Source organism: Vibrio gelatinilyticus (assembly GCF_022836845.1).
Taxonomy (GTDB): domain Bacteria; phylum Pseudomonadota; class Gammaproteobacteria; order Enterobacterales; family Vibrionaceae; genus Vibrio; species Vibrio gelatinilyticus.
The window spans coordinates 1-57,671 of sequence record NZ_JAJNNZ010000003.1; the positions used below are offsets into that span (position 1 = coordinate 1).

A 57,671-nucleotide genomic window follows, 5' to 3' on the forward strand; every position below is an offset into this window, starting at 1 on the left:
ACAGCGAAGTTAGTGTTTGATTTGATAGCAAACATTACGTTTACAGGTTTCGGCCAGTAGTTACCGAATGCGTTTTTAACACGACGTAGGTTGTTACGCAGTGTGTCTTCGCTTAGCACGAATAGCGGGCTACCGTATTGCTCGATAAGATCTGTTGCTTTACAGCCGCCGATCAAAAGATCGTCGCCTTGAGTGGTTAGCTCGTCAGTTGGAGTAAGAATGTTTTCGAGGCGCTCAGCGTAGTTCATCGTTGCTTTTTGTTCAGCAAGTAGTTGTTTTTGCTCATTAACAATAGCAGTTAAGTTATTTACTGTTTCTTCTAGGCGATGCTGATATTTCATTCCTGACCTCATATCGTTTAATAGTCATCACTCTTCAACTTACCAATAAAGTGAAAGCAATTCGGTAACTGGCAATAGTATAATGATCGAATAAGGAATAAACACCTCACTGGGCGTCAAGAAAACTTACACCAAAACCAGTTGCACATTTGATTAACATTTACTTAATCTATGATAATGGTGCGATACACTATATTGGGATCATGAGTGATCGATTTTGTGAAGTGGATATTGTGTGCGCGTACCGTAACTCTGAGGGCGGGTTTTACTTATAACTGTGACCTGCTGCAAGGTATTACGTCTGTTCTTCTAAAATCCCATCCCGCATTCATCTGCGTAGTGAATGTGTCAATAGCTAAAAAGTCAAAATGTGAACAGAATGTTACCAAGGTGGTCAATTTAATTGACTCTCAGTGACGTTATTTGATGCCACCCCTAGGCTAATGTTTGGCCACTTGTTTGATGGCTAGTGGGGTTTCTTTGTTCAAACACTACAGCTACAAACCTTATGTGCGAACTGACATTTAGTGATAGAGAAACGTCCTAATCACTGGGTACTGGCTCGCGACCAAATCTTTATAGAGGGAAAACTATGTCTTTTGATATCAACAATGCTAAAGGTGTATTCACAACTGTCGAAGCTGCTATTGAAGCAACACACAAGGCCCAAGTCGAATTCTATACGAGCTCTACTAAAGAGAGCCGAGAAGCCATCATTTCAGCAATCCGTAATGCTGTTCTAGAGCGCGCCGAAGATTTTGCAAAAATGGTTCGTGAAGAGACAAAGATTGGTCGCGTTGAAGAAAAAATCGCAAAACACCAGCTGGCTGCATTAAAAACACCAGGAACTGAAATTCTTGAAACAAAAGTTTGGTCTGGTGACAATGGTATTTCTCTAGAAGAACGCGCACCGTACGGCGTCATTGGTGCGGTTACTCCGGTAACAAACCCTACAGAAACACTAGTCAACAACGCCATTTCAATGCTAGCGTCTGGCAATGCGGTAACGTTTAACGTTCACCCATCTTCAAAAGTAGTATCAGCAGTCATGATTGATATGCTTAACGAGACCATTGTTGCAGCTGGTGGTCCAGAAAACCTAGTAACTATGGTTAAAGAGCCAACACTCGAAACTCTAGGTGAAATTGCTAAATCTCCAGTGATCAGCATGTTGGTTGGTACGGGTGGCCCGGGTCTAGTGAAAGCTATCCTACAATCTGGTAAGAAAGGTGTTGGCGCTGGTGCTGGTAACCCACCAGTTATCGTTGACGCAACAGCAAACCTTGATCTAGCCGCTGCAGGCGTATTTGGCGGTGCATGCTTTGATAACAACTTACTGTGTATCGGTGAGAAAGAAGTCTTCGTTGAAGATTCGGTTGCAGATGAATTCGTTGCAAAACTTGAAGCAACAGGTGCTTACGTTCTTTCTGCTGAAGAAGCTGAAAAGCTAACGGCTCAAATCCTGACTATGGACGAAACAGACGGTGCAAAACCATGCACAGCGCAAGAAATTGCTCGCGTATGGCACCCAGTGAAAGAGCACGTTGGCCAGGATGCAAGCGAAATCCTTAAGACCATCGGTGTTGAATCTGAAACGCGCCTTGCGGTAATGGTTGTTGAGAACGATCACCCACTAGTACACGTAGAGCAAATGATGCCAGTACTTCCAGTGGTTCGTTGTGCGAACATCGACGAAGCTATCGAACGTGCTGTCGCTGCTGAGCGTGGCAACAAGCACTCTGCATGTATCTACTCTGGCAACATCGAGAACGTGACTAAGTTCGGCCGTGCAATCAATACAACTATCTTTGCTCACAATGGCCCAACGCTATCTGGTGTAGGCTACAACGCAGAAGGTACGTGTACGTTTACTATCGCAGGCCCAACTGGCGAAGGTATCACCAACGCAATGTCGTTTACTCGTGCACGTCGCTTTGCTATCGCGCAAGGTGGCCTACGCATTGTATAATGCCTAAAAAGTACTGCCCTTAATCATGAAAGCCTCATCTACATAGATGGGGCTTTTTGCATTTGAGCTAGGTTAGGATATCTAACAATGCTACTTGTTTTTGATTCTACCCATTTGAAAGATGTGTTGAAGAGATTGGCTTACCCATTCGGTAAGGGCGCTATGACGGTGTCTTGGGTGATAGTAGCAACTCACGTTGGTTTTGATGTTCTTATTTAAATGTTCAATGGGTAGCACTCGCAGCGAGGGGTATTTTGCTACGGGGAAGCAATCACTGGTGACATAGAACATGTCGGATTGCTCAAGCACCTCCAATAGCACCAACGGGTATTCGGAACTAAAACCAAACGAGACATCGTAGCCATGCTGTTTAAAGAACGAGATTGTGGGCGGTTTAGGAATATTGTTATATCCAGGCACAATCAATCGCGCCAAAGGGTATTTCGCTAAATTTTCTATCGTGACTGGTTCTTTGGTGAGAGGGTGGTCTTTAGAGACAAGAATCGCGGGATAGGTTTGTGTGAGCACTGTTGATGCCAGAGAGGGAAACGCCATGATGTCTTGAGCTATCTCTTGAGTCTCATCATGTATCACGCCCATGTACACGTCACCAACTTCAATATCTCTGGGCGAATGATCGCTCCATGCTAAAAGTTTAATCCTTAGGTTAGGGGCGTGCGTTTTAAAATACAAAAAAATAGCGCTGCCTAAACTAAAGACATGTACCGGTGATAACGCAATGGAAAGTTCTTGGTTCAACTGCTTTGGGTCAAACTCGTCAACTTCGCTCAATACGGCTGAAAGTCCTTCTAAATAAGGCTCGATTTTCCCGGCCAATTCTTCTGAAAACACGGTTGGCGCAAGGCCGTTAGGCACTTTAACAAACAGTTCATCATCAAAGTGGTGTCTGAGCTTTCTTAAAGCCTGGCTTATCGCAGGTTGAGACACAAACAAGCGTTCCGCGGCTTTGCGTGCATTCTTTTCCTGATGAAGCACAACAAACGTTCGTAACAAGTTGAGATCAAGATTGATAAAGCGGTTCTTAGCCAAAACAATACCCTGAGGGAAAACCATATTTCGATGTTAGCATAACATTGAGGGTAGCCCGTAATTAAAAAAGCCAGCGTGTTCGACGCTGGCCTGGTACCACTAAATGCGATACGTTATTGATGATCTAGAAACGGTAACCAACCGTGAAAGAGAGGTAGTCGGTGTCAATATCGTCGTAAGTGCCTAAGTCATAGCGAAAGTCAGCGTACATTCCCATGTCCAGTTGTGCTCTCACACCCATCCCTACATGAAGGTTAGAATAGCCACCATAGACGTTGCCCCAACTGCTGTTGGTATCAAGGTCTTCACTGGTTGACGTCAAACCGATTGCACCGTATGGCTTGATCGCAAAACCGTCTAATTGAAACGCATAACCAATATCTGCATCCACTTTTAGGGACGAACTCTTGTAATTGACACTGTGCTCGATGTCTGGCACGGATACGTCATCACTGTGGTTGGTGTAAGACACATTAATACCGACGATTTCGTTGAAGTCGTAGCCATACTCTAATTTAATACCATTGCCCAACTTCCAGTCAGGCACGTTAAAAGAGGAATTATCGCTCAATGTCAGGTTCGAGATGCCCGCTCCAATACGGTGACCGTTATATTCAGACGCTGCTGCGCCAAAAGACAATGCAAGCAGGGTTGAGGCTAAGATAGTTTTTTTCATAATAAACTCGTGGGGTGATTAGTATCAATGACATCCAAATCATGCAAGGGTCTAACCGTGACCTTCTCAGAAACGAGTACGAGTGTATTAACTGTGGGTTATCTAATCTAATGACTAGGTGTTAACTACGTCATAAGTATTGGTTATCACGGCTCCCACCCAGCCACTATGGGGTATGTTTGCTCAGTTAGATCCTAGCGAAATATCCAATTGAAGGTTTTTCTTATGATCCAGAGTGACGCTTTCAGCGTTTGCTTTATAAGATAAAAGGTAACACGAGAAAGGCTCGATACTAGCTCGATAGTGCCTTGCAGTACTTTGTAGCCATCAGAATGTTGGAATTGGTTGAATATCATTACGTTCTCTATTTGCAGTTGATGAACAAGATGGTACGTCTTTTGGTTGTTAGGGGCTTACCATATTGCGCCACAGATTTAATATTAGGATTCATTATCGCCAAGGATGCAGCGGCGATACAGTTTGGGGGTTAAGCCGCTAATGCGCTTAAAAGCTCGCGAGAAATGAGCGATATCGGAATAGCCTAATTGACTGGCTATATGGGTGAAAGACATCCCTTGCTCGATGAGCTCAACAGACGCAGAAAACATAAGGTTGTCTTTGAGTCTTCTAAAATTGGTGTTTTCTTCTTTGAGTCGCCGTTGAAACGTTCTCGGTGAAAGCTTGAGCAACTTCGCGGCTTGAGCGACCGAAAGGTTGTGTTCTTTGACGTAAGGCAGCAGAGCAGTATACACCTGGTCGGTGAAATTGGCGTGCCAAATGATCGCTGGCTCGTTTGAGATCGATTGATTGGTTGCTCGTACAATTGAATGATCCAGGATCTCATCTTCAATGAGCAGTGCTAATTTCTCTTGACCAACAAAGTACTGTACTGAGTCGCCAATGATCGCTTTGTAAATATCGACATGATCAGATTGGGTTTTTATTTGTTTGGGTATCCAGTCAGAGCGGGTGAACACACGAATAAGCTCGATAGTAAACAATGCCGCGTAAACCTCAGTCCATAAGAATAGCTCGTCGTCTTCGAAATCCTTATATCGGAAGTACCAGTTACGTCCATAGGTTTCTTCTAGCCCAACGAAAGTACCAATAGAATCACATCTATAAATGGCATTGCTAGCCTCAAGAGCCTCTCGCACAGAGTGAAATGAGGTAAAATAGGGAAGCACTTTTGGGACGAAGCTATGAACGATAGCGGTTCGCAGAATGTCACCAAATTGAACGATTCCAGACTGGTTGGCGATGAGGAAAAGGAGTCGTCTAATGGGTTCGACAGGCAGGAATTGATCTTCGATATTATCCAGATCAGCAGGTAAGCCTGACTCCCGAATCAATTCGTGAGGATCAAGATTATATTGAGCAAGCAACTCGACAAAAATCTTGGCGTAATGAGATTTAAGAAGTTCGGTTTGACTGATAAAAGCCTCCCTTAGAATCCGTTGCATTATTTTGTGCTGAGGTCGTGTACAAAACAAAGCGTAGCATGGAATCTCCTATCTATGGTTTTTGCTTGAAGTCTTACACACTAATTGGTGTTGGGTCATTTCTCTCTTGAATGGGTTATAAACTGAGTATTTTAGTCTATAGGTTCATGTAGTTAGGCTATTGATTTATAGAAAGGATTATTTGATGAGCAGCGAGCCAGAACCCAAAGAAAACCATTCATCCAAAGAACACTCTCCTTCAGCTGAAACATCCAAGTCAAATCGAAAAACGATTTTACAAGCTTGAGTGATCCGGCGGTAGTGTGTGAAGTTGTAGTGATTGAATCGCAAAAGGTCGTCAAAGCGCAAAACTGAAAAAGAGTCTAGAGAAACTAGTCCGCTTCGCGGCTAGTAGAAGCTCACAGGTAAATAGAATTCTAGTTCAAACTGCTCATCGCTTTCTAAAAAATGATTTTTATTGTAGTGAACATAGGCTGGGGTAGACTGCATTTTTAACCCGGAGTTAGGCAGCCAGCTTTCCTGTATTTGTGAAATCTGTGGAAGCAATTCCCCGTATCGGCCAATTAAAGAAAATCGAGCGTATAAACCTTTAGGGATAGTGAGCTGATTGACGAGCCCACGTCTAAGTAATGGTCGATCAATTTCTACGCAAGCAACATAATGGCAGTGCTCAAGTTCTACCCAGGCAGGATTGGAATGATGAATACCATATTGGGCTTTAAACGATCTTTGTTCAGAGCTGGCCCAAGCTTTAAGTAGTTGCCATGTTCGTTTAATAGTTCGGTTATAGCCAACGTGGCGGATATAGGCCACGCGACGTTCTGGCACTTCGACAATCGTAGGTTCACTGATGGGTTGGGAGGCGATTTTCTCGTAGCAGCGTGCAATTTCTTTATCGCGCAGATAAGGCTTGTCTGAGCGAGCAATGACCGTGTTTCGCCATGCGCCGGGTGAGCACGAAAACAGTTCACCAAAGGCTCTAGAAAATGAAGATACAGAGTTAAAACCTGACTTGTTAGCGATATCAACAACTGTTGAAGTCGTGTCGAACATCAATTGATTTGCCGCGTATTCCAGTCGAGTTCGTCGAATGTATTGATGCATTGATTCACCCACCACTTCTTTAAATACCCGATGAAAATGTTGTTCTGAGTACGCCGCTACCGAGGCTAGGTGTCTCCCCAGTAATTCACGAGTGATGTCTTGGTGGATGTAGTTAAGTACATCGTTGATTCGAGAAATCTTTTGACTGTCATCTTTTGCCATGTCGCTTCCAATTCGCATAAATGGACATGTTGTAAAGCATAAATAGACATGCTGTCTTTGGCAACATTTTGTAGTCTATAGATAAATCAATAATGAGAAGTCACCATGCAAATTGCCAAATCACTGCAACAAATCCAATCGTCTTATATTCGTGAAATATTAGAGGCGGCAAGTAACCCAAATGTGATTTCCCTTGCAGGTGGATTGCCTAACGATGCGACCTTTCCGATGGATATCATCAAGCCCGCAATGGCAAAATTAGGCGAAGAACTGGCCATTTTCCAATATGGGGACACCGCAGGTTATGGACCACTGCTTGATCACCTTTATACGCGTTATCAGCTGCCTGCTAATCAAAAAGCGATGATCACTACGGGCTCGCAACAAGGATTGGATCTGATTGCAAGAGCGTATATCGATCCACAAGACTGTGTTGTGATGGAAGCACCAAGTTATCTAGGGGCGATGCAGGTATTTGGTTTGTGTCAGGCAAATATTGTCACCGTCGAGCAAAATAAGCAGGGGCCAGATATCGAGGCTCTGGAGCAGTGTTTTATCAGCAATGCGCCAAAGCTCTTTTACTCGGTTCCTGATTTTCATAATCCAACGGGTGTGTGTTGGTCGCTGGCGACAAGGAAGGCGGTTGCCGCACTTTGTGAAAAGTACTCGGTAACACTAGTGGAAGACGCGCCGTATCGCGAGCTCAGATTTAGTGGTGAAACGCTGCCAATGGCGTCTTCATTTTGCCCAGACCACTCGATAGTGCTGCGTTCATTTTCAAAAATTGCTGCGCCGGGGCTGAGAATTGGAATGGTTTCAGGAAAAGAGTCTCTGATACAGCCATTAATCAAAGTAAAGCAAGGTGCTGATTTACACTCAAGCGTGCCAATGCAGGCTCTACTTCTCGAGCTCCTTAACAATGACAGTTTTGCTCAGTGCTTAGAAAACAACACCGCGCTGTATCGAGATCGTTATAACAAAATGGCGGAAGAATTAGAAAAACATCTCCCCAACGGGTGTGAGTTGACGCAAGTTGAAGGCGGAATGTTTGTGTGGGTGAAGGTGCCACAATGCGATACGTTTGCCTTAGCTAAGTCATTACTCGCCGAAGGTGTGGCTGTCGTACCGAGCGATGTGTTCTATCCACCAAGCGCTGCAAAGTCGAGTGCACTGAGGCTGAACTTCACCAACTGCTCGCCGTTCGATCTCGACATCGCAATCCAAAAAATTGGTCAGGTGCTACGCACCCAGTGCTAGTCTAGACTAGAAACCAATGCTTTTGATTTGATTAAGCCAGAGTGAATGTACTCTGGCTTTTATGAGTCTATGTTTTAACCTTGGTTTAACTCAAGCTGACTGGTCTGTGTTTCACTCGGCGATTCATAATGATGTAGGCAAATTGTGGCATCAGAGACATGGTGATCATCCCCAACATCATGGAATATTGTAGTGGTGTGAATGACTCACCGAGTAGTAACATCCCAGATAGAATCCCAGCCACAGGATTGGTAATGCTACCAAAGGTAAACTCGACGACCGTCATACGTTGTAGTAGCCATACGTACATCGCATAAGCAAAAGCAGTGTTCAACAAAATAACCCAGCCTAGTCCCAATATGTTGTGCACATCAATGTTGCTTAAAATGGCTTGGTACAGTTCGGGTTGGATAAGTGCTTGCCCTGCAGCAGCAACAGACAAAATCGAACCGCCAATCACCAATTGCCAGGTTAACACCGTCCACCAAGGGATCCTCAACCCAAGGGTTTTAGTAATCGTGCTACCTATAATAATGCAAATAATCGCCGCGATCATGGCAAACAGACCAATTGGATTGAGCGATAAATTAGTTGGATCGAATAACACCCACGCCATAGCGATCAAAGAGATGCCCGAGACAAGTTGAGTACGCGTTGGGCGGGTTCCCTTGGTTGTCCAGTGAAAGAACATTGCGAACACAGGAACCGAAACCATACCTACGCCAGAAATGGCGGAAGGGAGTGTAAGAGCCATGACAAAAATGAGTCCAAAAAACGTTGCGATGTTAATTAAGCCAAGGCTAATTAAGATGGGCCAATCCTTGTTTTTCGGCAGCGTGGGCTTGATAGCGAATAAGATCAAGCCAGCAGGTAACGCTCGCAGGGCACCAAGCAACAATGGTGGCCAGTCGGGTAAAGAAAACTTGGTTACTGCGTAGGTGGTACCCCAAAAAAACGCGGGTAGCATGGCTAAAAGTATATTCATATTAACTATCTTTATGTGAAGATAATGGTATTGTAGTGAAAAATAGCCACTTGTAAAGTATCTTTATGTTAAGATTGTTTTACGCGCGTTTTGACAAATAGGAATTAGAAATGGATGCGATGGACAAAGTGGCTACGCAATGGGCAAGCGAGCGACCAGATTTAGACACAAAGCCAATGATACTGATTGGACGCATACTTAGAATTGCCAAGCATTTAGAAACCAGCATTTCGGCCCTGCATAAGGAATATGATCTGAAATTGGGTGAGTTTGACGTTTTGGCGACTCTATTACGCTCTTCGTCGCCTTATGAGTTGACGCCTTCGGAACTTATTAACTCACTGTTTCTTACATCGGGGGCAATGACCAACCGATTGGATAAGCTCGAAAATAAGGGCCTGATTGTTCGCGAGCACAGTAAAGAGGACCGCCGCAGTGTCATGGTTAAGCTGACCGCCGAAGGCATCAAACTTATCAGTGAGCTGATCAAGCGTCATGTTGAAATACAACATCAATTGGTGTCTTCGCTGGGTCTTGAGCAGCGCGAACAGGTTAATGATCTGGTTAAGTCGTGGTTAGGGCAATTTGAAAGCGCGTAACAGACTTAAAAGTAAGTGCTGTAAAAAAAGTAGCCAGTAATGGCGAGACTGGTGAAAGTCACAAAGCGTTTAACCCAGATTTGCGGCACTTGTCGAGACAGGTGAGCTGCGACATAACCACCAGTGAGTGTCCCGAGTAGTACTGCCAAGCCAGATGTCCAATCGATCAAGCCGTTGACTAAAAATAGCGCTATGGCTATCAACGAAACACAGGTTGATATTAATAACTTAAGACCGTTCATTAGGTTTATGTCGCTATAGCCAGCGACGGCCAAATAACTCAGGCCAATCACGCCCAGCCCAGCATTGAAAAATCCGCCAAAGACCCCGACACCAAACAAAAAAAGTGCCAGAAAAACTGTCACCACAGTGCTCATACCGTTGGTTTTATTAGATTGCTTTTTTAAGTGATTATTGGCTTTGTCGCCAAAAATAAACAGCAGTGTGGCCACAAGAAGCAGCCAGGGGATAGCGTACAAAAATTGCTGCTCAGAAGTGTGGATCAGTGTTGCTGCACCGGTGATGCCTCCAGCAAAACTTAACAACACGATCTTCAATAACTGCGTGCGATCTTTTAGTACTTCATGTCTAAATGCATAAGTGCCACTGATGTAACCGGCGCAAGCAGCGAATGTGTTGGTCGCGTTAGCAATAATGGGTGGAACGCCAACAAACATCAATGTGGGAAACGTAATAAAACTGCCACCGCCAGCGACGGAATTTAAAACGCCACCCAGAATACCGGCAACAAACAGCAGACATAGTTGAAAAGCATCGAAGGTCATGGGGTAGCAATTTTTCCAAGTTTACAATTTGTTAACTGTAAATCACCACAACCTTATTGGCTAGTATCAGTCACTTAAAAGCTCGGCGTGATCAATGCCTGCCAGAGCACATTGCTCATCAAGATCCGACAAATCGCCGCTGACACCCACCGAACCGACAACGTCTCCACTAGTGCTGCGGATCAAAAGCCCTCCGGGTACTGGCACCATATTGCCTTGAGCAAGCACGTTGATCGCAGAGATAAAGGCTGGCCTATCGCACGCATCTTGGGCTAATTTGCGAGAAGAACACCCCAACGCCAGCGCGCCCCAAGCTTTGGCAATGGCGATGTCTGGGCGCATCATGCTTGCACCGTCCTGGCGCTGCAGTGTGACAAGTTTTCCACCACTGTCTAATACCGCGACAGTGAGCGGCGCGCTGTTAGATTGCTTTCCAGATTGGAAGGTACCCTCAATAATGGTCAGTGCCTGTTGCAATGTTAAGCTTGCCATAGTCTCTCCTTCATAGGTTGCAAGGGACCTACGTCGCTTTAGCAATACTCTGGTGCCACCCATGCGATATGGCATACGTGGCACCATCAAGAGGCTTGCTTGTAAGGTCCCTTAAGCTAATTCTGCTTGTGGTGTATTAAGCAGTTCATAGCTTGGTAAAGTTAAAAAAGGTGCGAAAGACTCAGCCGTCGACAACTCATAAAAAAGTTCGGCAGTTTGTTGGAATCTTCCTTGGTGATAGCGAGCTTCACCAACTTCGCACTTGATGGTGTCTAACTCCTGGTAAAGCCATTGTCTGAATTTGGATTTGTTCATCACTTGTCCATCATCAAGGCGCACAGCGTGATGGATCCACTGCCAGATCCCGGCACGAGAAATCTCTGCGGTAGCAGCATCCTCCATCAAGCCATAGATGGGAACGCAGCCATTGCCCTGGATCCAGGACTCAATGTAATAAAGAGCAATTCGGATATTCTTTCTAACGCCTTGCTCATTACGCTCGCCAGGACAAGGTTCAAGTAGCTGGTGCGCACATATTTCTTCTTCATTGCCAATGAAATGAAGCTGATTAGCCTGACCATCGAGCTTTTTGTTGAAAATGCTCATCGCCAAATCAACAAGCGCTGGGTGGGCAACCCAGGTGCCATCGTGGCCATTAGCCGCTTCGCGATCTTTATCTGCAATTACTTTTTGTGTTACTTGCGCCATGATGGCGGGATCCTTGTTGGGAATAAATGCCGACATTCCACCCATTGCAAGGGCGCCCCGCGCATGACATGTTTTGACCAATAACTGGCTATAGGCGCTAAGAAAAGGTTGCTCCATGCCAATTGAATGTCTATCGGGCAAGATACGCTCTGGATGGCTTTTTAATGTTTTAATGTAGCTGAAAATGTAGTCCCAGCGGCCGCAGTTCATAGCCACAATATGCTCGCGCATCGCATAGAGAATTTCATCCATTTGGAATACAGCAGGAAGAGTTTCGATGAGAACTGTTGCGCGAATGGTGCCGCGTGGCACATCAAAGTATTGTTCAGTAAAATAAAAGATGTCGCTCCACCATTGCGCCTCTTCCATGCTCTCGAGTTTGGGAATGTAGTAATAGACGCCTTGCCCTTTGTTTGCTCTTGTCTGGAAGTTGTGGAAGAAATACAAAGCAAAGTCCATCAAACATCCTGCAATTGGCTCGCCCTTGAATCGAATGGAGTTTTCGGGCAAATGAAGACCACGTGGGCGGGCAATGAGCAAAGCTGGATTGCTACTAATACGGTAGTGGGCGTTCTTTTTATTATCGAAGTAGTCAATGGTGCCTAGGTTCGCATCTCGTAGGTTGATTTGCCCCTCCACCATGTTTTCCCAGGTTGGCGCGGAAGCATCTTCAAAACAGCACATAAATACTTTTGCCCCTGAATTGAGAGCATTAATCACCATTTTTCGATCAACAGGTCCTGTGATCTCGACACGTCGATCAAGTAAATCATCTGGGATCGGCGAGATCTGCCAGGATTTATCGTTGCGGATATGGGCCGTGTCCTCTCTAAAGTCAGGAAGAGTGCCGCGATCAAAAGCGAGTTGTTTTTGTTTTCTTTGATCGAGCAAGCCCCGATGTGAGGCTGTAAATCGTTCGGCGAGTGAGGACAGAAATAATCGAGCTTCGTCGTTTAAGATCTGCTGATACTCTTTGTTTTTGAGGCTACCCACGATTTCGAGTTGTTGTGTCGTTGTTGTTCGATGTATTGAGTCCGTCATTTGTTATCTCCTTTCAAGCAAATACAAAATTGTTCACAACGTTGTATTCAACTTTTATTTATACATATGTGCTCGCTTTTCGTCCAATGAAATTTAACCTCCAGAGTAATTTTTCTTTATATTAATTATTTTCACATAAAGATAAATCGACATAGGTGGTTGTTCTGTAACGATTAATTCATTTGTCGAGTTGATGGGTTTGTGTTTTTGTTATGAGTTTGTTGTGATTTAGGCTTGCCAAACTTCCATCAAGGATCAATAGTACACAATACTAAATAAAATTGTATACAATTGAGCTGGGAGGCGTAGATGGCAAAAATGAGAGCAATAGAGGCCGCAGTTGAAGTATTAAAAAAAGAGGGTGTCGATCTGGCTTTTGGTGTTCCAGGGGCTGCGATTAATCCGATGTATGCCGCAATGGAAAAGATCGGTGGTATCGATCATGTCCTGGCTCGTCATGTCGAGGGCGCATCTCACATGGCAGAGGGTTATACACGAACATCTCAAGGGAATATTGGTGTTTGTATTGGTACATCGGGCCCCGCTGGAACCGATATGATCACAGGGCTTTATTCTGCTTCAGCAGACTCTATTCCCATTTTGTGCATTACAGGCCAAGCGCCCAGAGCACGTTTACACAAAGAAGACTTTCAAGCTGTGGATATTGAAAGCATCGCAAAACCCGTGGCCAAGTGGGCGACTACGGTTTTAGAGCCAGCTCAGGTGCCCCGAGCATTTCAAAAAGCGTTTTTTGAGATGAGAACCGGACGCCCAGGGCCCGTTCTGATTGACTTACCAATGGATGTGCAACTGGCTGAAATTGAATTCGACATCGATACTTATGAGCCTCTTGCTGCGCATAAACCTGAAGCCAGTCATGCGCAAATCGATAAAGCTCTGCAGTTGATGGCTGAGTCTAAGCAACCACTCATCGTGGCGGGTGGCGGAGTCATTAACTCAGGTGCCAGTGAGTTGCTGCAATCCTTTGCAGAAGTAACCGGCGTCCCTGTCATACCAACCCTGATGGGATGGGGCTCCATTCCCGATGATCACGAATTGATGGCAGGCATGGTCGGATTGCAGACATCTCACCGATACGGCAATGAAACCTTGCTTAATGCCGACTTTGTTATCGGTATCGGTAATCGTTGGGCAAATCGACATACCGGTTCCGTGGAGGTGTATACCCAAAGTAGAACGTTTGTTCATATCGACATAGAGCCGACGCAAATCGGTCGCGTATTTTGCCCAGATCTAGGTATCGTCTCGGATGCCAAATTAGCACTTGAAAAACTGCTAATCAAAGCAAAAGAGCTGCGCAATAAGGGTGAACTGCCAGACCGAAGCGCCTGGGTTGGAGATTGTCAGCATCGCAAAGCAACCATGCTGAGAAAGACTAACTTTACCGAGCAGCCAGTTAAGCCAATGCGTGTTTATCAAGAAATGAATAAAGCGTTCGATCGTGATACCTGTTATGTCAGCACCATTGGTTTATCGCAAATTGCAGCGGCGCAAATGCTGCACGTCTACAAACCGCGTCATTGGATCAACTGTGGGCAGGCTGGGCCGTTAGGCTGGACCATCCCTGCCGCGCTTGGAGTTCGTGTCGCCGATCCAAAACGTTCAATAGTTGCCATATCGGGTGATTATGACTTTCAATTCATGATTGAAGAGCTGGCCGTGGGCGCTCAATTTAAACTGCCTTATATCCATGTTTTAGTGAACAACTCGTATTTGGGCTTAATTCGTCAGGCGCAAAGGCAATTTGATATTGATTATTGCGTGCAATTGTCATTTGAAAACCAAAATGCGCCAGAGCTGCAAGGTTACGGTGTCGATCATGTCGCGGTGGTCGAGGGGCTAGGGTGTAAGGCGATTCGAGTCACTGATCCGGAGAAAATAGCGGACGCGTTTGAGCAGGCTAAAGCACTGATGGCAAAACATCAGGTTCCTGTGGTTGTTGAAGTTGTCTTAGAGCGAGTGACCAATATCGCGATGGGCACAGAGATCAATGCCATCAACGAATTTGAGCCTTTGGCCAGTGATATCAATGATGCACCAACGGCTTTAGCCCATCGTCATTAACAGCCAACCGCTAAGCGCCAATCTAACGCAGAAGCGCCAAGTCTTATGGGTGGCAGTGACGCCACCTAACATCCCATTTTAAGGAGGAAAACATGCCAAAGTTTGCCGCTAACCTATCTATGTTATTTAACGAACTCCCTTTCATGCAGCGTTTTGACGCCGCAGCTAGCGCGGGATTTAAAGGAGTGGAATACCTCTTTCCCTATGCGTTTAACGCAGAGGAGATCAAACATAAGCTCAAGAGCAATAACCTCACGCAGGTGCTGTTTAACCTGCCGGCTGGTGATTGGGAAGCTGGCGATAGGGGTATCGCTGTCGATCCCTCTCGCATTGAAGAGTTTCAACGAGGGGTTGATGCCGCGATAGAGTACGCCCAAGCACTGCAATGTACCCAGCTCAATTGTCTGGCGGGTATCGTGCCATGTAGTGTGACAGAGGAAGATGCTCGCGCGACGTTCGTAGCCAATCTTCGTTACGCGGCGCAGCGCCTTGGTGAACATGGAATTACCTTGTTGATTGAAGCCATAAACACCCGAGATATCCCAGGGTTTTTCCTCAACACCACCGAGCAGGCGATATCCATTATCGCAGAGGTTGATAGTGACAATGTCTTGGTTCAATACGACATCTATCACATGCAGATCATGGAAGGCGATTTAGTAACGACACTGCAAAGCAATCTAGAGCAAATTCGACACGTTCAGCTTGCGGACACTCCTGGAAGACACGAACCAGGAACCGGAGAAATCAATTACCCCTATGTACTCAAACAACTTGATGAAATGGGCTATCAAGGCTGGGTTGGGTGTGAGTACAAACCCAAAACCAACACGCAGGAAGGGCTGATTTGGTTGGCACAGTATCAATCGTAGCAATGGCATTTTAGGGAGAAAAATTATGAGCAAAAAAATCGCATTTATCGGTACCGGAATCATGGGGACACCCATGGCACTCAATTTACAAAAAGCCGGACACAAGATCATCGTATCTGATCATTACAACCAACCTCCCCAACAGTTAGTTGCCAACGGAGCTTTGGTATGTCACTCACCAAAACAAGCTGCCAGTGAGGCTGACGTGGTGATCCTGATGGTGCCGAATACGCCGCAAGTTGAAGAGGTACTTTTTGGCTACGACGGAGTAGAACAGGCACTGAATGCAAGTGATGAAAAGCTCATCATCGACATGAGTTCGATATCGCCCATCGCCACTAAAAAAATTGCTGCTCGTATTAAAGAAAGTGGTGCTCAATATCTGGATGCTCCGGTTTCAGGCGGGGAAGTTGGTGCTATCAACGGCGCGCTGACCATCATGATAGGAGGTGAACAAAGTGCCTTTGACAGTGCTCGGCCCTTGTTTGAAGCCATGGGGAAAAATATCACTTTGGTGGGAGATAATGGCGCAGGACAAACCTGCAAAGTGGCCAACCAAATCATCGTGGCACTCAACATCGAAGCGGTGTCTGAAGCTCTGGTCTTTGCGTCAAAAGCCGGCGCGGATCCAGCGCGAGTAAGACAAGCGCTCATGGGCGGCTTTGCCAATTCAAAAATTCTTGAAGTCCATGGCGAACGCATGGTCGAAGGCAGTTTTGACCCGGGTTTTAAAATCGCCCTGCATCAAAAAGATCTGAATCTCGCACTCAGTGGTGCCAAGGAGCTAGGCGTCGATTTGCCTAACACGCAGACAGCACAGGAGCTATTTGAAGAGTGCGCTGATATGGGGGGAGAAAGCTGGGATCATTCGGCATTAATTCAGGCTATCGAGAAAAGAGCTAGCCATTCGATACGATAGTCACTCTACTTCGCAAGCGGGTTTACACCCACCGAGAAAGTGCAAAATGTACCGACCTCTCATTCATAAATCGCGCAGATTTTGTTATCTCCTTTTTTGCGCGTCCCCAGTTTAGTTTAAAAAAGTGGAGTGGCGTTTCACCACTCCTTAACAGGCGCTTTTTAGATCTATTTTGGGGCTTTGTTATTGTTGTCTAAATGAAACCCAGCCAGCCCCATCACGTGTTACAGTGCTTTGACAAGCTCAGCCAGACCATCCCAATCTTCTGCATTAAGCAGGTTAGTTGGAACCATCCAGGTTCCGCCACACGCTACGACTTTTGGCAATGCCAAGTAGTCTTCGACGTTACTTGGGCTAATGCCACCTGTTGGCATAAAAGACACTGGGTATACTGCAGATAATGCTTTTAGCATACCAATGCCACCAGACGGTTCTGCTGGGAAGAACTTAAGCGTTTTTAAACCCAGCTCCATCGCCTGCTCAACCAGACTTGGGTTATTGACACCAGGTACGATAGCAATGCCTTGCTCCTGACAGTATTTCACTGTGGTTGGATTTAGCCCCGGACTAACAATGAAGTCTGCACCTGCGTTTTTCGCGGCATCAACCTGTCCTTTGTTTAAGACGGTACCAGCACCTAGCAAAATCTCTGGGTATGCTTGGCGCATGAGCCGAATCGACTCTACAGCTGCTTCTGTACGAAACGTGATTTCGGCACAGGGTAGGCCGTTTTCAACCAGTACTTTAGCCAGTGGTACAGCATACTCTGCCTTTTCAATAGCGATAACAGGAACTATGCGGATTTCTTGAAGTTGTTGTTCTAGTGTTTTCATGTCAAACCTTATAAAAGAAAGCTAAGCGTTGCGACGATAATAAATGCAATGGTACCAAGAACTGTTTCCATTACAGACCAAGTTTTAAGGGTTGTTTTCTCATCCATTTTCATCAAACGAGAAGCTAATCAGAAGCTAGATCCATTGAAATGCGAGAGCACCGTAGCATCGCCGTCAATGGCCATAACGATAAAGAAAAGGTCAAGTTCAGACAATTATTGGTATTTCGGTATCAGACATAACATAAGTCAGAGCCAAAAAAACCACCTGCCCTCCACAATACACCACCAAATACGACACCAGCGCACAGCGATAATCAGCACTCAAAGAAGCGCTGTATCAGCCGTTTGTGCGAATGGATCCATGTGGATACCTGATAAATGTTTAATTGTGTTATAGTTCACAATTATCGAAGTTACCGGTAACATGTTACCGATAACATCAATAAGATAAACCCATAAATTAAAGTGAATTCAAAAATTGAGATCTAGAGCAAGTTTGGGTAAGGAGAGTCTATGACGGGCAGTAGCATCATTGTGATGGGTGTATGTGCATCAGGAAAAAGTACGATAGGACAGAAAGTTGCAGCTAAACTTGGCCGAAAGTTCATTGATGGCGATGACCTACATCCAAAAGCGAATATTTTGAAAATGGCATCGGGGCAGCCCCTAAACGATGATGACAGAGTGCCCTGGTTAGAGCGGATTCGCGACGCGGCATTCAGTTTAGAATGTAAGAACGAACATGGAATTCTGGTTTGCTCAGCATTAAAGAAAAAGTATCGCGACCAAATTCGTGAAGGGAATAAGAACGTCACTTTTTTGTTCCTGAATGGCGACTTCTCGTTGATCCTTGAACGAATGCGTGATCGTAATGGCCACTTTATGAAAGAGAATATGGTCAAGAGTCAGTTTGATGCACTCGAGCGTCCAGACCATGAACCACAAACGCTTGTAATTGATATTGATGGCGAGGTTAGCGACGTCGTAGCTTTAGCTGCTGCATCCATTCTAGAAGCTGAACAGCGCGGAGCATGATCATGACCCATTTAGTCATTGTTGACGTGACCAAGCGAATCATTGAACGTAGCCGAGACAGCCGCCATCGTTTTCTTACTCATATGAAAGAGCAGCAGCAGGCAGGTAAGGGGCGAGCCCAGCTATCTTGTGGCAACCTGGCACATGCTGTTGCGGCGTCTTGTCAGACTGAAAAAGAACAGCTCTTAGATTTTACACGCGCAAACGTCGCTATCATTAGCTCTTACAACGATATGTTAAGTGCGCACCAGCCTTATCATCACTATCCAGAGCAAATCAAAGCCGAGCTTAGCAAGTACGGTCATACCGCTCAGGTAGCGGGTGGGGTGCCTGCAATGTGTGACGGTGTCACGCAGGGGCAAGCTGGCATGGATATGTCGCTTTTCTCACGGGACCTGATTGCTCAGTCTACCGCATTCTCCTTGAGCCATAATGTGTTTGATGCAACATTGCTATTGGGGATCTGTGACAAAATCGCTCCGGGTCAACTGATGGGCGCGTTATCTTATGGTCATCTGCCCACTGCATTTATACCCTCAGGGCCGATGGCTACAGGTATTAGCAATGAAGAAAAAGTCGATATAAGACAGAAACATGCGGCGGGTAAGATCGGGGAGGATGCTCTGTTGAACATGGAGTGCAATGCATACCATTCGCCAGGCACTTGCACATTCTATGGTACAGCCAATACCAACCAACTTGTCTTTGAAGCGATGGGGCTCATGTTGCCAGGTTCTGCATTTGTTCATCCCCACAGTGAATTAAGAAAGGCACTTAATGACTACGCAGCAACACAGGTTGCCGCTATGACAGCAGGCTCTGCTAATTATCGACCTCTTTACCAAGTAATCGATGAGAAATCTTTGGTTAACGGGCTCGTGGCACTGCTGGCATCGGGAGGCAGTACCAATCACACCATCCACATGATTGCCGTCGCCAGAGCGGCTGGGATCATTCTTACCTGGCAAGACTTTAGTGATTTGTCTCGAGTCGTCCCATTACTTGTGAAAGTCTATCCGAATGGCCCTGCCGACATTAACGCCTTTGAAGCTGCTGGTGGTGTACCTGCCTTATTGCATCGCTTAAATCAGTCGGGTCTTATCCATAAAGATGTGACGCCAACGTTTGGAGACTTCGAATTCCAGATGAGTTCACCAACACTGACGGAAGGTCGTCTTGAGTGGATCCCGTCACAGGGCAGCAGTGATGAAAATGTGCTGTCTAAGGCCAATCATCAGTTCCAAAAAACGGGTGGAACACGTGTGCTGAAGGGAAATATTGGCACATCGGTAATCAAAGTGTCAGCAGTGCAAAAAGATCAACGAATTATCGAAGCGCCAGCGGTGGTATTTCGTTCTCAGCATGATGTTGAATCGGCTTATCATCGAGGAGAAATCAATCGAGATTGTATCGTCGTTGTTACCCATAATGGACCGGCCGCGAACGGAATGCCAGAGCTGCACAAATTGATGCCAATATTGGGCAATGTGCAAAAAGAGGGTTTTAAGATTGCCTTGGTCACAGACGGTCGCCTTTCGGGCGCGTCGGGTAAGATTCCATCAGCGATACATGTATCGCCAGAAGCGTTGCGAGGTGGCGCGATAGGGTTGATTCAAAATGGCGACTTGCTTCGCTTGGATTGTGAATCTGAACAGTTAAATAACCTTAGTGATACCACTGGTCGGAAGGTCGAATCGATAGACGTTGAAGCCAATCAACAAACATGGGGTCGCCATCTTTTCTCTGTGATCCGTCAAAATGTCTCGAGTGCTGACCATGGTGCCAGCTTCATCGTTTAGACGGTGTACTATTTAACACAATGAGTTAATTGGCAACAAACTGCGAAGATTCGCGATTTTTTAGATTGTCACTGTAATACTTATGAGGTGAATCGTATCAAGAGTGCCTTTTTCACATGACACTTCTTGGCCAACCCAAGCAACATTTGATGACTCTTTAGTCATCAACAAAGGCTCTATTTGGGTGGATTATCACAACAGGTTGCATATTAATGAGCTACAGTTGGTTAAAAATTAAACAGCAAAAGGCGTTCAGTATGGCTAATTTAATCGTTTGTTGTGATGGCACATGGAACTCACCGGATAATCAAGATGACGGTGTTCCCGCACCTACAAATGTGCGTCAGATATATCACTGTTTGAAATCGATTCCCGGTGAGCAGGAAACCCGTTACCAGTCTGGCGTGGGGACTGGTGGTGTGATTGATAGAGTTATTGGTGGTGTTTTAGGATTTGGGTTAAGTGAAGATATCCGCGATTGCTATCAATGGTTGTGTGACAAATATCAACCCGGAGATAAAATTCATCTAATTGGTTTTAGCCGTGGGGCCTATACGGCGAGAAGCCTAGGCGGAATGATCGCCAAGTTGGGGTTGGTTGATTTCTCCACAGTCGAAGACGGCGAACGAGATTCGCTGGTGAAAACAGTCTACGGCAAAGGTTACCGCAGCGAACTGTCTTATCAAGCGTTCATTGCCGAATACGATATCCGGTTTCGTCCTAACTCTAATGGTATACATTTTGTCGGTGTGTTCGATACCGTTGGTGCACTCGGCATCCCTAACGATAAAGCAATCATGGACCTGTTCGATAATCACAAGAAATACAATTTCCACGATACAAAAATCAGCTCAAATATTAGCCATGCTCGTCATGCGGTGGCCATCGATGAACGACGAGGCAGTTTTACTCCGACGTTATGGAAAGAAGACGACTTGCCAATTGGGAGTGATGTAGTACAAAAATGGTTTCCTGGAGTGCATAGTGATATCGGAGGAGGATATAAAGAGAAAGGGCTCTCTAACGGTACGTTGAAATGGATGATTGAAGAAATGCGCTCTGTGTCGAATGATTTGCAATGGGTGGACAGTCAACTCGAACAAATCAAAGTGAATGTCAAAGACGAGTTGCACGATTCTCATGTCGGGGTAATGAAAGTGCTTGTCACTGCACCAAGATCGATTCCAAATATTGTGACACAGTCAAATCGCTATCACGAATCGGCCTTAGAAAGAAGAAACGATCCCCCTATTGAACAGGGGGCTTACTTAACGTTGCGGAAATTGGATGTGGATACGCCGGCGGCCATCGATATCTATGCTCGTCATCCCTACAGTTGGACAGGGATCTATCTAGAAAAAGGAAAGCACTATCGCTTTACAGCTTCAGGCTCATGGGTTGATTCGACCATCGCTTGCAAGGCTGGTGGCACGACAGATGGTAAGTTCCAGCCACAAGAAATTTTTCATGTCGCCGGGTCATTGTTTGGAAAAATGGAAACCTTTTTTAAAGGAGTTTTTAATAAGGAAGACGCCAACTTCTTTGGCACAAAAAGGCATGAAAACGCTCCTTGGTTTTGTTTAATGGGAGCCATCGCAAATGGTGGAAACCCACACGCAGACGGTACTCATATTCCTCTCGAATCGTTCAAAATCGGGGACGAACGTTCATCATTTTCACCACTGAACTCTGGGTATCTCTACTGTTATCCTAATGATGCGTGGGGTTTTTATGGTAACAACAGGGGGTACGTTACGTTAAAAGTAGAGCAGCTCCCTTAGCCAGGGATGTGCTAGCGACCTCGCGTCACAAAGCTACTTAGCGATAAGGAAAAGCGTTTGGTTGATTGACCGAGCGCTTTTTCTTGTTAGACATTAAACACCGCTTTTGTGGTACCCACAATCGATAAAAAATTGATAGTCTAGATACGCTTTGCGAACACGTTGTGGGATTGGCTTTTCGTAAACGCGAGCATCATCGATTCTTGCCATCGACCAGCCTTGAAAAATGGGTTCTTCATAACAATTAATATCGCCTTCCTTTCCTTTAGTGAGCAGGATATGACGGATGTTTTGGACATGGAACCAAGGCGAACTCTTGCCTCTGAAATGATTAAGCACGGGATACTGGATCAAAAATACCTCGCAGCACAACAGTTGAGCGAGTAGACAATTGGCAGTGTTTCTCTGCTTCTCGGGGTAATAGTGTATTACTTTGTTGAGTTCACGGTTGCATTCTTGGATCACACTGGCCAAACATACCCTCCTATTGGGATCGAACAGACACTCATTGCGATTGCAAAAACTTTGGGCATCCAATACAGATTAAGCCACGAAACTTTCGAATACCAGCTAGAGGCTTATCAAAGACACGCATCAACGTTAGCGGCCATTGCCAAATCGGGGAAAAGTAGGAACGGTTTATTGTATTTTGTCTAGGGTAGGGGTTGCTTAGGGCAATTAAAAAGGCCGCTTAGATAAGGCGACCCTTTCAGTCTCGAAAGCCAGAAAAGCTTACTTTTGAAGTTGCTCTTTCGCTGTCTCTACTTTCGCAAAGTCGAGGCCGAGCTCTTCAACGGCCTCTTTAATGAGCGCGGGTTTTTGCATCACTTGTCCCATGAGAAGCTGGAGCTTGTCTTGAGGAAGGCCTAGTTGGCTGATCGTTGCCATTGCTGCAAGAGGGTTTTGCGTGAGCACTTCAAAAATCTCAGTGATTTGAATGTCGCTAATATTGTTCTCTTTTAACAGTGCAAGAATCGGGTTCATTAGATTACCTTTATTAATTTTACAAAAACAGTCGCGCAGTTTACCACTTGAAGAGAAACAAGGCGATCATTCGGTGGCACCTGAGCTAAGTACACTTTACGTTGTACACAAAGGCCTGGTTAGTTATTACAAAAGGGAGGCTATTCTTCATACATTGAGTAGAACTTCTCAACTTCCCCGATGGTTTCCCAGGTACCTTCAAAGCCGGCGGGAATAACGAAAGCATCACCCTGAACCACGGTTTCACTGTGACCCGACTGGTCTGTGATGATGGCCTTACCTTTGATGATGTAACAAAACTCATCTTCACTGAAGCTAATGCTCCATTTCCCCTCAGTAGAGCCCCAGGTACCGCAGAAAAAGTTTTCTTTTTCGTTAGCGAATTGATTGTGGATTCGCTGCATAGGGTTGCCAGATAAGCATTTACTCTTGTCGGTCTCAGTCGCCTGCTGTTCACTTAAATCTGCAGAAATACGCTGTAATTTCTTCTCGGTTGTCATAATCATTCCATTTATTGAAAGTGAGAAATAGAAACGCTCAGCTCAATTATTGGAGCGCCTTGATACTAAGTTACCGCATTAACAATAACTTAACAATCCAAGGTGTGTACAACTTTTAGGTGACGTATGGTCACCGATGATGATAGGGCCTATTGGTCACAAAAGAAACATTGTGATACTCCAACCATAGCGGTAATCATGAGGTGAGATGCGGCAACTGGGCAGTGATGTCGACTGTCGGGATTGCATAATAAAAAAAAGCACTGGGTAGCTTGACCTAGCGCCTTTCTATTTAGCCTAATAATACTGGGGTATGTAGCTTAGCAATATAAAAAATCATCACAAACAGAAAACAGGTAACAGAGGCCAATATCGATCGAGTTTTAGCGGTTATCGACGGCTTGAAAGCCAGCATAGCGAAGGCAACGTAAGCGATGAGCAACATGAGTTTTTCGGTTAACCAAGCATCGACAAAAGGGTATTGGTTGATCATAAAGCACAGGATGAGCGCGCTAATTAACATCGTCAGCGTGATTGCTTTGTGGGCGGCAAACGCCAATTTATTTTCCAGAAGCGGTGAGCCTTTAAAGCCCCACAAGGTTCTTAATAGAAAGCTGATAAAGCTGAGCACAATAAGAGCTAGGTGAGCTTTAATGAGTAATGTGTACATAGTTTGCCTTAACATGACTGCAACATTCAAACGGCCGTTTAAATTATAATAAATTTAACCAAGATGTATTGATGTAAATCAATTGTTGTAAATTGATTAACAGCTCTGCAACTTTAAGGGTTGTCTATGCCTTTGTGAGCAAGTACTAAAATATGTGCTATATATTTCTTGTGAATGAACAGGCGAGTGCATTGTTTTTTGTTTACCAGCAGGAATGTCACCTGCGGCAAATACTGATGAGGGTGGGTGTGAGACAAGCAGATCAATGTATTCAAAATTTTCTTATAAGTCAGAACATAGGAGTCAAAATGATATTCCTAAGTTGTAACAGGTTGACGTCACGGCTGGTAGTAGTGATGGGCATTGTACTTTTTTCTAGCACTGCGATGGCAACCGATTCAGACATCATGAGAGGTAAATATCTCATAGAAATTGGCGGTTGCAATGACTGTCATACTGCAGGGTACGCCCCAAGCGGTGGTGCGGTGCAGGAAGAGCAATGGCTTTTGGGTGATGCTTTGGGTTTTCGAGGCGGTTGGGGAACAACATACCCCCCAAATCTTCGTACCTACATGAATAAACTGTCTGAAAAGGAATGGTTGAGCAAAGCCAAAACCTTAAAAACAAGGCCACCGATGCCGTGGTGGGTGCTAAATCGAATGACACAAGAAGATCTCAGCGCGGTGTATGCCTATATTACGCAACTCCCCGTTGTAGAAAGTAACGTTCCGGAATACGTCGCACCAGGTGAGCAACCTAAAGGGCCATACATTCAATGGCCAGCACCACCAAAATAACGATTTAATGATGTGCAGCAACGGAAAAAGCAAGCACCTTAGTGCTTGCTTTTTGTCGATTAACTAAAACTTTTTTATTGTTTTAGTCATTACTTGGCTTGTTTAGCGCGCTCGTGCTTTACGATGTCAGTTGCTGCGTTATAGATCTTGTTAAAGTGATCATAAGGTGCAGGCAGCTCTGATTGAATCATGCTGTTTACCGCAATAATCACCCCAGACTCTGGGTCTGCCCAAATCAGTTGACCAGCCCAACCGCTATGGCCTAGGCCGTATTGGTTGATAATCGCGGACTTGTAATATGAGCTATCAACATACGTTAGCTCTGCCGGTACAGGTTGGCCTAACTTTTTCGCTTGTTTAATATCATTTTTCGCTGCTGCTGGGTCTGCAATAAGCAAGCGTCCATAGCGTGCAAAATCCACCGCTGAAAGCATCATTGATGCACCAATTACTGGGGTGCCTTCAAAATCAGTTCCCATAAACATGGTGTTTTCACCACCCACTTCATGGAACAATTCGCGAACTTGTTGCTGTAAGCTAACGCCAGTTGCTGCTTCAACCAACCAACCGACTACACTGGTATTGATCGTCGCATAGTTGGCGATGTCCCCTTTCCATTCGTTGCTCATGCCCATGGCGTTGATAGACTCAATCCAATCGCGCAGCCCCAGGCGTTCGTCATTGCGTTGCATGCCAATCACGCGCTCATCTTTGTCAAAGTTTGCCAGTGCTTGTGGGTCACCTGTGTATGCGGCCAACTCAGCAACATCGTGATTCACATTCATGTTGGCTACATCGCCTACAGTGCGACCTCGGAAACCACTACCAATACTCGGGATGTATTTTTCAACCTTGTCGTCGAGGCTAATTTTACCTTCCGCCAGTGCTTTTTGTAGCAGTATATAGCCGATGGTTTTGGTCGAAGACTGATTGGCAAACGTAGTGTTGCGATCGTGGCCATTGCGATATTGTTCGAGTAAGACATCGCCGTCTTTATTCATGATTACCACAGCGCCTGTCGCTGGGTGGCTTAGAATTCGAGCAACAGACGGAATTTCATGTAAATCGTAGTCGCGTTTTTGATGATCGATTTCGAATACATCTTGTGGGTTAACTGCCATCATGTTTGGATAGAAGCTCGGCATGTTAGCTTGACCTACATGACGTTGTTGTTGCCAGGTATCAATATTTAGTGGGCCTTGATTCGATGGGGCTGCCAGTGAACCAAATGAAAGTGCGCTTGCCATTGCGGTAATAATAATCGTTGTTTTCATGTGCAACTCCAAAATAAGATGACGGATTCGTTTTGTGCTTGAGGTAAGATTAAGCGAAATTAACAAATACTTCGAAGTGATAACTATTGGTTTTTCGAATGGGTTATTACCAAGTGGACAGGTTAGCCAGTGTCTAGCTTTCCCATGGATACTTTGCGCTAAACGGGTGCTTTGTCAGAGAGCATTCCTCCTTGTTAAAACCGTCATAGGATTAAGTAAGTATTATCGAAACAGCCGGGACTCACTATGAATAAAAAAGAGAACAACAGGCCCAGCACCAAGACTTGTATTCGCGGTGAGTGTTTTTGTGGTCAGGTGAAATACACAGTGTTTGGCAGGCTTTATGATGCGCGCTCATGTCACTGCTCCCGATGCAGAAAGGCGTTTAGTGCACAAGCCTCGGCGTATGCATTGGTTAAAGCGGAAGAATTCGAATGGCAGAGCGGAGAGCATTTAGTGACGCGCTATGTTGGCCAACATGGTTTTGGCCTAGGGTTTTGCAGTGTGTGTGGTTCAACCCTTGTTGGCTTGTATAACGATCAGGTGCACGGTGTTACCCTAGGCTGTGTGAATGGCAACCCTGATATTGAAATTGGTCGTCATATTTATGTCGGGTCAAAAGCGGCGTGGGAAGTCATGCCAGAAAATGTCGTCCAGTTTGAGAGCGCACCTCCAGCCGGAGATGTATCAACTGATGGTAAAAATATAAGCAAGTAACGGAGTGTCTATAACAGATGAAATTAAAGGCAGATGTCGCGATATTGGATATTCTTGGTCACCTCATCATATGGCTGATCTTAAGCGTGATCACTTTTGGCGTTGCGCTGTTTTTCTTTCCTTACTCTTTTTCTAAGTTCATTTTAAATCGAACCAGTGTGATTGACAGTAGCGGAATCGAACGAAAAATGGTGTGCGATATAGATCTGTTCAGTGACTTAGGCCATGTGATTTTGTGGTTTGTTATTTCGATATTAACGCTCGGGATTGGTTATATTTTCTATTTTTATCGCGTGTGGAATTACGCCCTAAACAACACTCGTGCGGAATAATATGTAGGCCCTGCAGTGTTGAAAATAATGGTCAGAGAACGTAGGAGAAAGGTTTGGATATCGAACAGCTCATGTCGACCTACAACGAATTTGAAAGAAAAAACATCGGAAGTTTGGGCGGAAAGGTCATAGCGACGCCTGAACTCGTTAAGTTCGTTTCCGATGACGATTACGGTAGCTATATCTCGTATTTTGAATTAACAAAAGAGTCAGCCCCCACTGCGATATCACGTGAAAAGGCCTATTTCTCAGAGAAAGGAGTGAGCGTAGAGTGGAAGACATACAGTACCGACTCGCCGAGCAATATTGGCCAATTGCTATCAGAGCAAGGATTTGTCGCGCAAGAGCCAGAATCGTTCATGGTATTGCCATTATCACAAGAGCGAGCACAAACTGCTAGCGAACAACTAAATCGTTCATTGCAGCAGTCGCAAGAAGATTTTCAGCTTGTAGAGGTTTTTGATGCGCAAGGTATAAAAGATGCCATTGCGGTTCAGCAACAGGTTTGGAAAGAGGACTTACCTGGACAATACCAACATTTACTGAGCCTAGCTTTTGATTGAAGTCCCAGTTAATGTCCACTTGAGAGCCAATACCGTTTTGCATATTGACATTAAAGTGGCGATAACGAAGAGAGTCGAAGCCATCATTTCCTTTTAATCCTAGGGTATCAGCAGAAAATCCTTTTGCTTCAAGGATATGCATTGCCATTGTGGATTCGTTGTTGGTGTCATACGCCTGACCGAACTTGAAGTTTAGGCCTTTGTTTGTTGCGCCAATTCCTGCTTGTGAATAGACTGAAAGCGGGTCTGACATATCTTGATATTCTTCAGCAACAGAAGTGTTAAATACGACAGATAGAGCAGATGCGATAGTTGCTACTTTAATATAATTGATTGTTTTCATAATAACTCTTATTTTATTTTATTTTATTTAATTTCTCCCTGGTGAGTATTGAAAGCCCATTCCAATTAGGCCATCAAGTGATATGCATAGACTTAAAATTAAATGCCTATGCTATGTGGGAAATTCTATAATAAGGTCTTTTTATTTAAGAAATGACTATGGTGATTTCATGCTATTATGATTGGTTATATCTAAAATACACCAAGATAAATATTCATTTAATGATATGATTTTAAGTTATTTCTTAATGTAATAATTGTTATTTCTTGTTGGTTTAATTAGTCGCTAATATTAACCTGGATTGATGATGTGGGGAGCAATTATCTTATATTGAAGAAATGCTGACTATGGAATGTATCGGTGTCTCTTATAGAGTAAGCACGATAGCTATATTGCCAAGTTGACATAACTTTTGCGATTGCATTGCGCTATACCAAAAAAACTAACTCCATGAGTGAGCTTAATATTATGAAAAAATCAGTAATTTCTCTCGCATTATGTGTTGCGACTGTATTAACACCCGTATCATCTTCTTTCGCTAGCAGTGATACCGGTGTACATATTGAAACGGCTTCCATTGCTGAGCTAAGGTTTGAACGTAGAGCGCTGGAAGCAGGTACTTGGTTCATTCCACAAGTTCTTTATGAAACGATTGCCTCTGAAACGATTGCTAAATTTGGCGGTGACCGCAATAGCACAGTGTACTTTTTTGAACGACCTGTGACTTGGCATGCTCAGATGATGACTGGCAACAATAATACGCCGTATGTTCACACCTATCATAGTATTGAAGATGGTCCAGTGGTCATCGAGATACCTGCTGCAACAGAAGATAATGCCTTCTTTGGTACACTGCTGGACTCTTGGCATAAGCCTTTAATTGACGTTGGCCCTGATGGTGCTGACCAAGGTAAAGGTGGTAAGTATCTGATAGTGCCAAAAGGTTACAAGGGCGATACAGATGGCTACATTGTCGTGGAACAAGATACTTTCCAAGGTTATACGACGATACGCTCGATGACGAAAACTACTTCCGAAGAAGATATGAAGGGTCATGTCGATTACGTTACAAAAGGCGTAAGAATGTATCCATTGGGTTCAAGTAATACCCAGACGACATTTAAAGCCATGGATAATGTTGTCATTGATACACACCTCCAGTGGCAAGAGCACTTTTCAACTTCGTTTTGGGAACGAGCGCATCAAGCTTTGCAAAATGAAGTTATTAAGAGTGATGAGAAAGCAATGTACGGTATGCTGCGTCATCTAGGTTTGGTAAAAGGGGAAGCATTCGCACCTAGTCAACAACAGCAAGTGATGTTGAATGAAGCATCAGCGAAGCTTCATGCAGAAATGAAAGATAGCTTCACACATTATGCCCCTAAGTTGTGGGGTGAACAATCGCAGTGGACGATTCCTGTCAACCCAGAAATGATGCTAACCAACGCAACCTACACTGCTGATTACTGGCACGATTATGTTGGGCGTGGGACCACATTTGCTTACTACATAGCACCACCTAAATCTTTGGCGGAATCACGCTCGACGACTTACATCAAAGGTATTCTCGATGCTGACGGAAACCCAATGTTTGGCGACTATGATTACACCATCCACGTCCCTGCTAATGTGCCAGCGGAGCGTTTTTGGTCATTTCTAACTTACTCTATGGAAACAGGTAGTTTTATCTATGAAGCTGACCGTTTAGGTTGGGCATCCAATGAGCCTGAGATGGCATTTAACCAAGATGGAAGCACTGACATTTACTGGTCTTCAGACTGTGAAAGTAGAGGTTACACCAACTGTATGCCAATTACTAAAGGCGAACAGTTTTTTACTTTATTTAGGCTTTACGGTCCCCAAGCTGAGTTTTTTAATGGCAACTTTGTGTTAGATGATATTCAACGTATTGATACCAAATAGTCGAAATCTAGTAACGAATTAAAATGACAGGCCATCACTCTTCATGAAGGATGGCTTTTTCGTTTTTATAGTAGTTGCAACCATCCTTGTAAAATGGGGGCAGGCCTTGTCTTTTGCCCTACTTATTCTCATCTATATGCCCGGCGTTCGCGAGAAATCCTAACTCAGAACTGTCCAGAGGAATTTTAGCGGGACTCGTGCTAACTTTGTGCTAACTTGCCTTTGCCCCATTTCGTGTTTCAAACCATCCCAAAATCACCGTCATTCCCTTGAAAAAGGGAATCTTATCGAAGCGAAGTGAGTGGCCAAATTGAAGTACGGGCCTGACACATCTTTGCCCCATTTCGTGTTTCAAACCATCCCAAAATCACCGTCATTCCCTTGAAAAAGGGAATCTCATTGAAGCGCAGTTAGTGGCTAAATTGGAGTACGGGCCTGACACATCTTTGCCCCTTTTCGTGTTTCAAACCATCCCAAAAATCACCGTCATTCCCTTGAAAAAGGGAATCTTATCGAAGCACAGTTAGTGGCCGAGTTGGAGTACGGGCCTGACGCATCTTTGCCCCATTCGGTGTTTCAAACCATCCAAAATCACCGTCATTCCCTTGAAAAAGGGAATCTTATCGAAGCGCAGTTAGTGGCCAAATTGAAGTGCGGGCCTGACACATCTTTGCCCCATTCGGTGTTTCAAACCATCCCAAAATCACCGTCATTCCCTTGAAAAAGGAGATCTTATCGAAGCGCAGTTAGTGGCCAAATTGGAGTACGGGCCTGACGCATCTTTGCCCCATTCGGTGTTTCAAACCATCCCAAAATCACCGTCATTCCCTTGAAAAAGGGAATCTTATCGAAGCGCAGTTAGTGGCCAAATTGGAGTGCGGGCCTGACACATCTTTGCCCCATTGTCATTCAGAGTAAATACTCATTCAAATCCTGTTAATTTGAGTTTGCCCTACATTAAGTTATCCGCATTCTGCTCATCTAGAAATTATGCACCTCTTAGCATTCTAATTCCCTTGCTTTATTGGTAAGGTATTGATTTGTAATTGAGCCAGTAAGTTAAAGACGGCTGTTAGCCGTCTAATTAGCGTTATACGCTCAATCAATTCGGAGTAAATAAATAGAAATGACAGGAAAGCAAAAGGTGCAGGTAGTGGTTGATAAACCGACTTCTTACCAAACCTTGTATAAAAAAATAGATGCGACATCAAAGACTAGGTTTCAAGCTTCTAGGCGTCTAATTAAACACAACAAATATTCGACACTGACGATTGTTTTACTATCTTTGGGATTGATTCTACAGGCGTTAATTGATGGTTATTCATTGTCGGAAAACATCAATAAGGACTTTTCAAGTCTCGTACAAGTATTTTCCTCCATTGCTGTACTAGTATATTCACTCCTGATCGCCAAAAATGATTACTCTGGTAGATCTGAAAAATTATACTCGTGTGCTTCCGCACTTGGGGAGTTGAAGCTGAAGGTTCACCCAGAAGTTGAGCGGAATAAACAGGAGGAGTATCTAAAAGCATCTGAAAAATATCAGGCTGTTTTAGACCAGTTTGAATCGCATGCCGTCGACAATTTTCAAAATGACTACACGGTAGCTAAGTTAACAATGCACGAGCACTATCCAATAAATTGGGCAAAACGATTGTTTCTAAATGTTAAGTACCGCGTACTATATGCATTAGAGTTTTCGCCATATGTTCTAGTGGGGTTAGTTCAGGCATACTTCATCTATCAGAGCATATAACAATTCAAGCTGATCCGCGGCGCTTTCTGTTTCAATTTGATTGGAAATTATAGTGAAGAGTTTCGGCAATGTAGCAGCGTTGTTCACATCCACGTAATTGGGCTATAGCGCAGGTGAATATAGGAGCTTCATTTGAACAAAGAGATCGAAAGATTGATCTATCAAATTCGAGAAATTTTAGCTCGATTTAAGAAAGCTGACTTTCATAGTATGACTAGCTTTTATTTCTCATCAGGCTTTCCTTCCGGTTGCTGCGGGGATGCTACTGATTTACTTGGTTTATATTTATTGAAGTATCATGGGTTAGAAAGTGACTATATTTGCGGGCACGGGTTAGGAGATAATTCAAACCAGACTCACGCATGGCTAGTATGCCAAGGTTACATTATTGATATCACAGCTGATCAGTTTAACGATGATGGCTATGAGCTACCTTCTGTCATCATTGATAAACAAAGCCCATTTCATGAACTATTCGATGAAACAACCAGTCGCCCAACAAGTACTGAATATCTAAAAGGTACTGGTATTCCAAATGTATTGATAAAAGTACTGTCAGTAATGCAAGAGCGGGAAAATTCGCTTTAACAAACAATCATGGCTTCAAGATACTTTGTCTAATCTGTCGAAAATCGTTTAGAGTAGCTCTGTCGCATGATAGATAGATGCAGCTTGATGCTCATCTTCTTATGAAATATAGTCTGGGTGGATACTAAATTTTTCAAGAAGATACGTATGAATACCTGTACAAGCAACACCCCCTTTCTAATGAAGTTTGCTGTTCCAAGAAGTGCTAGCCCTTCAATTGGTGGATATTACTGTGAACGAAGAAATATGTGGGTTGATGAAGATTCTGATACACCTATGATAGAGCTTGGAGCCATTGCGGAATTATCTACAAAGACAGATAGTGTCCGTGAAGCTGATGATGAAATCTCATTAAGTAATGAGATTCAAACTAAAACTTTTGCTCAAACGGAAAGTGATGACTCAAGTACTCACTGTATGCACTTGATAGAACTCATGACCAAAACAAAAGTAGAGCTTGAATCGGATGATACTGGACCAGACTTTTAACTTGCGTAATTACTAAATATGATTCTTTTAGTTACAAACCAACGCGATCTCACAATGGACTATATTGTGCGGGAGCTGAATAGAAAAAACATACCTTTCTATCGATTGAACACAGAAAATATTTCAGCAGCAAAGTGCCGTATTGGTCACCTTCATATAGACGATTGGTCGATAGACAATATTTCTGGGCAAGATATCAAAGCTGCGTACTTTCGAAGGCCCGGTTCTCCTTTCGATAAATTAGAACAGCATTATAGCTCTAATGTAAGTCGATATCTCTCTTTAGAGTGGCATGCTTTCCTCAAAAGCTTGTACGGACGCCTTGAAGGAAAATGGCTAAATTCTCCAAATGACATATCACTTGCTGAAGATAAACCAAAACAACTGCTTCTGGCTAAGCAAGTAGGTTTTTCTGTACCCGACAACACAATAACCAATGATGTAATTCCTGCATTAAAGCTATTTAATGAAAAGCCTTTAATAGCAAAACCACTAAAACAAGCACTTATCGAAGAAGAGTCTGAAAAGGTAATCTTCACAAACCAGGTTGAAAACTTAGAGCTAGAGGACGAAGAGTCCTTAAAAGCTAGCCCAGTCATCTTTCAACAAGAAATAGCTAAAGCGTGTGACCTCAGAGTAACTGTTGTTGGCAAGAATGTTTTTGCCGTCTCCATAGATTCACAGGTTAATGAAAAAACTAAGGTAGATTGGAGAAAAGGCGGAGAATTGCACCTTAAGCATGAGGTAGTTGAGCTTCCTGAAGAAGTTAAGAGTTACTGCGTAGAACTAACACATTTACTTGGATTGAAATTTGGAGCCATTGACCTTATTCGTGACGCTACTGGGAAGCACTGGTTCCTTGAGATCAATCCAAACGGTCAATGGGCTTGGATAGAAAATCAAACACGTTCTCCAATTTCCCAAAAAATAGTCGAAGAGCTCATATCTATAGGTGAATCAAATTGAAACTATGTGACCTCCTCTGGCCAAGGCTTACTGGACGTTACTCCCAGAGTGAGATGATAGAGACACAAAAGAAAGATTTTGATTCCATAAAGAAAAGTCTCATAAAAAAGAACGCACATGTTGTATTAGAAGAAGCTAGAAGATTATATGCTCTTGAACAAGAACGAAGAAACGGCGCTGATACAAAGTCTGGCTTATATCTTACGGCTGTTGCTGCGCTGATAGCTTTTTTTTCTTCACAGGCCCCAGAATTTACATCTCAGGTCTCTTGGTTTTCAGTAGTAACTTTCTTGCTTGCTGTGTTTCAACTAATTCGTTGTGGTATTTGGTCGCTAAAAGCTCTCAAAGTTACTGGTTATGCACTCTTAGATTGGAAAGACCTAATAGAGCAACCTTCTTCAGCAGATTTCGAAAGTAACCTGGCGAAAAAGCTTTTATGCTCTTTGAGATACAACTATGACCTAAATAACGACAAGCTAACTAACGTTAATATGTCATATGAGACCCTTATCAGCGCGTCATTTTGGCTAGTTATATATCTAGTGATTGAGATTATACAATCGATTCTAGAACAAACTTACTCTAACCCTTCTATGTATGATGCTACCTTGTATATCTGTTCATGGTGTAACTTCTCTTACACATAAGTGAAAACAGTCAAATACATTAATCATGAGTACTAATTTAGTCCAGTACGGGAGTCAACATGGTAGTGAGCTGTTCTAGCCAGATTGGACATTTTACTAAGCGACTTTTCTATACCAAAAGTTATCCGTATTTTTCTAAATTAAATAAATATCCTAAGAAGGTTTTGTCCATCATTGTGCTAGCTCAGATCTGCCCCATTGTGTTTTACGTTGCATTTGCAGTGCAGCATTCTGTTTGATGTTTGGCTTACTTTTCCTTATGGCGAAGCTTTAGTTATGTGACCCAATTTTCTCATCTACTTTATTTTAGATTCTAGCTAGAATTGCGGCCGCTAAATTCAAAAGCTCACAAGATCCAAAATAGTAGTTAGTTGTGGTTTAATTCTCATTTCATAGATAAGTCACTGTTGTATAGCATAAAACTTATGTGATTTTGTGTTAACTATATGCTATAGATATCATTTGGAATACGATATCAATCATTCATAAAGTGCTGCATCAATGACAAAAATGATCACTTCCCTAATACGTAGACTTTCTGATGGACTTAATCACGTCATCTTGTTGCTCGAAAGAAGACAAAGTAGCTCAACTCAACGCTCGAAATTTGTAGATCTTGCTCCAACAGATGAGGCTGATGAAGAAGGGATATATGCAGAAGCGATAGAGTTCGCAATGAACAGTCCAAAGGTCTTCAATATCGCCATAACTGGACCCTACGGTTCAGGAAAAAGTAGCATAATTCAATCATTTCTTAAAAGATATAAGCGAGATGCACTACAGATATCACTAGCGACGTTTATTTCTGAAACTGATGAAAAAGGAGTTGGTGCAAATCGTCAGGAGATCGAAAGAAGTATTCTACAACAAATGCTCTATGGTGCTGATGCTAATAAACTACCATTGTCTAGATTTAAGAGGATACAATCTCCTGATGTAACTTCAGTTATTAAATCTCTATTCATGACGCTTGGCATCCTATCGGTTGCGTATGTCTATAATTTTCAGAAAGATATAGTCAATGGTGGTTACTTTACTCCATTTTCTCTTGAAAATTGGTTTAACTTAGGTGTTTTTTCTTTTTCAATTGTATTTGCATGGGTCGTATTACACCGTTTTTATGTCGCGAGTTTTGGTTTGTCTCTCAAAGGTATTTCGCTGAAAGATGTCGAAATTAAACCAGCAAATGATGACGAAACCTCAATATTGAATAGGCACCTAGATGAGATAATATATTTCTTTCAAAGAACTAATTACGATTTAGTTGTTATTGAGGATCTTGACCGATTTAATAATGCTGATATCTTTGTAACCTTACGTGAAATAAATAGCTTAGTAAATTCCAACTCAGGAGTTAAAAGGCACATTAGGTTTCTCTATGCACTACGAGACGATATGTTTGTCAACACTGAGCGGACTAAGTTTTTTGAGTTTATTATACCTGTTATCCCTATCATTAATACATCTAACTCTATAGACATGGTACTAGCTCAAGGGCAGCGATTATCACTTGATGTAGGTCTCGATAGGCAGTTTCTTCGCGAAGTATCTCGGTACTTAAATGATCTAAGATTGATTCAGAATATCTTCAATGAATACAAGATTTACGTAGCTAATTTAGAAACGGACGGTGAAAACCTCCTCGATACTAATAAGCTATTAGCAGTTTTGATATACAAAAATGCCTACCCAAAAGATTTTGAACAACTCCACCGTGGCTTAGGTACTCTAGCCAAAATACTAGGCCTCCGAGACAAGCTAGTTGAAGCAGGAGAAAGAGAATATAGAAATACAATTATGCGACTTGAAGAGACGCTTGAAGCAGGAGAGCGTCAAGTTCCCGTAGATCTAAAGGAACTACGAAATATATATGCTATGGCTTTATTAGAAAAGCTCCCACCTAATACATTATCTATAAATGTCAATCAAAACCATGCACAGTTCGTGGAAGTTTTTAAATTATCTTCATGTGATAATTTTGATGAACTTATTGAATCAAAGGTTATTTACTACAAATCTTCGAATAATAACAACATGCCGTCAATAAATGTGAGTAACCTACAGAATGAAGTAAACTCTATAAAGAGCTATCGACAACGTAGAGAGGAAATTGAGGCTAAGGCAGAAGAGAACAAAACCAAGATTCTGAGTAAAATTCGCGACTTGCGGCCAAAGATTGCTTCAATTCGTACAGCTAAACTCAACGAGCTACTACGTGTCGACTCAGGCCACGAACATGACTTGTTCGAAGGCTTCGGCGACAACGGGGAACTAGCACGGTTTTTAATACTAGAAGGCTATTTGGATGATACGTACTATCAATACACATCACTTTTTCATTCAGGGCGAATGTCTCCAAATGACAATAAGTTTCTCATTCAAATACGTGCATTTATAACGCCAGAACCAGATTTCCCTATAGACAATCCACATGAAGTCATAGCTGCGATGAGAAGCGAAGATTTTCAACAAAGCTATGTCTTAAATGTTGTACTCGTAGATAGCCTTTTGAGCGACCTGATTCGTTACCAAAGTCAAGTTCAGAAGTTGTTAAGTCATATTATGTCAGATTTTGAACGTTGTGAAGAATTCCTAGATACCTATTACTCTAGTGGGATTTACGTTAGGCAACTTCTTACTGAGTTAGCGACCAAATGGGGTCGTCTGATACCAGCGATGCTCTCAAGTCCCAATAGCAAAGAGCATGTAATGAAACTGATATCGAATATACCGATAACAATGCTTAGATCGCATTCTAGGGATTTCGAAGAATTACCTGTATTTGTGTCAAACAACCTAACTGAAATTTTGTTGAATTTGCCTGAACTAAAGCCGGAACGTCTTATATGCTTAGACTTTGAAGTCAAAGAGCTTTCGACGATCCAGCAGCACTCCGACATAGTTAATGCATTATTCGAGGAGGGTCTTTTCGCGCTTACGATGGGAAACATAGAGTTCATTTTTGAAGTGATTCTGATAGTTGATGATCGTGAATCTCTATATAAAAACAACTACACAGCCATACGAAAAACAGAAAATAAAGTCCTGAATCAAAAGATTGAGGAGAACTTTGCTGACTATTTACAAAACATCCTTTTGCCTCTTAAAACTAACACAGAAGAAGATTCTGCTGCCATTCAAAGTGTTCTTATCCATGATGAACTTGAGCCAAGTGTTCTTAGGGCCTTCATCGAACAGCAGACTGCAAAATTACAGACTCTAGATCGCATCCCAGAAAGGATGTACTGCCCTCTATTCGAATCGAACAAAATACAGCCAAGCTGGAAAAATTGCCTTTCTTTTATTCAAAGTCCAGTTTTTTCAGAAGATGCCCTAACGACATTTCTAGATAGAGATGATGTTCGTACTGTCATTCTGAAACAAGCCATTCCGCTTGATGAAGAATCACAAAGCCTGCGCTCATTCATTCTTAAGGCGAACTCGCTTACAAATGCTAGTTATAGCGATTATATTCAGGCTTTACCTAGTATCTATAAAACATTTCCGAGTGGCCTCGAACCTGGAAAGATTAGAATATTGATAGATCAGAAGAAAGTTAAGTTCTCAGAAGATAATTTTGATTCAATTGACGAGCACCGAGAGTTACAGATCCATTTTATTGCATCTTACATCGATGAATATCTAACAGAAAATGATGAATTTTTGCTGAGTGATAATTACTTAGAAAGTCTACTTGAGACGGAAATTCCCGTTACAGCAAAGTTGAAAGTCATAGAGCAGATGGATTTATCCTCTCTTTCTGACAACAGCTCACGATCCGCGCTAATAGCTAATATAATCGCTGAAAGTGATTTAAGACCAAAAAATGTCAATGAAGATTCGGCACGTGATTTAATAATCAACTCCTCTCCTATTGAAATCCAAATATTGTTGTTAAATAGATTCCATACTTTGGTTTCAGATGATGAAGTTCGTCGCATATTGAAAAAACTTCCAGATCCATATTGTGAAATAAAAACTGGGTATAGATCGCCGCGACTCATGGACAACCAACAGAATCAAGAGTTAGTTAGATGGCTTGAATCTAGGAGAATTATTTCATCTTGGAAAAAGGATATAATATTTGATGACAAAATTAAGGTGAATCTCTTCAGGCGCTAAATTGAATTTTGAAGCGCTGTGTGTGCTCTAGACAATTGTCTGGAAACAGAGTTATAGGCGAGTTTCAACAATACTCATGATGGTTACCTTACCTACTATCATTTTTGATCTGTCCTAGTCACGCTGGACACTAAGTCAATGACTTTCCATACCTGTGCTTATTCATTACTTTCTAATTTAGTAAAGTCACTGACACAGAAATGTCCAGAAACATTTTACAGAGCCACGCTTTGGGACAGCCGCTCTTGGCGAACCATGTCCTTGTCCCAAGGCGAGTTAGTGTCCTTGCTGATAACAGAATTTACAGCTTCGTTTTGAACTGAATTGATTATTCCTATTAATGGAGCCGCAAACTGGATCATGAACTACTTATAAGCACCACTAGTCGAAAGGACATCAATGCAAGCGATAAACGCATTTTTTAATTACTGAGTCCGGCTATACTGTTTGGGTCAACGTAAGAAAACGCAATCACTGGTAACAAATACCCCGACATGACGGCATTTCGTGGTAGGTAGTTGTTCATCATTGATCATCAATCACTTGAAAAAGTGCTAGAAAAATCAGATAGCAGGAACACTACCGATACCCTTTTACAAAAGTACTATCTAAGACTCATCATTTCGGATGGAAAGCAGATAATAGAGAATGAATAAACCGACGATGATTTAGGTTTTACCTTAGATACAACTTTGCGACTCTGCTCTATATAAAGGAGGATCAATAGTCACTGTTGACTTTACTTAGGATAAGAGCGTAATTCTTTTCAAAAGAATCAAGGAAAAACAGGAGCTGTACATGCTTATTACATTTCGCTGTAAAAGCTATGCTAACGTCACAATGTTCGGTGACATTGGGCTACAAATTATAAAGATGATGGGCCACAGTGGCACATTACCCGGTGCTATTCTTGCCCCAGATCTCCCTGAGGCAATTTCTAAATTAACGTTGGCACTCGCTGCCGAAAGTACAGCAACTCAAAAAAACACTTCAGCCACTGGTGATGTTGAAGACGATGAAGAGGAAGCCTTATCTGAACAGGTAGTAAGCCTGAATCTCCGAGCCATTCCATTAATAGAATTATTAAAGTCTGCGATAGATGCGCAATGCGATGTCATGTGGGATACCCCATAACACTTGCTTCAGGCAAACTAGGATGCTCTAAGTAATGACACAGTGGTCAACTAATCTATTAGTTTTGCATTAGAGCAAGCACCCTCTATCGTCTAATTATCTTTTATTAGCGTGCCCCCCCTTTTGGTTTAGCAATTAGAACGCGTTTGCATGGGCGACTCACCAAATAATTGCTTGTAGCTCTGGCAAAAATGTCCCAGATGGAAAAAACCAAAATCAAAGGCGATTTCATTTATGCAGCGTTGCTCGCTTGGGTTTTGCAGAATGCGCCGTACCTGGTTGAGACGTACGCCTTGTATAAATTGTTTTGGTGAAATGTCACAACAGGATTCAAAGGTGTATTGCAGCGTGCGACGACTAACATGAACAGCATCGCATAGCTCCGTCACGGTGATGGGTTTACGGTACTGCGAGTTATCTAGGTACTGTCTAATTCGACGCATCGTAAGCTCACGTTGTGTGGTATTGGCTTTTTGAATGTTTTGGCTAGACGATTGAGCGAATAACTCGACCAACATATCTTGAATAATGGCTTGATGAGTGTGAAAAGACCAACGAGGTGAACTCGGGGAGAGTAGCAGCGACAAGTAAGCTTTTGTTTGTTGGGTGTAGTGTTGAGAACAACTAAGGAAGTGGCTCTTGTTGGTTAAGGATTCAAGTTCTAGCTGTTGCTGAATCATCTCAACTAGCGCTGGGCTGATGACAAGCCCATAAATGGAAAAGGTTTCTGGCGTGAGCAGCTCAAAATCGACCCCAGCCTCACGGATTAAAATGCTATCAGGGTTACCTTGCGCATGGTTGATGTGTGAAGGTCTATTGTTAGCACTGAGCCCTAACCAGATCCCTTCATTAATACGACATTGCTGCTTGAGCTTTCGGTTGCTGTCTTCTCGAAACAGGTGCACGTGAGAGAATTTTCGTTCACGGATATGACCTAGAAAACTTCCTCGACTCAGTTGGTCATATTCTTGCTGCCAGTTGGAGAGGCTGGCTGCCTGCTGATTTGCATCAAATGTGTTGAATGTGCACAAATCAGGTGCATAACACATTGATTCTTTATATTTTATCATCATTTTATGACCTATTTATGTGACCCACTTTAGCGCAATTTGTTTTTAACTTGCTGTTTATTAGTGTTTTTTCATGTTTGCCGATTCTTGATATCAATTCGGTTCAAAAATTGCTCAATTACCCTTATATGCAAAATGTTATTGAGCAAGAACTGAACCAGTTTATGAAGAGGGTATTTATGACAGCAGCTTATCGCCGGCAACAAGGACATCTGGTTTTTAACTTTGAGTCGTTAGCAGACCTAATGGCAAAGGCGACGCCAGAGCGTTCAGGGGATACTTTGGCTGGTGTATCTGCAACCTCTGCTGCTGAGCGTGTCGTCGCTCAGATGACATTGGCAGACTTACCCCTTAAGACGTTTTTAAATGAGGCGGTGATCCCCTATGAGAGTGATGAAATCACTCGATTGATCATGGATAGCCATGATAGAGAGGCGTTTAAAGCGGTTGAACACCTTACCGTGGGAGACTTTCGTAACTGGCTGCTAAGTGATGAAGCCGATAGTTCCACGCTTGCACAACTGCGGTCTGGCCTGACTCCAGAAATGGTCGCTGCAGTGAGTAAGATCATGCGTAATCAGGATCTGATTCAGGTGGCAAAAAAATGTCGGGTAGTGACTGCGTTTCGTAACACCATCGGTTTGCCTAGTCGTTTATCTACCCGTCTACAGCCCAATCATCCAACCGACTCTCTCAATGGCATTGCTGCCAGTATTTTTGATGGGTTGATGTATGGCAATGGTGATGCAGTGATCGGCATTAACCCAGCGACAGATAATGTATCGCAGGCGGTTAAGTTAATGAACCTGATGGAAGAGGTCATTCAGCACTACCAGATCCCGACCCAATCTTGCGTATTGACCCACGTCACCAACACGATTGAAGCGATTGAGATGGGCGCTCCGGTGGATCTCGTTTTTCAATCTATTGGTGGCACTCAAGGTACGAACGATACCTTTGGTATTAACCTTTCGATGCTTAAAGAGGCAAACGAGGCGGCGCTTTCGCTTAACCGAGGTACCGTTGGAAGTAATGTTATGTACTTTGAAACTGGGCAAGGGACAGCACTCTCTGCTAATGCTTTTCATGGTGTGGATCAACAAACTTGTGAGGCACGAGCTTATGCCGTAGCGCGTCATTTTAATCCACTGCTGGTGAATACCGTGGTTGGCTTCATCGGCCCTGAGTATCTCTTTGATGGAAAACAGATTATTCGAGCAGGGCTTGAGGACCATTTTTGTGGCAAATTGCTTGGCCTGCCGATGGGGTGTGATATCTGCTACACCAACCATGCCTATGCCGATCAAAACGATATGGATAATTTGCTGACGTTACTTGGTGTCGCTGAGTGCTCGTTCATTATGGGTATTCCGGGCTCTGATGACATCATGCTCAATTACCAAACGACCTCGTTTCATGATGCGCTCTATGCACGCAAGGTGTTGGGTTTAAAACCTGCACCAGAGTTTGAGCAGTGGCTTACTCAGATGCAGATTTTTGATGATGTTAAAGAGGTGCGTCTGAATGATCGACTCTCCGGCTCATTTGCTGGTGCTATAGCACAACTTAGTGGAGGGCGCGTACATGGGTAAGGTGGTTTCTATGGCAAAGCATTCCGCTTCCGAGTTGGTGACTAAAAACCCTTGGCACGAGCTTAGAGATTTTACATCGGCACGTATTGCACTGGGTCGAAGTGGAAATAGTGTACCAACCAAAGAGTTGCTTTCTTTTCAGCTCGACCATGCACAGGCGATGGATGCTGTTCACTGCGCCTTAGATGTGGATGCATTAGTTGATCACCTCGCGCAATCAAACTCTGTCATTCAACACACTTCTCAGCCACCAATCAAGGCGCATAGCAAAGCGACAGACAGGTTCATGTATCTGCAAAGGCCAGATCTTGGTCGTCAGCTTGATGATGTCTGTTGGGAACAGCTGCAAGCCACTTATCGCTCAGAATCTTCCCCGTTTGATCTCGCGATAGTGGTAGCTGATGGCTTGTCTTCAATTGCCATTCAAAGCCATGCAAAGCAAGTCATTGAACGTCTGCTTTCTTTATTAGGGGAAGAAAAAATGCCGTGGCGTGTTGCTCCAATTACTGTAGTGAGTCAGGGCCGAGTGGCGGTAGGAGATGATGTTTGCGAGTGCTTACAAGCGAAGATGGTGGTGATCTTGATTGGTGAGCGTCCGGGGCTGACCTCTTCGGATAGCATGGGTATGTACCTGACTTGGCAGGCAAGAAGAGGAGCAAAAGACTCTGATAGGAACTGCATTTCTAATATTCGCCCACAGGGGTTGGTCTATGAGGATGCGTGTAATCGGGCGGTATACCTATTGAAAGAAGCCCGTCGACTAGAGCTTTCTGGGGTCAACCTTAAAGACCGTTCTAGTGTCGAGGAAGAGGGTGGTGAGCAGTTAGAAGACAAGCAAATAGGCAATTTTTTAATTGGATAAAAATAGAGGGATTTACAATGTCAGAACATCAAGAATATTTGGCGCAAAGACAGCTTAAGAGGGGCACTGCAGGGTGGATTTTGTTAGCAGGATTAGGGGTTTCATATGTGATCTCTGGTGACTTTGCTGGCTGGAACTTTGGTATCGGTCAAGCCGGTTGGGGAGGTTTTCTTATTGCAGCAATTGCTATGGCGGTGATGTACTTCACCCTTGTCCTTTCTTTGGCGGAGATGTCTGCGGCTATCCCTGCTGCTGGCGGTGGCTATAGTTTTGCTCGACAAGCAATGGGTCCAACGGGTGGATTTTTTACCGGTTTGTCTGTCTTAATTGAGTACGCTCTTGCACCTGCAGCGATTGTCATTTTTATTGGCTCTGCTGTGAATGAATTGATGGGTATTGATGGCCCACTTGTTTACGCGATCTTTTATGCCATCTTTATCGGTATTCATATGGCAGGGGTGGGAGAAGCTCTGAAAGTCATGATGGTCATCAGTGGGTTAGCCGTGCTAGCAATTCTTATGACGGCTGGCGTATTGGTTACTGAGTTTGATGCTAGCAAGCTGTTTGATATCGCTCCAACAACCGCACAAGCTACAGAGTTACTGCCTTTTGGTTGGTATGGTGTGTGGGCAGCACTGCCGTTTGCAATGTGGCTGTTTCTGGCGGTAGAAGGTGTACCACTGGCTGCTGAAGAAGCGAAAAACCCGGCTAAGGATGTACCTAAGGGTATTATCGGCGCAATGCTATTCTTGCTGGTAACTGCCACTTTAGTGGTTCTGCTGCTAGCGGGTGCGGTGGGTTCAGAGGTGATTGCAAATAGTGCCGTTCCACTGGTTGATGCCTTGAAGTTAACTGGTAACCCAACGGTTGCAACGGCTGTTAACATACTCGGGCTTGCAGGACTCATTGCTTCATTCTTCTCGATTATTTACGGTTACAGCCGCTTGGTATTTGCATTGTCGCGTGCGGGTTACCTGCCGAAAAGCCTATCGCTAACGAACAAAAATAAGGTGCCTGCTCGTGCTTTAGTGGTACCGGGTGTGTTTGGTTTCGTTGTGTCATTAACCGGAGAGGGCGACCTGATTTTGGCGATGGCAGTCGTGGGGGCGACGGTATCTTATGCGTTAATGTCGCTTAGCCATATCTTGTTGCGTATCAAGCAACCAGAGCTTCATCGTCCATACAAAACACCGGGTGGCATGCTAACATCTGGCACATCCCTTGTGCTATCACTTATCGCAATGACGGGTGTTTACGCTTTTGACCCGTCTGCATTCTTTATGACCATCGGGCTATTTGTAGTGGGTGGTGCGTATTATGGTTTATACAGCCGCAATAAACTGGTCGCAACGACAGCAGAGGAGGAATTTGAGATGTTGTCTGTTGCAGAGAAGGAGCTTGAGGCTATTAACTAGGTTTAATTTCCACAAATATTTTAGGCTCCAGTTCCTTGCTGGAGCCTTTATTAAACTACTGTAGTCACTTCCATGAACAACCCAACTAACCATCACCTCTAACGAGAAATATTGATTCAGAAAATAGTGGCGTTTTAGAGCCATTTTCTTAGGACGTTAATGGCTAAAAACGTGTCACAACGCGCTTGCATTAGATTCTGCGCCAAGTGTGGAATGACGGCTGTTGGTGTCGAACGGAATGACGGTGTTCGGAGTGTTGGGATTCGTTACCGCTTTTAGGTATCGACAAAACATCAGGGCCGTTTTAATTCTTTTATTGCAGGTTTTACAGCAAAGGCATCGCCACCTAATTTCCCTACCGAATCTATCTGATGTTGATTGATTGCGTCATCAAGGAAGAGATCATCTCGGACATAGATAGATTTTACGTCTAGCAAGACTATTGTTCCTCCGGTGGGTAGGTCGCTGATGGTGCGGATTTCTCTTAGGGTGCATTCATAGCGAACGGGGGATTCTTTCACCGATGAGACACTCACCAGGGCGCTCTTACATTGTTGAACTTCAGCGTGCTCAAACTCACTGATAGCGCCCTCTAAGGCCGCACTGGTCATATTTGCTTTTACCATTAAGTCTGAATTGACGATATTGACTACACACTCACCCGTTTGCTTGAGGTTGACTAAGGTGTCTTTATCGTTGCCATTACGCTGCGTAACTTGGGTATAGAGCAATACAGGTGGGTTACAACTGGCGACAGTAAAAAAAGAATAGGGCGCTAGGTTATCGATACCTTCAGCAGATCGAGTGCTGATCCATGCTATTGGTCTGGGAGTCACCCCGCCGTTGAGCAATCGATAATTCTGCTGTGGGGTGAGTTCGGCTGTTTTGAAGTCCATGTGGTGCCTCGCAAAGGAGTGGTTCATCTTATGCTCTGGTAAAGCAACTATATCGGCTTAAACCGCAGAGATCACTCATGCTAATAGAATAACTCGAACTGGTCGCTCCTTTTCTTTCAGGGGGAGTGAGTCCTCTTTGCTCGTGACTTATAGGGCGACGGAAACCCAAAACATTAATGACACTCGCTGAGTGTAAATTGTTAATAACGAAATATTATCAAAAGCATAATTATTGATAATTTCAAGAAATTACAAATACTCCATATACTCTCTCCATCGAAACAAGACAACGAAACAGTTAACGGTATTTGGAGCGCATTATGAAAATGAATCACGTAGGCATCATGGTTGGCGATATGGACAAAGCGGTTGAGTTCTACACTCAGGCACTAGGTTTAAAAATCGTTATGAACAACACAAAGGTTGTTGAAGAGCGTGAAACGGCTATCGGTCGTATGTGTATCGCGGTATTTGGTGAAGGCTTCAAAGGTTTCAATATTGCTCACCTAGTAACGACAGACGGCATCGGTGTTGAACTTTTTGAAATGAAAGAGCGTCAGGAGCGTCACGAAGTTGATTTCTCTCGCCTTGGTATTTTCCACTTCTGCCTGCAAACTGACGACTTTGCTGGTGTCATTGAGCGTACTGAAAGATTCGGCGGTAAAGTCCGTATGGATATCATGCGTTACCACCCAGAAGACGATAACAAGCCAGCGAAAATGGTTTATCTAGAAGACCCGTTTGGCAACCTATTTGAACTTTACTCGCATACATACGAAGAAACATACGCTTCTGACTACGAGTAAGCAGAAACGCAACAACAATAGGCTGGCTCTGGTGCTAGCCTTTTTGTTAGGTGCTACTTTTATAGCTTAGTGATGTACGAAGAAAGTGATGATCACTGTTCTACAAGTGAAGACAGGCGATGGCCAATTAAAACAATGTATTAGGAGATAAAATGAGTGTTCCAAACTTTGGTGTGGGTACCTTTCGTTTGCAGGGTGAAACCGTTATTAACTCAGTGAAAAATGCATTAGAACTTGGCTATCGAGCCGTAGATACCGCGCAAATTTACGATAATGAAGCCGAGGTAGGTCAGGCGGTTTTAGAAAGTGGCGTAGATCGAAAGGCTTTGTTTATTACCACTAAGATTTGGGTGGATAAACTCAGCAAAGAAAAGCTCATTCCAAGTTTAAAAGAGAGTTTGGAAAAGCTGAAAACGGAGTATGTCGATCTCACTCTGATTCATTGGCCTGGTGAAGGTCATGATGTGCGCGAGTACATGCAAGAGCTATTGAAAGCCAAGCAACTTGGCCTGACAAAAGAAATTGGGGTCTCTAATTTCAATATCGCATTATTAAAAGAGGCCGGCGAAGTGGTCGGTATGGACAACATCGCGACCAATCAAATCGAACTCAGCCCTTATTTGCAAAATCGCGAGTTGGTTGACTTTATGCAACAACAAAACATCAAAGTCACCTCATATATGACGCTGGCCTACGGCAAAGTGTTGCAAGACGAGGTGATTAAAAATATCGCTTTGCAACGCAATTCCACAGCCGCTCAAGTGGCACTCGCATGGGCTATGCAAAAAGGTTTTGCTGTGATCCCGTCGTCAACCAAGCGAGCCAATTTAGCCAGCAACCTAGAAGCAAAGATGCTGCGTTTAACCGATGACGAAATGGCAAAGATTGACGGGTTAGAATGCAATGGGCGAGAAATCGACCCTAAAGGTCTCGCCCCTATTTGGGACTAGTTATCGCGAATAGACTGGTCAGCCTTTAAAATTCACTGTCGACTTGAAAGACCATGCGCTCTTTCGTATAGGGATGATCGAGTTCCAATCGCTCTGCGTGCAAATGCAAACGGTCAGCTTTCTTTCCGTACAGGCCGTCGCCTACCATTGGCATGTTAAGCCCTAGATTGTGCGCACTGTGGACACGAAGCTGATGGGTTCTGCCTGTTTTTGGGTACATGAACACTTTGCTGCGCCCATCTTTGACTTCAATTAATTGCCAGTGGGTTAGGGCAGGTTTGCCGTGTTCATCACACACAAGTTGTCGTGGGCGATCGTCAGGGTCACCGCGCATAGGTAAGGCAACCTCTCCTTCGGTCTGGGTCAGTTCTCCTTCTAGTAATGCGACATAGCGCTTTTGTACTCCACGGGTGATGAACTGTTTTTGTAAGCTTTTATTAGCACGTCTGGTCAATGCAAAGACCAATAAACCGGATGTCGCCATGTCCAGACGGTGAATTACAAAAGGGCCTTCTACATCTGGAAATAGGGCTTGCAGCCGCGTATACGCCGAGTCTTTAATGGTTTTTCCGGGTACGGATAAGAGACCTGACGGTTTGTTGATGACCACCATCGCTTCATCCTGGAATAGGATTTCCAATTCTTTGTCTTCAGCCCAGTTCTTTTCAAGAGGATTAGGCTCAACATTTAGGCCTTGCAACATATGCCCCAAGATAGGTTGGCATTTATTGTTGCACGATGGGTAGAAGTTTTTGTGCTGACGGATTTCTGATTTAGGAGATGCCCCCCACCAAAACTCGGCAAATGCCAATGGCGTAAAGTGGTGCTTGTAAGCGAAATTTAGGAGTTTGGGTGCGGCACATTCGCCTGCTCCTGCTGGTGGAGTAGGGTTTGCTGTTGCAGCAAAGATATCCACTAGATCGAGCACTTCACCGCGTTGATTTAGAAAGCGATACTGTTTGTGGAGCTTGTGCTGTAAGGCGTTGGACAACATCTTATGATGCTCTCTCAGCTCTGCTAAATGAGCTTCAAGAACCGTCAAACGTTGCGCTTTGACGGCTAACCTTTCATCCCAAACACGCTTTAAGTGCTTGAGTTGGTTTTTTTCGGCCACGCTTTGTTTGCTGAGTTCGTCGAACAAAGCGTTAAGGCTATCGGGAGCTAGCGTATGTTGCGCTTCTTTTCGCTGTTTCTTGCGAGTTGCGCGACCGTGAATCATTGTCTCGCGATGGGCTTGTTCTTCTTTTTGGTACGCGGCGCGCTCGGCTGCTATTTGCGCTTTAAGATCTGCTATCTCAGGATTTTCAGCACAGGTTTTATAGCTTGCGTACGCTTTGTTGATTTCTTCAGCATCGCCAAGGAAAAACCCGTCTTTAGTGAGCATGTCGAAAACCGGTGGAACGAAGCCAGGCAATAGGTTTTGGTCGGCAATTTTTCCAGAAAAAGCACTTAAAAAGCCGATTTCTCCCTGCGGGTTTTGCACCAGCAGAACGCCGAACATTTTACCCCGACCACTACCTTGATTTTCTAGGCCAAAGTCATGCTCGAAATCCGTTTGAGTTTCCAGATATTGTAGGATCTGTTTTGCAGCCAATACGCATAAAGGGTGTGGCGTGTAGTAAAACGGAAAAGTAAATTGTTCTGGCAAATCATAGCCTTCGATAGCAACGTCAAATCGATGAAAACAATGTTGGGGCGAGTGCATAGTAAAGGCCGTATGATCGGAGAAATTTGAGCACGGATTGTACCTTTTTTTCAGGCGATTGCCATGAGGAGTACATGAGAACTCTTTATGAAGTAATGATGGTCGTTTATCTGCGGTTTTACAACGTATGGTGACAAGAGCTTAATTGAGCGCGAGGTGACGACTATGAGGGGCAGAATAAAGACAGTTGGCACAATAAGCACCAACCAGTCTTTGGTAAATACCTGTGGCCAGGCCTACTAGGCCTGAGCCAGTACAGGTGAATCACTCATTGAGATTTACCTCAATAATACCTGCGACCAAACTGTCAAGCTGCACGACAACTTGCTCGCTGGCTTCTTCCATCATAGCCACAGAGGCCAGCGCTGCTGTGAGGTTGTCAGCCTGAGCTTTTTCTATGGCAATTTTACCTTGGTCATGAACTTCTTTATGCGGCGCATCGATTAATTGGTGACTTCTGAAGTGACTATAGTTTTTGCCTTCACCCTGGTGATACCACTGTCCTAAACGACATTGTGTGTGAGAGTTCACTTCTTGATCGAACAGTCCGCTGTGCAGCATACGATAAATGTTGTTTTTCCATACGGCGTGGTCAAGTTTGACCGTATCAATGAAAGCACCAATAGATGCTGCATTGATCACTTGGTTCATATGCTCAGACTTCACAACGAGTTCATTAACAATACTGCCTATTTGGGCGGATGATGCCGATACCTCTTCGGCGCAGACTTGGTTTTCACCAATTGAGCCTTTTAATGTGGCAACCTGTTCGAAGACCTGATTGACCAGACTATCAATTTGTTGACTGGCACCATTGGCTTTTCCTGCGAGAGTTCTCACTTCGTCAGCAACCACAGCAAACCCTCGACCGGCTTCTCCTGCTCGTGCCGCTTCAATCGCCGCATTAAGTGCCAACAAGTTGGTTTGGTCTGAAATTTCCTGAATTGATGAGACAAGAGCGCGAATAGAGTTAGCGGTACCGTCTAACAACTCGATAGCATCGATGCTTTGCGCTGCTTGCTCTGAGATCTTAACCGCTCGACTATCAAGGCGGTTGATTGCCTGATGTGTTTGTTCGAACATACCAGTCAATTGTTTTAAGCCTTCATTTTCATTGGCAAGAACTTTCGCACCATCAGCCATACCCGAGCGTATGGCCTCAAGCATTTCACCACCCTTTAGGTTGTTTTGCATGAGCTTTTCGCGAAATGCTTCTTCAGACTGAAGCTGCTCAATGAGTGCGTTAGCCTGTGCCAATTGACTCTCTAAGTCGCCGATTTCTGCTTGATGCCTACTTTTGAGATCTACAACCTCTTGCTGCAGTCTCGCATTCTCTTTTTTTATGGTTTTTGTTTGAAACATACATTCCCTTTATATTCAGCAAGGATTTTTGTTGGTATTGCCATATCATTATATCATTCAACGAGTTAACAGTAACATTACGAATAAAAATCCGCGGCGAAATAACTTGAAGATGTGAGCCTTGATAAAGTAATTATTCTCACGAAATGTCGGGTCTCTTCCTATCAATCGTGGTTAATACCTTAGCGGTGCACACCGTATCACAGACTGACGCTTTTCTTTTGCTACTTGGCAACCAATTGATGAAACTGAAGTGGCCGAAGCGTTCAGTAACTTCAGGCCATTTGATGAGGATGAATAATGAGCAATTCGATGTTTAGTAAAGATGGCACTGCTCAAGGCGTGGCTAAGCAGCGCCTGATCGAATCACTTGCCGATCCCGATAAGCGAATTATCAACGACCCATACGCCGATAGGTTTGTCATGGGCGCGAGCCTTATCAAACTGATGGGCCATAAGGTCAGTGTTTGGTTAACCGACAAATTTGCACCAGGCTTTCACGAGCACTTGATTTCACGCACGCGCTTTGTTGACGATCTGGTGTCACAAAGCGCCGTGCATGGTATAGAACAATACGTCATTCTTGGTGCTGGCTATGACTTACGTGCATATCGACTTGATTTGCCCGCTTCAATGAAAATCTTTGAAGTGGATCAAGCCGAGGTCCAGGCAAGAAAGCGCAATAAGCTGCCACAAGATTTACCCAATAAAGACAATGTTGTTTATGTGGACGTTGACTTTATGCATCAGTCGCTGAGCGAGCAACTGCTGGCAGCTGGGGTTGATCAAAACAAATCCACGCTATTTACTCTTGAAGGCGCCTCTCAATACATATCAAAACAGGCATTGGCTTCTACGATTAACGAGATCGCAACGCTAACTCAAGACTCTCGCGCTGTGTTCTTTTTTTCTTATGTCGATAGTCGTCTCAATGACAAGCCAGAGGAGTGCTTTGGTCAGGGGTATCCAAAAGCGGCAAAACGAGCCGACACGATAATGCGCCTCTCCGCTAAAGTGGGTGAGCCATGGGTGTCATTGTACTCCGCTCAGGAAGTTGAAGCTTTGCTTTTGGAAAGTGGCTTTAGCCTAAAAGAAAACAAGTCGTTGGCTGATCTAAACGATCTCTATTTTAAACCTGTTGGACGAGCCTTATCGGAAGAGCACATTTTGAAGATCGAACATTTTGTGATTGCAGAATCATGAGAGGTGTAACGTTCTTCGGTCACAGTCTCTCTAGCCGTCAATAAAAAATCCCTCATGTTGTAATGAGGGATTTAGAATGACTAAGCTGTCGTTTAGTCACTGTCAACGGATAGTTTAGTCGACGAGCTTCATTTCCTGGATAATATCAGAAGCAATTTCTGGTTTTGTGGCAGTCGGCTTTTCGTGAAGATTCGCTTTAAGCTGTCCTTTGCGATTGCGCAATCCGGTCTCGAGTTTTTTGACGGCTGCTGCGATCGCAACGTACATGACATCGTCGGTTGAATTAGCCGATACTCTTACACTCTCATAGTTAGTAAAGACTTCTACGTGGTGATGGCCATGCTCTTTAGTGATGATGATGTCGGTACTGATCAGTTGTGGAAAGTGGACGGCGATTTTTTCAAATTTGCTTTCGACGTCTTTGCGAGAATCGTCATTGATTGATACATGATGTGTCTGAATGTTTACTTTCATATAATGCTACCTTTCCAATCACTGTGTTATTTAAAGTTAGCAAACTCCACGTGATTTGACCAAGTATCAAAAGGTACATGTGTGATTCACTTCTGTGTTATCAAATAATCTACACATGCCCCCTTGAAATTGACTAAGGCAATAACAAGGGGCGTTAACCCTCGTGCGGCTTTGTCTAAAACGTGCCTTTGTCTAAAACATGTCTTTGTCTAAAACATGTCTTTGCTTAAAACATATTGTTGAGAGCGATGCCTACCCCTACACGAGTCTGACTGTGATTGTAATCGATTAAGCTGTCGCCATAGCCATTAAACAGCGTCACATAACCCTTGAGTTTTCCATAAAGTGGCGTGGTTAGGTTTGCTTGAATGCCACCTTTTCGGGTAGAAACATTACCGTGCATTTTGACGCTGAGTTCGTAGCGGCCAAAGTCGTAGCCCAACCCCCACTCTGCATGTCCCATGTACTCTTCGATATCGGGGTTGTCGTCTCCTCCCGTATCCTTGGGATCACTTTTCATCTCCTCCGGAAGTCGATACCAGGGACGAACAAAACCGACCAAGTTACCTTGCTCGTAGATAAATTCTGCGAACACGCGATTCCACGAACGCGAAAGGGTAGTAGAACGCCCATTAGATTGGTGCTCTATGCCCAGCATAAGCCCGGTATTTGCTTCGTTCGGGTGCCAGTCTAGTGGCATGATATAAAAGAGCTCTGGCGTATAGTTGGTTTCTCTAAATGGGCTTGAGATATCACTGGCGTAGACTTGCCACCAGGCCTCAAGAGTGAAGGCACCGTAAAGGCGATCTCCGTCGAAAAATATCGACTGATAGCTGAGCGGGAATTTTAAACTGAGCTGAAATTTAGATTCAACATCTTTAAAGCCGTCACTGTAAGTTTGATTGTCACTGTAGGCGTCAGGGTTGATTTGACTGGTCGTGTAAACAGGGAGTATATAGTTCATTTTGTGTGCAGTAAGAACGAATTCAGACTGTTCGCTTTGCCTTTCCTGAAGGACGCGTTTGGTAAGGGCGCCAGCTTTAGCTTGCTTACCTCGAATGATTAGCGAGTCATCTTTTTCGGTTGACACTTCGGCAGCGCATAACGCACGAATTTCACCCACAGTCACTTCTTCTTGGCTTATGGCCAAGTGACGCTCGGTGCATTGTTTTAATTCTGATGCGTAAACCTGGTGAGAGAGGCCCAGAGATAGGATGATGCAGGCACTGGCCCAGTGACGATAACGATTCAATGCGATTCCATATTATATCTAATTCCTTTGATGACAATATGTTAACAAATGTTTGCAGCTATCGAAAATAATTAGGCATTTAATGCTTGCGATACTTTGGAGCTTGGCACTCTATTGAGCTTGTGACAGATGTCTTGGCCTACCTGAGCGAGTGCATTGAGATCGACACCCGTGTGTATACCGAGCCCATGACAAAGATACAGCACATCTTCAGTTGCGACATTACCGCTTGAACCTGCGGCGTATGGGCATCCTCCCAATCCGGCGACACTGCTGTCGATCACATTTATGCCCATGGTGAGCGCTTGATAGATATTGGCGATGGCTTGTCCCCAGGTATCATGAAAATGGACGGCGAGTTGCGAGGTGGGCACTTGAGATTGCACAGCGCTTAACATTTGGGCAACTCGTACTGGTGTTCCGGTGCCAATGGTGTCCCCTAAAGATATCTCGTAACACCCTAAATCAAATAGGGCTTTGGCGACAGCGGCGACGTGATCCGGTTGAGTCTGACCATCGTAAGGGCAATCAACGACACAAGACAGATAACCACGGACACGGATATTGTTATTCATGGCTCGTCTCATTACCGGTGCGAAGCGCTTAAGGCTATCAGCAATGGAACAGTTAATATTGTGTTGGCAAAATCCTTCGGAAGCGGAGGTGAAAATCGCGACTTGGTCGACTCTGGCTGCCATGGCTTGTTCTAACCCACTCATATTGGGAGTCAGCGCAGAGTATATCACGTTGGGGGAGCGTGCTATTTTACCAAACACTTGCGCGGAGTCTGCCATCTGTGGCACCCATTTGGGAGAAACAAAAGAGCCGCTTTCAATATGGGAAAGGCCTGTCTTTGATAAGTCATTAATGAGCATAATTTTGTCTTCGAGGCTGACAGACGCTTCATTTTGCAGGCCATCTCTAGGGCCCATTTCGACGATAGTGACAGTGCTGGGGAGTATCGTATTTGCCATTAAAATTTCTCCCTTTTGTGCTGAGTCGCTACAGGCGCCCACGGAGGCAAACGTTTCTCAAAAAATGCGCTTAAGCCTTGTTGCGCTTCATTGGAAACGCGAACATCGGCGATTAATTTGCTCGTGTGTTGGATAAGCGATTCATCAATGGATTGCGCATCGCAGCGCAAACATAGTACCTTGGTTTGCTTAAGGGCTAACGGGCCATTGGCAAGAAAAGAATCGATCAGTTCATCTTGGTAGGCTGCTAACGTTTGATCATCTTTGCTGACACTATGAATAAGCCCGATGGATAACGCGGTTTCTGCGTCAAATTGTTCGGCACTGAGGAGGTAGCGGCGAGCCTGACGTGCGCCTATCGCTCGGCACATATATGGGCCGATGGTGGCAGGAACCAAACCGAGTTTAACCTCACTAAGGCAAAACGTTGCATTACTGCAGGCTAAAGCGATGTCAGCGCACGCTATCAGGCCAAGTGCCCCCCCAAACGCGCAACCTCTGATGACAGCAATCGTCGGCATCGGGAAACGGTCAAAACAAGACATCAATTGGGCGAGCTGCTCGGCATCGGACTGATTCTCGTGCTGCGTTTTGGCGGCCATTGATTGCATCCATTTAAGATCAGCACCAGCGGAGAAGTGGCGTCCTTTGGCTGTTAATACCAGGCAGCGAACTCGGCTGTTATTGGCAAGGGTATCCAAATGGTGGAGCAATTGACGAATCATCAAATCATCAAATGCGTTGCGCTTTGTTTCTCTGTTTAGCGTGAGCGTTGCAACGCCTTGCTCATTCACATCGCACAATACTTGTGATTCATGAGGTGTGTTGCTAGAGGCCGTCGGCTTTGATGTTGTCATAATACTGCTCCATCACATCCGAAAAATTCCGAATTGACTGTCGGCAATCGGCGCGTTTAAGGCTGCTTGGAGCGCAAGGCCGACAACGTGTCGGGTGTCTTTAGGGTCAATGATGCCATCATCCCACAATCGCGCGCTGGCATAGTAGGGGTGAGCTTGAGATTCATACAGTTCGATGATGGGCTTTTTAAAGGCTTGTTCTTGTTCTTCTGTCCATGTTTTTCCTTGCCTTTGGTAGCTATCACGCTTCACTTGCGCCATAACACCTGCAGCTTGTTCACCACCCATGACGGAAATTCGGGCGTTGGGCCACATCCACATCATTGTGGGATCATATGCTCTTCCGCACATACCATAGTTTCCGGCGCCGTATGAGCCGCCGATAATCACCGTAAACTTCGGCACATCAGCGCACGCAACCGCCATCACGAGTTTTGCGCCGTGTTTGGCAATGCCTTCTGATTCGTATTTTTTTCCAACCATGAATCCAGTGATGTTTTGTAAAAACAGTAACGGGATTTTTCGCTTAGCGCACAACTCGATAAAGTGCGCGCCTTTTTGCGATGACTCGGAAAACAGAATGCCATTATTAGCGACAATACCGATGGGGTGGTCATACAGCTTGGCGAATCCACATACCAACGTTCTGCCATATAGTGCCTTAAATTCATCAAAATCAGAGTCGTCGACAACACGGGCGATGATTTCTCGAACATCAAAGAGATGACGCAGATCGGCGTTGACGATGCCATAAATCTCCTGGGGATCATATCTTGGTGGAAGTCTGTCGCATGGCGTAGCGGCTGATCTATTGGTGCTTTTGACCGCCTGACGGGCCATGGTTAATGCCTCTTGTTCGTCTTGGGCATAGTAGTCGGCAACCCCTGATTGTTTACAGTGCACATCCGCGCCGCCCAACTCTTCAGCGCTGACGACTTCTCCAGTTGCAGCTTTCACCAAAGGTGGCCCTGCCAGAAAAATAGTGCCCTGGTTTTTAACAATGATGGAAACATCTGCCATCGCTGGTACATAGGCACCGCCTGCAGTGCACAGCCCCAACACTACCGCTAATTGTGGGATCCCTTTGGCAGACATCCGAGCCTGATTAAAAAAAATGCGACCAAAATGATCCCTATCGGGAAATACATCGGCTTGATGAGGAAGGTTTGCACCACCGGAATCGACAAGATAGAGGCAGGGCAGGTGGCATCTTTCGGCAATTTCTTGGGCTCGCAGGTGTTTTTTTACGGTCAGCGGGTAGTAGGTGCCACCTTTTACTGAAGGGTCGTTGGCAATCACCATGCAGGTGATGCCTTCAATCTGACCAATTCCAGCAACAACACCAGCGCAGGGCAGAGCGACGTCATACACTTGCCAAGCGGCGAATTGGCCAATTTCAAGAAAGTCGCTTTGCTTATCAAGAAGCGCACGAATGCGTTCCCGTGCAGACAGCTTTCCTTTCTGGCGTTGACGCTCTATAGCCGCCTGCCCTCCACCTTTTTTGATGACCTCAAGATTGGACTTAAGGTTATCGACTTGCTCTTGCATGATTTTCTGATTGGCATGGAAGCACGGATCGTTTGGCTTGGCCTTGGTGTGCAAAATCGCCATGTATTCCCCTTATTATTGGCTTGCCTGGTTGTCGTAATGGTTTTACGGGTTATTGCAATGAACTAGCGAGTTTCATCAAATAGTTCGCGTCCAATGAGCATTCGTCTGATTTCGGATGTACCAGCGCCAATTTCATACAGTTTGGCATCCCGTAGCAGTCTGCCTGCCGGAAACTCATTGGTGTAACCATTGCCCCCTAAGAGCTGTATGGCATCGAGAGCCAGTTGTGTGGCAAGTTCAGCGCTGTATAAAATAACCCCAGCGGAATCTTTACGGGTGGTTTCACCGCGATCACAAGCGGCAGCGACCGTGTACACGTAGGCACGTGCAGCATTGGCACGGGTATACATATCGGCAACTTTGGCCTGCACTAATTGAAACTCTCCAATTGCTCGGCCAAACTGCTGACGATCATGGATATAAGGCAGCACCAGATCGAGGCAGGCTTGCATGATTCCTAAAGGGCCACCAGCCAGCACGACTCGCTCATAATCTAAACCACTCATCAAGACTTCGGTGCCGTGGTTGATCTCGCCAAGAACGTTTTCTTTAGGCACGATGCACTCTTTGAACACCAACTCACAGGTGTTGGAACCGCGCATGCCGAGTTTGTCGAGCTTTTGACAATGACTGAATCCTTCAAACTGGCTTTCGACAATAAAGGCGGTAATACCGTGTGATTTTGCGGTAGGGTCGGTTTTGGCGTAGACCACCAGTGTGTGGGCATCGGGGCCATTGGTGATCCACATTTTGGTGCCATTGAGCACAAAATGGTCACCTACCCGAACGGCCTTGAGTTGCATGCTAACCACATCAGATCCAGCGTTGGGCTCGCTGATGGCCAACGCGCCAACATGGCTGCCATCGATTAGCTTTGGT

General features: G+C 44.3%; 51 protein-coding genes and 3 pseudogenes (1 of these 54 running past the window's edge). 26 read left to right on the plus strand and 28 right to left on the minus strand.

Going from position 1 to position 57,671, the window contains the following annotated elements; translation table 11 throughout:
* A pseudogene (locus tag LNL84_RS04180) lies at positions 1-341 on the minus strand (diaminopimelate decarboxylase family protein); the annotation flags it as partial.
* A 592-nt stretch (positions 342-933) separates the two neighbouring features.
* Here LNL84_RS04180 and LNL84_RS04185 point away from each other — a divergent pair.
* Complete coding sequence (locus tag LNL84_RS04185; protein WP_244355422.1) at positions 934-2,310, plus strand: aldehyde dehydrogenase; 1,377 nt, start codon at positions 934-936, stop codon at positions 2,308-2,310.
* A gap of 90 nt (positions 2,311-2,400) precedes the next feature.
* On the opposite strand, the gene LNL84_RS04190 is transcribed toward LNL84_RS04185, so the two are convergent.
* The 4 genes from LNL84_RS04190 to LNL84_RS04205 all read right to left on the minus strand — a co-directional run bounded on the left by LNL84_RS04190 (position 2,401) and on the right by LNL84_RS04205 (position 6,765).
* The gene (locus LNL84_RS04190) at positions 2,401-3,360 is read right to left on the minus strand and encodes a LysR family transcriptional regulator (protein WP_244355423.1); all 960 of its coding nucleotides are present in this window, start codon (positions 3,358-3,360) and stop codon (positions 2,401-2,403) included.
* Between the two features lie 124 nt (positions 3,361-3,484).
* Positions 3,485-4,036, minus strand: a complete 552-nt coding sequence (locus LNL84_RS04195) for a porin family protein (protein ID WP_244355424.1) — start codon at positions 4,034-4,036, stop codon at positions 3,485-3,487.
* Positions 4,037-4,476: 440 nt separating this feature from the next.
* Positions 4,477-5,499, minus strand: a complete 1,023-nt coding sequence (locus LNL84_RS04200; protein ID WP_244355425.1) for a helix-turn-helix transcriptional regulator — start codon at positions 5,497-5,499, stop codon at positions 4,477-4,479.
* 387 nt (positions 5,500-5,886) lie between these two features.
* On the minus strand, positions 5,887-6,765 hold the full coding sequence (locus LNL84_RS04205) for an AraC family transcriptional regulator (protein WP_244355426.1): 879 nt from the start codon (positions 6,763-6,765) through the stop codon (positions 5,887-5,889).
* A 105-nt stretch (positions 6,766-6,870) separates the two neighbouring features.
* Here LNL84_RS04205 and LNL84_RS04210 point away from each other — a divergent pair, with 105 nt between their 5' ends.
* The gene (locus LNL84_RS04210) at positions 6,871-8,022 is read left to right on the plus strand and encodes an aminotransferase-like domain-containing protein (RefSeq protein ID WP_244355427.1); all 1,152 of its coding nucleotides are present in this window, start codon (positions 6,871-6,873) and stop codon (positions 8,020-8,022) included.
* Between the two features lie 85 nt (positions 8,023-8,107).
* On the opposite strand, the gene LNL84_RS04215 is transcribed toward LNL84_RS04210, so the two are convergent.
* Positions 8,108-9,007, minus strand: a complete 900-nt coding sequence (locus tag LNL84_RS04215) for a DMT family transporter (protein ID WP_244355428.1) — start codon at positions 9,005-9,007, stop codon at positions 8,108-8,110.
* A gap of 110 nt (positions 9,008-9,117) precedes the next feature.
* Between LNL84_RS04215 and LNL84_RS04220 the strand changes: the two genes are divergently transcribed.
* The gene (locus LNL84_RS04220) at positions 9,118-9,606 is read left to right on the plus strand and encodes a MarR family winged helix-turn-helix transcriptional regulator (protein WP_244355429.1); all 489 of its coding nucleotides are present in this window, start codon (positions 9,118-9,120) and stop codon (positions 9,604-9,606) included.
* A 5-nt stretch (positions 9,607-9,611) separates the two neighbouring features.
* On the opposite strand, the gene LNL84_RS04225 is transcribed toward LNL84_RS04220, so the two are convergent.
* The 3 genes from LNL84_RS04225 to aceB form a co-directional block, all read right to left on the minus strand.
* The gene (locus LNL84_RS04225) at positions 9,612-10,391 is read right to left on the minus strand and encodes a sulfite exporter TauE/SafE family protein (RefSeq protein WP_244355430.1); all 780 of its coding nucleotides are present in this window, start codon (positions 10,389-10,391) and stop codon (positions 9,612-9,614) included.
* Between the two features lie 66 nt (positions 10,392-10,457).
* Complete coding sequence (locus LNL84_RS04230; RefSeq protein ID WP_244355431.1) at positions 10,458-10,883, minus strand: GlcG/HbpS family heme-binding protein; 426 nt, start codon at positions 10,881-10,883, stop codon at positions 10,458-10,460.
* A 111-nt stretch (positions 10,884-10,994) separates the two neighbouring features.
* Positions 10,995-12,632: a malate synthase A gene (gene aceB, locus LNL84_RS04235; RefSeq protein ID WP_244355432.1), complete on the minus strand. Its 1,638-nt coding sequence runs from the start codon at positions 12,630-12,632 to the stop codon at positions 10,995-10,997.
* Between the two features lie 309 nt (positions 12,633-12,941).
* On the opposite strand from aceB, the gene gcl reads away from it, so the two are divergent.
* From gcl to LNL84_RS04250, 3 genes are all read left to right on the plus strand, one after another.
* On the plus strand, positions 12,942-14,717 hold the full coding sequence (gene gcl / locus LNL84_RS04240) for a glyoxylate carboligase (protein ID WP_244355433.1): 1,776 nt from the start codon (positions 12,942-12,944) through the stop codon (positions 14,715-14,717).
* 92 nt (positions 14,718-14,809) lie between these two features.
* Positions 14,810-15,589, plus strand: coding sequence for a hydroxypyruvate isomerase (gene hyi, locus LNL84_RS04245; protein WP_244355434.1), 780 nt, complete (start codon positions 14,810-14,812; stop codon positions 15,587-15,589).
* A 25-nt stretch (positions 15,590-15,614) separates the two neighbouring features.
* Positions 15,615-16,508: a 2-hydroxy-3-oxopropionate reductase gene (locus LNL84_RS04250; RefSeq protein WP_244355435.1), complete on the plus strand. Its 894-nt coding sequence runs from the start codon at positions 15,615-15,617 to the stop codon at positions 16,506-16,508.
* A gap of 224 nt (positions 16,509-16,732) precedes the next feature.
* Here LNL84_RS04250 and LNL84_RS04255 read toward each other — a convergent pair whose 3' ends face one another.
* Positions 16,733-17,341, minus strand: a complete 609-nt coding sequence (locus LNL84_RS04255; RefSeq protein ID WP_244355436.1) for a bifunctional 4-hydroxy-2-oxoglutarate aldolase/2-dehydro-3-deoxy-phosphogluconate aldolase — start codon at positions 17,339-17,341, stop codon at positions 16,733-16,735.
* Between the two features lie 8 nt (positions 17,342-17,349).
* A pseudogene (locus tag LNL84_RS04260) lies at positions 17,350-17,556 on the minus strand (GntT/GntP/DsdX family permease); the annotation flags it as partial.
* Positions 17,557-17,856: 300 nt separating this feature from the next.
* Between LNL84_RS04260 and LNL84_RS04265 the strand changes: the two are divergent.
* The 3 genes from LNL84_RS04265 to LNL84_RS04275 all read left to right on the plus strand — a co-directional run bounded on the left by LNL84_RS04265 (position 17,857) and on the right by LNL84_RS04275 (position 21,958).
* Positions 17,857-18,378 (plus strand): gluconokinase, encoded by a 522-nt coding sequence (locus LNL84_RS04265; RefSeq protein WP_244355437.1) that lies wholly within the window; start codon positions 17,857-17,859, stop codon positions 18,376-18,378.
* 2 nt (positions 18,379-18,380) lie between these two features.
* The gene (gene edd, locus LNL84_RS04270) at positions 18,381-20,177 is read left to right on the plus strand and encodes a phosphogluconate dehydratase (protein WP_244355438.1); all 1,797 of its coding nucleotides are present in this window, start codon (positions 18,381-18,383) and stop codon (positions 20,175-20,177) included.
* A 257-nt stretch (positions 20,178-20,434) separates the two neighbouring features.
* Positions 20,435-21,958: a DUF2235 domain-containing protein gene (locus LNL84_RS04275; protein WP_244355439.1), complete on the plus strand. Its 1,524-nt coding sequence runs from the start codon at positions 20,435-20,437 to the stop codon at positions 21,956-21,958.
* Between the two features lie 93 nt (positions 21,959-22,051).
* Here LNL84_RS04275 and LNL84_RS04280 read toward each other — a convergent pair whose 3' ends face one another.
* The 4 genes from LNL84_RS04280 to LNL84_RS04295 form a co-directional block, all read right to left on the minus strand.
* Positions 22,052-22,432, minus strand: coding sequence for a hypothetical protein (locus LNL84_RS04280; protein WP_244355440.1), 381 nt, complete (start codon positions 22,430-22,432; stop codon positions 22,052-22,054).
* 258 nt (positions 22,433-22,690) lie between these two features.
* Positions 22,691-22,942 (minus strand): DUF2999 family protein, encoded by a 252-nt coding sequence (locus LNL84_RS04285; protein WP_244355441.1) that lies wholly within the window; start codon positions 22,940-22,942, stop codon positions 22,691-22,693.
* Positions 22,943-23,082: 140 nt separating this feature from the next.
* Entirely contained in the window at positions 23,083-23,442 is a 360-nt protein-coding gene (locus LNL84_RS04290; protein WP_244355442.1) for a cupin domain-containing protein, read from the minus strand.
* A gap of 292 nt (positions 23,443-23,734) precedes the next feature.
* Positions 23,735-24,112, minus strand: a complete 378-nt coding sequence (locus tag LNL84_RS04295; protein ID WP_244355443.1) for a SirB2 family protein — start codon at positions 24,110-24,112, stop codon at positions 23,735-23,737.
* A 356-nt stretch (positions 24,113-24,468) separates the two neighbouring features.
* Here LNL84_RS04295 and LNL84_RS04300 point away from each other — a divergent pair, with 356 nt between their 5' ends.
* The gene (locus tag LNL84_RS04300; RefSeq protein ID WP_244355444.1) at positions 24,469-24,909 is read left to right on the plus strand and encodes a c-type cytochrome; all 441 of its coding nucleotides are present in this window, start codon (positions 24,469-24,471) and stop codon (positions 24,907-24,909) included.
* An 89-nt stretch (positions 24,910-24,998) separates the two neighbouring features.
* On the opposite strand, the gene LNL84_RS04305 is transcribed toward LNL84_RS04300, so the two are convergent.
* Entirely contained in the window at positions 24,999-26,183 is a 1,185-nt protein-coding gene (locus LNL84_RS04305) for a serine hydrolase domain-containing protein (protein ID WP_244355445.1), read from the minus strand.
* Positions 26,184-26,429: 246 nt separating this feature from the next.
* Here LNL84_RS04305 and LNL84_RS04310 point away from each other — a divergent pair, with 246 nt between their 5' ends.
* A complete protein-coding gene (locus tag LNL84_RS04310; RefSeq protein WP_244355446.1) occupies positions 26,430-26,900 on the plus strand; it encodes a GFA family protein in 471 nt (156 codons plus the stop codon).
* 17 nt (positions 26,901-26,917) lie between these two features.
* Entirely contained in the window at positions 26,918-27,232 is a 315-nt protein-coding gene (locus LNL84_RS04315; protein WP_244355447.1) for a DUF6693 family protein, read from the plus strand.
* A 396-nt stretch (positions 27,233-27,628) separates the two neighbouring features.
* Here LNL84_RS04315 and LNL84_RS04320 read toward each other — a convergent pair whose 3' ends face one another.
* Positions 27,629-28,138 carry a hypothetical protein gene (locus tag LNL84_RS04320; protein ID WP_244355448.1) on the minus strand — a complete coding sequence of 170 codons (510 nt, stop codon included), beginning with the start codon at positions 28,136-28,138 and terminating at the stop codon, positions 27,629-27,631.
* Positions 28,139-28,606: 468 nt separating this feature from the next.
* On the opposite strand from LNL84_RS04320, the gene LNL84_RS04325 reads away from it, so the two are divergent.
* The 8 genes from LNL84_RS04325 (at position 28,607) to LNL84_RS04360 (ending at position 39,763) form a co-directional block, all read left to right on the plus strand.
* The gene (locus LNL84_RS04325) at positions 28,607-30,061 is read left to right on the plus strand and encodes a DUF1214 domain-containing protein (RefSeq protein ID WP_244355449.1); all 1,455 of its coding nucleotides are present in this window, start codon (positions 28,607-28,609) and stop codon (positions 30,059-30,061) included.
* 1,126 nt (positions 30,062-31,187) lie between these two features.
* Entirely contained in the window at positions 31,188-31,817 is a 630-nt protein-coding gene (locus tag LNL84_RS04330) for an SLATT domain-containing protein (protein WP_244355450.1), read from the plus strand.
* Between the two features lie 132 nt (positions 31,818-31,949).
* On the plus strand, positions 31,950-32,405 hold the full coding sequence (locus LNL84_RS04335; protein WP_244355451.1) for a hypothetical protein: 456 nt from the start codon (positions 31,950-31,952) through the stop codon (positions 32,403-32,405).
* A 147-nt stretch (positions 32,406-32,552) separates the two neighbouring features.
* Complete coding sequence (locus tag LNL84_RS04340; protein WP_244355452.1) at positions 32,553-32,894, plus strand: hypothetical protein; 342 nt, start codon at positions 32,553-32,555, stop codon at positions 32,892-32,894.
* Positions 32,895-32,948: 54 nt separating this feature from the next.
* Positions 32,949-33,860 carry an MvdC/MvdD family ATP grasp protein gene (locus tag LNL84_RS04345; protein ID WP_244355453.1) on the plus strand — a complete coding sequence of 304 codons (912 nt, stop codon included), beginning with the start codon at positions 32,949-32,951 and terminating at the stop codon, positions 33,858-33,860.
* Between the two features lie 53 nt (positions 33,861-33,913).
* The gene (locus LNL84_RS04350) at positions 33,914-34,507 is read left to right on the plus strand and encodes a hypothetical protein (RefSeq protein WP_244355454.1); all 594 of its coding nucleotides are present in this window, start codon (positions 33,914-33,916) and stop codon (positions 34,505-34,507) included.
* A 501-nt stretch (positions 34,508-35,008) separates the two neighbouring features.
* The gene (locus LNL84_RS04355; protein ID WP_244355455.1) at positions 35,009-38,629 is read left to right on the plus strand and encodes a YobI family P-loop NTPase; all 3,621 of its coding nucleotides are present in this window, start codon (positions 35,009-35,011) and stop codon (positions 38,627-38,629) included.
* Positions 38,630-39,427: 798 nt separating this feature from the next.
* Positions 39,428-39,763 (plus strand): DUF1840 domain-containing protein, encoded by a 336-nt coding sequence (locus LNL84_RS04360; protein WP_244355456.1) that lies wholly within the window; start codon positions 39,428-39,430, stop codon positions 39,761-39,763.
* A 128-nt stretch (positions 39,764-39,891) separates the two neighbouring features.
* On the opposite strand, the gene LNL84_RS04365 is transcribed toward LNL84_RS04360, so the two are convergent.
* A complete protein-coding gene (locus tag LNL84_RS04365) occupies positions 39,892-40,812 on the minus strand; it encodes a helix-turn-helix domain-containing protein (protein WP_244355864.1) in 921 nt (306 codons plus the stop codon).
* 200 nt (positions 40,813-41,012) lie between these two features.
* On the opposite strand from LNL84_RS04365, the gene LNL84_RS04370 reads away from it, so the two are divergent.
* The 3 genes from LNL84_RS04370 to eat are packed head-to-tail and all read left to right on the plus strand — an operon-like array spanning position 41,013 to position 44,702.
* Positions 41,013-42,425, plus strand: a complete 1,413-nt coding sequence (locus tag LNL84_RS04370) for an ethanolamine ammonia-lyase subunit EutB (RefSeq protein ID WP_244355457.1) — start codon at positions 41,013-41,015, stop codon at positions 42,423-42,425.
* Positions 42,418-43,287 (plus strand): ethanolamine ammonia-lyase subunit EutC, encoded by an 870-nt coding sequence (gene eutC / locus LNL84_RS04375; protein ID WP_244355458.1) that lies wholly within the window; start codon positions 42,418-42,420, stop codon positions 43,285-43,287. Before LNL84_RS04370 ends, eutC begins: the two co-directional genes overlap by 8 nt.
* 17 nt (positions 43,288-43,304) lie before the next feature.
* Entirely contained in the window at positions 43,305-44,702 is a 1,398-nt protein-coding gene (gene eat / locus LNL84_RS04380) for an ethanolamine permease (protein ID WP_244355459.1), read from the plus strand.
* A gap of 293 nt (positions 44,703-44,995) precedes the next feature.
* Here the strand turns inward: eat and LNL84_RS04385 are convergent, their stop codons facing one another.
* Complete coding sequence (locus LNL84_RS04385) at positions 44,996-45,598, minus strand: flavin reductase family protein (RefSeq protein ID WP_244355460.1); 603 nt, start codon at positions 45,596-45,598, stop codon at positions 44,996-44,998.
* A 320-nt stretch (positions 45,599-45,918) separates the two neighbouring features.
* Between LNL84_RS04385 and LNL84_RS04390 the strand changes: the two genes are divergently transcribed.
* Positions 45,919-46,404: a VOC family protein gene (locus tag LNL84_RS04390; protein WP_244355461.1), complete on the plus strand. Its 486-nt coding sequence runs from the start codon at positions 45,919-45,921 to the stop codon at positions 46,402-46,404.
* A 152-nt stretch (positions 46,405-46,556) separates the two neighbouring features.
* Positions 46,557-47,354 (plus strand): 2,5-didehydrogluconate reductase DkgB, encoded by a 798-nt coding sequence (gene dkgB, locus LNL84_RS04395; RefSeq protein WP_244355462.1) that lies wholly within the window; start codon positions 46,557-46,559, stop codon positions 47,352-47,354.
* A gap of 25 nt (positions 47,355-47,379) precedes the next feature.
* On the opposite strand, the gene LNL84_RS04400 is transcribed toward dkgB, so the two are convergent.
* The 3 genes and pseudogenes from LNL84_RS04400 to LNL84_RS19860 form a co-directional block, all read right to left on the minus strand.
* Entirely contained in the window at positions 47,380-49,059 is a 1,680-nt protein-coding gene (locus LNL84_RS04400) for an RluA family pseudouridine synthase (RefSeq protein WP_244355463.1), read from the minus strand.
* Positions 49,060-49,323: 264 nt separating this feature from the next.
* Positions 49,324-49,710, minus strand: a complete 387-nt coding sequence (locus LNL84_RS19855; RefSeq protein ID WP_482146145.1) for a CZB domain-containing protein — start codon at positions 49,708-49,710, stop codon at positions 49,324-49,326.
* A gap of 39 nt (positions 49,711-49,749) precedes the next feature.
* A pseudogene (locus tag LNL84_RS19860) lies at positions 49,750-50,421 on the minus strand (methyl-accepting chemotaxis protein); the annotation flags it as partial.
* 300 nt (positions 50,422-50,721) lie between these two features.
* Between LNL84_RS19860 and LNL84_RS04410 the strand changes: the two are divergent.
* The gene (locus tag LNL84_RS04410) at positions 50,722-51,624 is read left to right on the plus strand and encodes a class I SAM-dependent methyltransferase (protein ID WP_244355465.1); all 903 of its coding nucleotides are present in this window, start codon (positions 50,722-50,724) and stop codon (positions 51,622-51,624) included.
* A 114-nt stretch (positions 51,625-51,738) separates the two neighbouring features.
* Here the strand turns inward: LNL84_RS04410 and hpf are convergent, their stop codons facing one another.
* The 6 genes from hpf to LNL84_RS04440 form a co-directional block, all read right to left on the minus strand.
* Complete coding sequence (gene hpf, locus LNL84_RS04415) at positions 51,739-52,098, minus strand: ribosome hibernation-promoting factor, HPF/YfiA family (protein ID WP_244355466.1); 360 nt, start codon at positions 52,096-52,098, stop codon at positions 51,739-51,741.
* 226 nt (positions 52,099-52,324) lie between these two features.
* Positions 52,325-53,350, minus strand: coding sequence for a phospholipase A (locus LNL84_RS04420; protein WP_244355467.1), 1,026 nt, complete (start codon positions 53,348-53,350; stop codon positions 52,325-52,327).
* A 71-nt stretch (positions 53,351-53,421) separates the two neighbouring features.
* Positions 53,422-54,324, minus strand: coding sequence for a hydroxymethylglutaryl-CoA lyase (locus LNL84_RS04425; RefSeq protein WP_244355468.1), 903 nt, complete (start codon positions 54,322-54,324; stop codon positions 53,422-53,424).
* On the minus strand, positions 54,324-55,181 hold the full coding sequence (locus tag LNL84_RS04430) for an enoyl-CoA hydratase-related protein (RefSeq protein ID WP_244355469.1): 858 nt from the start codon (positions 55,179-55,181) through the stop codon (positions 54,324-54,326). Before LNL84_RS04430 ends, LNL84_RS04425 begins: the two co-directional genes overlap by 1 nt.
* Positions 55,182-55,193: 12 nt before the next feature.
* A complete protein-coding gene (locus LNL84_RS04435; RefSeq protein WP_244355470.1) occupies positions 55,194-56,792 on the minus strand; it encodes a carboxyl transferase domain-containing protein in 1,599 nt (532 codons plus the stop codon).
* Between the two features lie 62 nt (positions 56,793-56,854).
* A protein-coding gene (locus LNL84_RS04440; protein WP_244355471.1) for an isovaleryl-CoA dehydrogenase crosses the window boundary here: on the minus strand, positions 56,855-57,671 show its 3' portion. The gene runs 353 nt beyond the window's last position; the window shows 817 of its 1,170 coding nt (coding positions 354-1,170); its start codon lies off the right edge, out of view — the gene reads right to left on this strand; its stop codon occupies positions 56,855-56,857.

What these genes read in the sequence shown, in the direction of transcription:
- LNL84_RS04185 (WP_244355422.1), top strand. Translation starts at nt 934, where the DNA reads ATGTCTTTTGATATCAACAATGCTAAAGGTGTATTCACAACTGTCGAA.
- LNL84_RS04195 (WP_244355424.1), bottom strand. Translation starts at nt 4,036, where the DNA reads ATGAAAAAAACTATCTTAGCCTCAACCCTGCTTGCATTGTCTTTTGGC.
- LNL84_RS04200 (WP_244355425.1), bottom strand. Translation starts at nt 5,499, where the DNA reads ATGCAACGGATTCTAAGGGAGGCTTTTATCAGTCAAACCGAACTTCTT.
- LNL84_RS04205 (WP_244355426.1), bottom strand. Translation starts at nt 6,765, where the DNA reads ATGGCAAAAGATGACAGTCAAAAGATTTCTCGAATCAACGATGTACTT.
- LNL84_RS04210 (WP_244355427.1), top strand. Translation starts at nt 6,871, where the DNA reads ATGCAAATTGCCAAATCACTGCAACAAATCCAATCGTCTTATATTCGT.
- LNL84_RS04215 (WP_244355428.1), bottom strand. Translation starts at nt 9,007, where the DNA reads ATGAATATACTTTTAGCCATGCTACCCGCGTTTTTTTGGGGTACCACC.
- LNL84_RS04220 (WP_244355429.1), top strand. Translation starts at nt 9,118, where the DNA reads ATGGATGCGATGGACAAAGTGGCTACGCAATGGGCAAGCGAGCGACCA.
- LNL84_RS04225 (WP_244355430.1), bottom strand. Translation starts at nt 10,391, where the DNA reads ATGACCTTCGATGCTTTTCAACTATGTCTGCTGTTTGTTGCCGGTATT.
- LNL84_RS04230 (WP_244355431.1), bottom strand. Translation starts at nt 10,883, where the DNA reads ATGGCAAGCTTAACATTGCAACAGGCACTGACCATTATTGAGGGTACC.
- aceB (WP_244355432.1), bottom strand. Translation starts at nt 12,632, where the DNA reads ATGACGGACTCAATACATCGAACAACAACGACACAACAACTCGAAATC.
- gcl (WP_244355433.1), top strand. Translation starts at nt 12,942, where the DNA reads ATGGCAAAAATGAGAGCAATAGAGGCCGCAGTTGAAGTATTAAAAAAA.
- hyi (WP_244355434.1), top strand. Translation starts at nt 14,810, where the DNA reads ATGCCAAAGTTTGCCGCTAACCTATCTATGTTATTTAACGAACTCCCT.
- LNL84_RS04250 (WP_244355435.1), top strand. Translation starts at nt 15,615, where the DNA reads ATGAGCAAAAAAATCGCATTTATCGGTACCGGAATCATGGGGACACCC.
- LNL84_RS04255 (WP_244355436.1), bottom strand. Translation starts at nt 17,341, where the DNA reads ATGAAAACACTAGAACAACAACTTCAAGAAATCCGCATAGTTCCTGTT.
- LNL84_RS04265 (WP_244355437.1), top strand. Translation starts at nt 17,857, where the DNA reads ATGACGGGCAGTAGCATCATTGTGATGGGTGTATGTGCATCAGGAAAA.
- edd (WP_244355438.1), top strand. Translation starts at nt 18,381, where the DNA reads ATGACCCATTTAGTCATTGTTGACGTGACCAAGCGAATCATTGAACGT.
- LNL84_RS04275 (WP_244355439.1), top strand. Translation starts at nt 20,435, where the DNA reads ATGGCTAATTTAATCGTTTGTTGTGATGGCACATGGAACTCACCGGAT.
- LNL84_RS04285 (WP_244355441.1), bottom strand. Translation starts at nt 22,942, where the DNA reads ATGAACCCGATTCTTGCACTGTTAAAAGAGAACAATATTAGCGACATT.
- LNL84_RS04290 (WP_244355442.1), bottom strand. Translation starts at nt 23,442, where the DNA reads ATGACAACCGAGAAGAAATTACAGCGTATTTCTGCAGATTTAAGTGAA.
- LNL84_RS04295 (WP_244355443.1), bottom strand. Translation starts at nt 24,112, where the DNA reads ATGTACACATTACTCATTAAAGCTCACCTAGCTCTTATTGTGCTCAGC.
- LNL84_RS04300 (WP_244355444.1), top strand. Translation starts at nt 24,469, where the DNA reads ATGGGCATTGTACTTTTTTCTAGCACTGCGATGGCAACCGATTCAGAC.
- LNL84_RS04305 (WP_244355445.1), bottom strand. Translation starts at nt 26,183, where the DNA reads ATGAAAACAACGATTATTATTACCGCAATGGCAAGCGCACTTTCATTT.
- LNL84_RS04310 (WP_244355446.1), top strand. Translation starts at nt 26,430, where the DNA reads ATGAATAAAAAAGAGAACAACAGGCCCAGCACCAAGACTTGTATTCGC.
- LNL84_RS04315 (WP_244355447.1), top strand. Translation starts at nt 26,918, where the DNA reads ATGAAATTAAAGGCAGATGTCGCGATATTGGATATTCTTGGTCACCTC.
- LNL84_RS04320 (WP_244355448.1), bottom strand. Translation starts at nt 28,138, where the DNA reads ATGAAAACAATCAATTATATTAAAGTAGCAACTATCGCATCTGCTCTA.
- LNL84_RS04325 (WP_244355449.1), top strand. Translation starts at nt 28,607, where the DNA reads ATGAAAAAATCAGTAATTTCTCTCGCATTATGTGTTGCGACTGTATTA.
- LNL84_RS04330 (WP_244355450.1), top strand. Translation starts at nt 31,188, where the DNA reads ATGACAGGAAAGCAAAAGGTGCAGGTAGTGGTTGATAAACCGACTTCT.
- LNL84_RS04340 (WP_244355452.1), top strand. Translation starts at nt 32,553, where the DNA reads ATGAATACCTGTACAAGCAACACCCCCTTTCTAATGAAGTTTGCTGTT.
- LNL84_RS04345 (WP_244355453.1), top strand. Translation starts at nt 32,949, where the DNA reads ATGGACTATATTGTGCGGGAGCTGAATAGAAAAAACATACCTTTCTAT.
- LNL84_RS04350 (WP_244355454.1), top strand. Translation starts at nt 33,914, where the DNA reads ATGATAGAGACACAAAAGAAAGATTTTGATTCCATAAAGAAAAGTCTC.
- LNL84_RS04355 (WP_244355455.1), top strand. Translation starts at nt 35,009, where the DNA reads ATGACAAAAATGATCACTTCCCTAATACGTAGACTTTCTGATGGACTT.
- LNL84_RS04360 (WP_244355456.1), top strand. Translation starts at nt 39,428, where the DNA reads ATGCTTATTACATTTCGCTGTAAAAGCTATGCTAACGTCACAATGTTC.
- LNL84_RS04365 (WP_244355864.1), bottom strand. Translation starts at nt 40,812, where the DNA reads ATGTGTTATGCACCTGATTTGTGCACATTCAACACATTTGATGCAAAT.
- LNL84_RS04370 (WP_244355457.1), top strand. Translation starts at nt 41,013, where the DNA reads ATGACAGCAGCTTATCGCCGGCAACAAGGACATCTGGTTTTTAACTTT.
- eutC (WP_244355458.1), top strand. Translation starts at nt 42,418, where the DNA reads ATGGGTAAGGTGGTTTCTATGGCAAAGCATTCCGCTTCCGAGTTGGTG.
- eat (WP_244355459.1), top strand. Translation starts at nt 43,305, where the DNA reads ATGTCAGAACATCAAGAATATTTGGCGCAAAGACAGCTTAAGAGGGGC.
- LNL84_RS04385 (WP_244355460.1), bottom strand. Translation starts at nt 45,598, where the DNA reads ATGGACTTCAAAACAGCCGAACTCACCCCACAGCAGAATTATCGATTG.
- LNL84_RS04390 (WP_244355461.1), top strand. Translation starts at nt 45,919, where the DNA reads ATGAAAATGAATCACGTAGGCATCATGGTTGGCGATATGGACAAAGCG.
- dkgB (WP_244355462.1), top strand. Translation starts at nt 46,557, where the DNA reads ATGAGTGTTCCAAACTTTGGTGTGGGTACCTTTCGTTTGCAGGGTGAA.
- LNL84_RS04400 (WP_244355463.1), bottom strand. Translation starts at nt 49,059, where the DNA reads ATGCACTCGCCCCAACATTGTTTTCATCGATTTGACGTTGCTATCGAA.
- LNL84_RS19855 (WP_482146145.1), bottom strand. Translation starts at nt 49,710, where the DNA reads ATGAACCAAGTGATCAATGCAGCATCTATTGGTGCTTTCATTGATACG.
- LNL84_RS04410 (WP_244355465.1), top strand. Translation starts at nt 50,722, where the DNA reads ATGAGCAATTCGATGTTTAGTAAAGATGGCACTGCTCAAGGCGTGGCT.
- hpf (WP_244355466.1), bottom strand. Translation starts at nt 52,098, where the DNA reads ATGAAAGTAAACATTCAGACACATCATGTATCAATCAATGACGATTCT.
- LNL84_RS04425 (WP_244355468.1), bottom strand. Translation starts at nt 54,324, where the DNA reads ATGGCAAATACGATACTCCCCAGCACTGTCACTATCGTCGAAATGGGC.
- LNL84_RS04430 (WP_244355469.1), bottom strand. Translation starts at nt 55,181, where the DNA reads ATGACAACATCAAAGCCGACGGCCTCTAGCAACACACCTCATGAATCA.
- LNL84_RS04435 (WP_244355470.1), bottom strand. Translation starts at nt 56,792, where the DNA reads ATGGCGATTTTGCACACCAAGGCCAAGCCAAACGATCCGTGCTTCCAT.